Source organism: Streptomyces sp. NRRL F-5727, from assembly GCF_000719555.1.
In the GTDB taxonomy this organism is placed as follows: Bacteria; Actinomycetota; Actinomycetes; order Streptomycetales; family Streptomycetaceae; genus Streptomyces.
Genome location: NZ_JOGX01000020.1, coordinates 1 through 57,671 on the forward strand (window position 1 = coordinate 1; position 57,671 = coordinate 57,671).

Consider the following 57,671-nt stretch of genomic DNA (forward strand, 5'->3'; position numbering starts at 1 on the left):
GTACTGCAGGGGGGACCCTGTGGGAGAGTAGGACGCCGCCGAACAATCATTGTGGGAAAGCCCCGCACCTTCTGGTGCGGGGCTTTTCTGCGTTCCGGGGCGGGTTGGCGGGCGGGTGCTGGCGCAGGCGGTTGCGGGGTGTGGGTGTGGCTGCGCGGGTCCTGGGGGACTCTCAGTGGCCCATGGGGCCTGGGATGTGGGTCCGCATCAGAGGCGTACTCCGAAGGGCTTACGGCGGCGGCTACGGGCGTTCTCGCCAGCCTTCATCCCGGGGCGGAGGGGAAAGAGGAACGGCTCCCGTCCTCCAGGAGGAGGGCGGGAGCCGTTGACGAAAGGGAAAGGGGGCTGTCAGTCGGTCTGGGCGGCCTTGGTGAGTTCCAGGTCCAGGGCCTCGCGGCGGATGCGCTGGTCCACGTAGAGGAGGACCGTGACGGCCGCCGCGATGGGGTACGTCAGGGCGCTGCTGGCGATGCCGCCGACGGCCATGACGACGAGGTACGTCCAGCTGAGGTCGGAGCCCGAGGGGGCGGCGTCGAGGGCGAAGGCGATCGCGGTGAACGGGATCGTCAGGACCATCGTGAAGATCATGATGAGGAGCTGGGTCAGCAGCGTGATGCCGAAGACCCGCCACCAGACGCCGTTGACCAGCTTGGCGGAACGCTTCAGCGCCGGGACGATCCCCTGGCGCTCCAGCATCAGGGCCGGAGAGGCCAGGCTGAAGCGGATCAGCAGCCAGATGACCGCGAGGAAGGCGGCCGTGCCGCCGAGGAAGGCGAGCGTCGCGCCGCCGGCGCCGCCGAGCAGCAGGCCGGGGAGCATCGCCACGAAGGCGAGGGCGCCCGCGCCCAGCGGCAGGGCCAGGGAGAGGAGCAGGAGCTGGGGGAGGCGGGGGCTCGCCTCGCGCCACGCCTCGGAGAGCGTCACCGGTCGGCCCAGGATGGCGCGGCTGACGACGATCGTGAGCAGCGCGCTGACGAAGACCGAGGCGCCCACGGAGAGCAGCATCGTCGGGGCCAGCTCGGTGAGGGAGGCCCGGAGGTACGCGGAGAGGGCCTCCAGCTGCTCGGCCGGCGTCGCGTCCGTGTGCAGGGTGGGCGGCTTCGTCGCGAGGTAGCGCTGGACGAAGACGAGCGCGGTCTGGGTGACCACGGCCACGGGGACCGTGACGGCCAGCACCGTCCGCCAGTAGCGGCGGAGGATCGCCACCGACGCGTCGAGGATCTCGCCGACGCCCAGCGGACGGAGCGGGATGACGCCCGGCTTGGGGGCCGGCGGGGCGCCGCGGCCGGGCTGCGGCGGCGTACCCCAGGCGCGGCCTGGTGCCGGCGGGCGGGGGCGGCCCGGGGTCGGGGTGGTCCACTGGCCGGCGGGCGGCTGCTCCTTCGACCACTGGGGTGCGGATCCGGTCTGCTCCGGCGGGGCGGGCTGGCCGGGGATCGCGGGGCCGTCCTGGCCGTCGGAAGGGGCGGATCCGGGCGGGTTCCAGCCCGGAGAGTCGTTCACGGTCGTCCACCTCGGCGGATTGGGTCGCGGTGCCGGTCGGCGAACCGGCTCGGTCACGGCGGCCGTCCACGGGAGGGCGGCGGGCCGGCTGCCATCGTGTCATGAGGGGCCCCGCCGTGGACCGGGCCGGAACTCCTTCTCGTACTGGAGGACGAAGCTTGTTCCGGAACGTGGGCGTTCGGCCCCGCGCGGGGTACGGTTCTCGGCGACCGCGGGGGCACGGGGGTGACAGTCGTTACTGGCGGCGGGGCGCGCGGACACACGGAGTCAGGGGGCTCCTCCGAGGCGTCGTCGCAGGTCAGTGAGGTATCTCACCAGCCGCCTTGAGACTGATACGGAAATGGGATGATGTCGATATGAAGGGACGCGTTCTCGTCGTCGACGACGACACCGCACTGGCCGAGATGCTCGGGATCGTGCTCAAGGGTGAAGGGTTCGAGCCGTCGTTCGTCGCGGACGGCGACAAGGCTCTCGCCGCATTCCGGGAGGCCAAGCCGGACCTGGTGCTGCTGGACCTCATGCTGCCCGGACGGGACGGCATCGAGGTGTGCCGGCTCATCAGGGCCGAGTCAGGCGTGCCCATCGTGATGCTGACGGCCAAGAGCGACACCGTCGACGTCGTCGTGGGCCTGGAGTCCGGCGCCGACGACTACATCGTCAAGCCGTTCAAGCCGAAGGAGCTCGTCGCCCGCATCCGGGCGCGGCTGCGGCGCTCCGAGGAGCCCGCGCCGGAGCAGCTCACCATCGGTGACCTCGTCATCGACGTGGCCGGGCACTCCGTGAAGCGGGACGGGCAGTCGATCGCTCTGACGCCGCTGGAGTTCGACCTCCTCGTGGCGCTGGCCCGCAAGCCGTGGCAGGTGTTCACCCGCGAGGTGCTCCTGGAGCAGGTCTGGGGCTACCGGCACGCGGCCGACACCCGGCTGGTGAACGTGCACGTCCAGCGACTGCGCTCGAAGGTCGAGAAGGACCCGGAGCGTCCCGAGATCGTGGTGACCGTCCGCGGTGTGGGCTACAAGGCGGGACCGAGCTGATATGAGCATGGGCAGTGCTGCCCCGGAGTCCCCGGACCCCGGGGGCCGTACGGGGCGGGCTGCCGGACCGGGGCGGGGGGGCTCGCGTTCCGGCCGCCTGATACGCGGTGGACGGCTCCTGCAGGACGGGACGCCGGGCGGACGGGTCTTCCGGATCGTCGCCCGGCTGGTGCGCCGGCCGCTGCTTCCGGCCGTACGGCTGTGGCGGCGGAACATCCAGCTGCGGGTCGTCGCGGGCACCCTCCTGATGTCCCTGGGCGTGGTGCTGCTGCTGGGCCTGGTCGTCATCGGGCAGGTGCGCAACGGTCTGCTCGACACCAAGGAGAAGGCCGCCCAGATCCAGGCCGCGGGCGGTTTCTCCGCCGCGCAGGACCGGGCGGCGACCACGCCGTCCGTGCCCGGGCAGGACGGCGTACGGGCCGGATCCTCGGTGAACTGGCGCTCCACGCTCGTGGAGCAGCTCGCCAGCGGTGGCCAGAACGCGTTCAACGTGGTGGCGCTGTCGCTGGACTCCAGCGACACCGCGAGCCGCGGCGCCCGCGCCTCCGGTGAGGTCGACCCGGCGCGGTCCGTCCCCGCCGACCTGCGGCACTCGGTGGCGCAGGGCAACACCCCGTTCCAGAAGTTCGGGCGGATCCACTACACCAGCGACAAGCCGTCCGAGCCGGGGCTCGTGATCGGCAAGCGGCTCAACGACGCCGAGGGCAAGCAGTACGAGCTGTACTACCTCTTCCCGCTCACCCAGGAGGAGGACTCCCTCGACCTGGTGAAGACCACCCTGGCGACCGCCGGACTCTTCGTGGTGGTGCTGCTCGGGGCGATCGCCTGGTTCGTGGTGCGGCAGGTCGTCACCCCCGTGCGGATGGCGGCGGGGATCGCCGAGCGGCTTTCCGCGGGCCGCCTCCAGGAGCGGATGAAGGTCACCGGCGAGGACGACATCGCGCGTCTCGGCGAGGCGTTCAACAAGATGGCGTCCAACCTGCAGCTCAAGATCCAGCAGCTGGAGGAGCTGTCGCGGATGCAGCGGCGGTTCGTCTCCGACGTCTCGCACGAGCTGCGGACGCCGCTGACGACCGTCCGGATGGCGGCCGACGTCATCCACGAGGCCCGGGTCGACTTCGACCCCGTCACCGCGCGCTCCGCGGAACTCCTCGGCGACCAGCTCGACCGTTTCGAGTCGCTCCTCTCCGACCTGCTGGAGATCAGCCGCTTCGACGCCGGGGCCGCCGCCCTGGAAGCCGAGCCGATCGACCTGCGGCAGGTGGTGCGCCGGGTCATCGGCGGCGCCGAGCCGCTGGCCGAGCGGAAGGGCACCCGGATCGTCGTCGTCGGCGACGAGCAGCCCGTCGTGGCCGAGGCGGACGCCCGCCGGGTCGAGCGGGTGCTGCGGAACCTGGTCGTCAACGCCGTGGAGCACGGCGAGGGCCGGGACGTCGTGGTGAAGCTGGCCGCGGCCGGCGGGGCCGTCGCCGTCGCCGTACGCGACTACGGCGTCGGTCTGAAGCCGGGCGAGGCCACCCGGGTCTTCAACCGCTTCTGGCGGGCCGACCCGGCACGCGCGCGTACCACCGGCGGTACGGGTCTCGGACTGTCGATCGCCGTCGAGGACGCGCGGCTGCACGGCGGCTGGCTCCAGGCGTGGGGCGAGCCGGGCGGCGGCTCGCAGTTCCGGCTGACGCTGCCGCGCACCGCGGACGAGCCGCTGCGGGGTTCGCCGATCCCGCTGGAGCCCGAGGACTCGCGGCGCAACCGGGAGCAGGCCGCCGCGGGGCGGGCGCAGGAGAACGGCCGGACCGCGTCGGTGCCGGCCCAGCCGGGCGGGGAGCGGCCTCCGCTGCCGGTGCCGCCGCGGATCCCGGCGCCGCCGGCCGCCGTCGACCCGGCGGCGCTGCCCGGCAACGGTTCCCGGGTGGTCGCCCGGACGGCGGCGGACACGGAGCACGCGCACGGCACGGGCACGGGCACGGCGGGGAACGCGGAGCGGGAGGACGGCACACGTGGGCGCTGACGCGCGACGGCGGGCGGGGCGGGGACGGAGCGGACGGACGCTGGTGCTCGCCGCCTGCGGCGGGCTCCTGGCGACGGGCTGCGCCACCATGCCCGACAGCGGTGACGTACAGGCCGTACGGGGCGCCAACCCGGGGGACTCGCAGGTGCGGGTCTACGCGGTGGCCCCCCGGGAGAACGCGAACCCGGACGACATCGTCGACGGCTTCCTGGAGGCCATGACCAGTGACGACCCCGGCTTCTCGACCGCCCGCAAGTACCTGACCCGGCAGGCCGCCAAGAGCTGGAAGCCGGAGCAGAGCATCACGGTGCTCTCCACCGCCCCCGACCGGAAGCCCGCCGACCGCAACGCGGACCCCGAGATCGAGGGCCGCGCCTATCCGATCTCCGGCCGGATGATCGCGACCGTGGACGCCCGGCACTCGTACAGGGCGAACAGCCCGGTGGAGTACGCGCAGGCCATCCACGTGGTGGAAGAGACCGCCGCCAACGGGAAGGACAAGGAGTGGCGGATCGACAGCCTGCCGCCCGGTCTGGTCCTCGGCGAGGCCGACTTCCTGCGGAACTACCGGTCGGTGAACAAGTACTACTTCGCGTCCGGTGAGGACTGGCTGGTCGCCGACCCCGTCTACATCCGGCAGCGGCAGGACCCGGTCACCCGGATGGACCCGGTGACGCAGACCGTGAAGGCCCTTCTGGAGGGGCCGACGCACTGGCTGCGGCCGGCCGTCGACTCGCCCTTCCCGTCCGGTACCGAGCTGCGGAAGGGCGTCACCACGCTGACGACGGACGACCAGTCCATCCTCAGGGTGCCGCTCAACGTGAAGGCCGACCGGTTCGGCGGCGAGGTGTGCAGCCGGCTGGCGGCGCAGTTGCTCGTCACGCTCGGCGACCTGCCCTCCCTACGGGTCGACCAGGTGGAGCTCCAGGACGTCACCGGTGCCGGCGTGTGCCGGCTCGGGAAGGGCCAGGCGGCCGACTTCGAGGTGGTCCGGGACACCGGGCAGGACGAGACGCCGTACTTCGTCGACGACGACGGCCGGATGCTGGCCCTCGACCCCGGCGGCAAGGACGTGGTGCCGCCGGAGGCGGTGCCGGGGCCGCTGGGCAAGGGCGCGGTGCCGCTGGGCTCCGTCGCCGTGGCCCGGGACGGGACCCGGGCGGCCGGGGTGTCCGAGGACGGCGCCTCGCTGTACGTGTCGTCGATCACCGCCGATCAGGAACAGCTTCCGGCGGTGTTCAGGAGCTCGGCCGCGGCGGGCGCGGCGCACGAGGACCGGCTGTCGCAGCCCAGCTGGGACGGGCGGGGCGACCTGTGGGTCGCCGACCGGGCCAAGGGCCACCAGCGGCTGGTGGTCGTGCCCGACGGCACCGGCAAGTGGATCGAGGTCCGCACGCCGTGGCTGACGGAGGACACCCGGGTCGAGTCGCTGCGGGTCTCGGCGGACGGGGTGCGGATCGCGCTCCTCATCACCCGGGAGGGGCGCACCACCCTGCAGATCGGCCGGATCGAGCGGGAGAACGGCGCGGACGAGCAGGTCGTGTCCGTGGAGGACCTCCAGGCGGCCGCGCCGCGCATGGAGTCGGTCTCGTCCGTCTCCTGGGCCGGGCCGAGCCGGCTCGTCGTGGTCGGCCGGGAGGCCGGCGGGGTGCAGCAGATCCGCTACCTCCAGACCGACGGCTCCACCTCCGCGAGCTCGGTGCTGCCGGGCCTCAACGGGGTGCTGGCGGTGGCGGCGCCGTACAAGGAGACGGAGCCGCTGATCGCCGCCTCCGGCAACGACGGCATCGTGCGGCTGATGCCGGGGGCCAACTGGCAGCCGGTGGTGAAGTCGGGGACGGGGCCGGTCTATCCCGGATAGGTGTGCCGGCTCTTCCCGGGTGGGTGCGCCGGCTCTTCCCGGGTAGGTCTGCCGGATCTTCCCCGGTAGGTGTGCTGCTTCCCCGGTAGGTGTGCCGGCTGTTCCCGGGGGTCGGCGGGTCCTCCCGGTTGTCCACAGGGTGTTGTCCACAGGGGTGGCGGGCGGCGCCGGGGGTGGTCAGAGTGGAGTCATGCGGGGCTGGTGGCGCGAGATCTCCGGGCTGGTGCTGCCCGGTGCCTGCGAGGGCTGCGGGGTGCCTCGTACCGGGCTGTGCGCGGGGTGCGCGGGCGCGCTGGGCGGGGGAGGCGCCCGGGCGCGCCGGGTGCGGCCCGCGCCGGAGCCGGCGGGGCTGCCGGTGGTGCACGCCGCCGTGCCGTACGAGGGGGCGGTACGGGAGCTGCTGATCGCGCACAAGGAGCGCGGGGCGCTGGGGCTCGGCGGGGCGCTGGGCGGGGCCCTCGCGCGGGCCGTGGAGGCCACCGTGGGCGGCTCGCGGGACGGGCCGCTGCTGCTGGTGCCGGTGCCGTCCTCGCGGCGCTCGGTGCGGGCGCGGGGGCACGATCCGACGCGGCGGGTGGCGCTGGCCGCGGCGGCGCGGCTGCGGCGGGCGGGGTGGTCCGCGCGGGTGCTGCCGGTGCTGCGGCAGCGGCGGGCGGTGGCGGACCAGGCGGGCCTCGGGGCGCGCGGGCGGTGGGCGAACGTGGCCGGGGCGCTGGAGGTCGTGCCGGGCGGCGCGAGGCTCCTGGTGGCCGGTCGGGTGGTCCTCGTGGACGACCTGATGACGACCGGCGCGACGCTCGCGGAGGCGGCGCGGGCCCTCGGGGCCGTATACCCGCCGTTCACTCCGGGAACCGCGGCGAGATGCCGAAGCGATTCCGCGCAGCACGAATTCGAACAGCGGGTGGCGGCTGTGATCGCATCATCTCCCGCTTCGTTCGAAATAAACCGGAACTCGTCGGAAACTTGGATCGTTGCAGGTGGTGAGAGGTGAAAGCCTCCGAATGGAGGTAAGTCGCGGTAGCGGGTGCCGACACCCGTCCGAAGGGGCTATGTTCGGTTGTGAGGACGGGTGAATGCCCGGACTCATCGCATACATGGTTGCGCCTACAGGACAGGAGTTCAGGGCGAATTAACCTCTCGTCGATGGGGTGGCGATCTTGTCGACTGGGGAGGAGGAGGTCGAAGTCGCCAAGTCCGAGCTCCGGTGAAACCGCCGGGGCTGGTGCAAAGGGAGATGCCCGTCGGCCTAGGAGCCGGGCGGGCGATCCGGGAACGGAGTTCTGCGTGGACATCGTCGTCAAGGGCCGCAAGACAGAGGTGCCCGAGCGGTTCCGCAAGCACGTGGCCGAGAAGCTGAAGCTGGAGAAGATCCAGAAGCTCGACGGCAAGGTGATCAGCCTCGACGTCGAGGTGTCCAAGGAGCCCAACCCGCGGCAGGCCGACCGGTCGGACCGCGTGGAGATCACCCTCCACTCCCGAGGCCCGGTCATCCGGGCGGAAGCGTCGGCCGGCGACCCGTACGCGGCCCTCGACCTGGCCAGCGACAAGCTGGAGGCCAGGCTTCGCAAGCAGCACGACAAGCGTTACACCCGCCGGGGCAGCGGGCGGCTCTCCGCGGCGGAGGTCGCCGACGTCGTCCCCGGTGTCGCCCAGCTGAACGGGCAGGGCGAGCTCGTCGCCGACGAGACCGGCGGCGAGGTTCCCACCACGATGATGGGTTCGATCGAGGTCCGGGGCGAGGGCCCGCTGGTGGTCCGCGAGAAGACCCACAAGGCCGCCGCGATGGGGCTCGACCAGGCCCTCTACGAGATGGAGCTGGTCGGGCACGACTTCTATCTCTTCGTCGACGCCGAGACCAAGCAGCCGAGCGTCGTCTACCGGCGCCACGCCTACGACTACGGCGTCATCCATCTGGAGAACGACCCGCTCGCCGAGAACAGCGGTGGAGCGGGCGGCGCGCTCGGCGGCTGACCCGTCGAACGGTCGACCGGCCGGCCCTTCCGGTGCCCCTGGAGCGCTTCCCGCGACCCCCAGGGGCACCCCTGTGCGCCCGGGGGGACACCCCGGGAGGGCCGGGGCATGAAATCATGGCGTGCACGCCAACCGGTGCTTCCCGGGCAGTGGTTGGAGGACCGGAAACGAATTCAGGCCACGGCCTTCAGGGGGAGGAACGATGGCAGACAGCTTCGGCCCGGTGCTGAGCGGGCACGAGCGCGGTGCGCTCGCCCATGAGGGTGCTCAGGAAGGATCGGAATCGGCCAACGAGGTCTATCGCAAGGAGCCGATCCGGGTCCTGGTCGTGGACGACCACGCGCTTTTCCGGCGTGGCCTGGAGATCGTCCTCGCACAGGAGGAGGACATCCAGGTCGTCGGTGAGGCGGGCGACGGCGCCGAGGCGGTCGACAAGGCGGCGGACCTGCTGCCCGACATCGTCCTGATGGACGTGCGGATGCCGCGGCGCGGTGGCATCGAGGCGTGTACCTCGATCAAGGAGGTCGCCCCCAGCGCGAAGATCATCATGCTGACGATCAGCGACGAGGAGGCCGACCTCTACGACGCGATCAAGGCGGGGGCGACCGGCTACCTGCTCAAGGAGATCTCCACCGACGAGGTCGCGACCGCGATCCGCGCCGTCGCGGACGGGCAGTCGCAGATCAGCCCGTCGATGGCGTCGAAGCTCCTCACCGAGTTCAAGTCGATGATCCAGCGCACCGACGAGCGCCGCCTGGTCCCGGCCCCCCGGCTCACCGACCGCGAGCTGGAGGTCCTCAAGCTCGTCGCGACCGGCATGAACAACCGGGACATCGCGAAGGAGCTCTTCATCTCGGAGAACACGGTGAAGAACCACGTGCGGAACATCCTGGAGAAGCTCCAGCTGCACTCCCGCATGGAGGCCGTGGTGTACGCCATGCGGGAGAAGATCCTCGAGATCCGGTGAGCCTCTGCCTCGGGACGCCCCCTGCTGGGGGAGAAGATCCGCGAGATCCGGTGACGCTCTAGGCGTCCAGGGCCTTCGTCAGGAGGGGAGCCAGCTCCGGGGGGTTCACGCGGTCGACGCGGACCGTGTCGCAGCCGACCCAGGTGGCGGCCTCGCGGAGGGCCTGGGCGACCGGCGGGACCGCCTTCGGGCCGTCCAGGGAGACCTGCTTGGCGACCAGCGTGCGGCCCTCGCGGGCCGGGTCCACGCGGCCGACCAGCCGGCCGCCGGCGAGGACCGGCATCGCGAAGTAGCCGTGCACCCGCTTGGGCTTCGGGACGTACGCCTCCAGCCGGTGCGTGAAGCCGAAGATCCGCTCGGTGCGCGCCCGCTCCCAGATCAGCGAGTCGAACGGGGAGAGCAGCGTCGTGCGGTGCCGGCCGCGCGGCTCCGTGGCCAGCGCCGCCGGGTCCGCCCAGGCCGGCTTCCCCCAGCCCTCCACCGTCACCGGCACCAGGCCCGACTCCGCCACCACCGCGTCGAACTGCTCCGCCCTCAGCCGGTGGTAGTCGGCGATGTCCGCGCGCGTGCCGACGCCCAGCGCCTCGCCCGCCTGCCGGACCAGGCGCCGCACGCACTCGGTGTCGTCCAGGTCGTCGTGGCGCAGCGGCTCCGGGATGGCGCGCTCCGCCAGGTCGTACACCCGCTTCCAGCCGCGCCGCTCGGTGACGACGACCTCGCCGTACATCAGCGCCCGCTCGACCGCGATCTTGGTGTCGGACCAGTCCCACCACTCGCCCTTGTTCTTGGCGCCGCCGAGCTCCGTCGCCGTCCGCGGGCCCTCCGCCCGCAGCTGGTCGATGACCTTGGCGTAGGAGCCGTCGGACAGCTCGTGGTGCCACTGCGGGCGGTCGCGGTACGCGCGGCGGCGGAAGGCGAAGAGCGGCCACTCCTCGACCGGCAGGATGCAGGCGGCGTGCGACCAGTACTCGAAGGCGTGCCCCTCCGACCAGTACGCCTCCTCCACCGCGGTGCGGCCGACGGCGCCGAGCCGGGCGTACGGGATCAGCTCGTGCGAGCGGGCCAGGACCGAGATGGTGTCCAGCTGGACCTGCCCGAGATGACGGAGTACGCCCCGGACCCCGGCCCGGCGGTCGGGGGCGCCGAGGAAGCCCTGGGCGCGCAGGGCGATCCGGCGGGCCTCGGTGGCGGAGAGCGCGGCGACGGGCTGGGGAGCGGGCTGCGGGGCGGTCTTCGGCACGGTCGTCATGCGGAAACCCTAGGCCCCCGGACCGACAGTGCCGGAGTCCCCGGGAAGGGCCGCCGCGCGGGGGTCCACGACCGGCGGGGCCTCGCGCGGCGGCAGGTACGGGACGGGGCTGGGCAGGCCGAAGTCGGAGGGCAGCAGCGAGCCGGCCCAGGCGTCCCGGAGGGTGCCGTTGTGCAGCAGGCCGGCCCGCTGGACGCCCTCCATGGTGAAGCCGACCCGCTCGGCCACCGCGCGCGAGCCGGTGTTGCCGATCTCGGCGCGCCAGATCAGCCGCACGCAGCCGAGCCCGGTGAAGGCCCAGTGGGCGACGGTCCGCACCGCCTCCGCCATGTAGCCCTTGCCGCGCTGCTCGGGGGCCAGCCAGAAGCCGACCTCCCAGACGCCGCCGCCCCGGGCGTGCAGGCCGATGGCGGCGATCAGGGGGCCGCCGTCCAGCGGCTCGACGGCGAAGCTGTAGTCGGAGTCGTCGCGCCAGCCGTCCGGGACCAGCCGGTTCAGGAAGAAGACGGCGTCCTCCCGCTTGTAAGGGTCCGGGACGGTCGTCCAGCGGCGGATGGCCGGGTCCTGGCAGTGGGTGTACACGACGTCCTCGTCCTCGGGGACGAAGGCGCGCAGCCGGAGGCGGTCGCTGGTGAGCGTGATGGGATCCATGCCCGGATTGTGGGGACCGGGCCGGACGGAAGCGAACACTTTTCGGATGGGGCGGCACCTTCCGACCACCTCGGGCGTTCTCTTTGCGGGCGGACGTGCGGCGGCGGCCCTGCGGGCCTCCCTCCGTGAGGGTGGTCTCGCTTACGATGGCCGTTGCGGTGGGGACCACCTGCCGTGCCCGCGCTCGTGTCCGTGACAAGACCCAGTGCCAGGCCCGACCGGCAAGGAGACCAGCCTCAGTGTCCGTCTTCAACAAGCTCATGCGTGCAGGCGAAGGCAAGATCCTGCGCAAACTGCACCGCATCGCGGACCAGGTCAACTCCATCGAAGAGGACTTCGTCAACCTCTCCGACGCCGACCTGCGGGCCCTCACGGAGGAGTACAAGCAGCGGTACGCCGACGGCGAGAGCCTCGACGACCTGCTGCCCGAGGCGTTCGCCACCGTCCGCGAGGCGGCCAAGCGCGTCCTCGGTCAGCGCCACTACGACGTCCAGCTCATGGGCGGCGCCGCGCTGCACCTCGGCTACGTCGCCGAGATGAAGACCGGTGAGGGCAAGACCCTCGTCGGCACGCTCCCGGCGTACCTGAACGCGCTGTCCGGCAAGGGCGTGCACCTGATCACGGTCAACGACTACCTGGCCGAGCGCGACTCCGAGCTGATGGGCCGGGTCCACAAGTTCCTGGGCCTGTCGGTCGGCTGCATCCTCGCCAACATGACGCCGGCGCAGCGCCGTGAGCAGTACGCCTGCGACATCACGTACGGCACGAACAACGAGTTCGGCTTCGACTACCTGCGCGACAACATGGCGTGGTCGAAGGACGAGCTGGTCCAGCGCGGCCACAACTTCGCGTGCGTGGACGAGGTCGACTCGATCCTCGTCGACGAGGCCCGTACGCCGCTGATCATCTCCGGCCCGGCCGACCAGGCCACCAAGTGGTACGGCGACTTCGCGAAGCTGGTCACCCGCCTCACCAAGGGCGAGCCCGGCAACCCGCTGAAGGGCATCGAGGAGACCGGCGACTACGAGGTCGACGAGAAGAAGCGCACGGTCGGCATCCACGAGGCCGGTGTCGCCAAGGTCGAGGACTGGCTCGGCATCGACAACCTCTACGAGTCGGTCAACACGCCGCTCGTCGGCTACCTGAACAACGCCATCAAGGCGAAGGAACTGTTCAAGAAGGACAAGGACTACGTCGTCATCGACGGCGAGGTCATGATCGTCGACGAGCACACCGGCCGTATCCTCGCCGGCCGCCGCTACAACGAGGGCATGCACCAGGCCATCGAGGCCAAGGAGGGCGTGCAGATCAAGGACGAGAACCAGACGCTCGCCACGATCACCCTCCAGAACTTCTTCCGCCTCTACGACAAGCTGTCCGGCATGACCGGTACGGCGATGACCGAGGCGGCCGAGTTCCACCAGATCTACAAGCTCGGCGTCGTCCCGATCCCGACGAACAAGCCGATGCAGCGCAAGGACCAGTCCGACCTGATCTACCGGACCGAGGTCGCCAAGTTCGCCGCCGTCGTCGACGACATCGTCGAGAAGCACGAGAAGGGCCAGCCGGTCCTCGTCGGCACCACCTCCGTCGAGAAGTCCGAGTACCTCTCGCAGCAGCTCTCCAAGCGCGGTGTGCCGCACGAGGTGCTGAACGCCAAGCACCACGAGCGCGAGGCGAGCATCGTCGCCCAGGCCGGCCGCCGCGGCGCCGTCACCGTCGCCACCAACATGGCCGGCCGCGGTACCGACATCAAGCTCGGCGGCAACCCGGACGACCTCGCCGAGGCGGAGCTGCGGCAGGCGGGCCTGGACCCGGTCGAGCACGTCGAGGAGTGGGCCGCGGCCCTGCCGGGCGCGCTGGAGCGGGCCGAGAAGGCCGTGAAGGCGGAGTTCGAGGAGGTCAAGGAGCTCGGCGGGCTGTACGTGCTCGGCACCGAGCGCCACGAGTCGCGCCGCATCGACAACCAGCTGCGCGGTCGTTCCGGCCGTCAGGGCGACCCGGGCGAGTCCCGCTTCTACCTGTCGCTCGGCGACGACCTGATGCGGCTGTTCAAGGCGCAGATGGTCGAGCGCGTGATGGCCATGGCCAACGTGCCGGACGACGTGCCGATCGAGAACAAGATGGTCACCCGGGCCATCGCCTCCGCCCAGTCGCAGGTCGAGACGCAGAACTTCGAGACGCGCAAGAACGTCCTGAAGTACGACGAGGTCCTCAACCGGCAGCGCGAGGTCATCTACGGCGAGCGCCGCCGCGTCCTGGAGGGCGAGGACCTGCACGAGCAGATCCGCCACTTCATGGACGACACCATCGACGACTACATCCGCCAGGAGACCGCCGAGGGCTTCGCGGAGGAGTGGGACCTCGACCGGCTGTGGGGCGCCTTCAAGCAGCTCTACCCGGTGAAGGTCACCGTCGAGGAGCTGGAGGACGCGGCGGGCGACCGCGCGGGCATCACCGCGGAGTTCATCGCCGAGTCCATCAAGGACGACATCCACGCCCAGTACGAGGCGCGCGAGGCGCAGCTCGGCTCGGAGATCATGCGCGAGCTGGAGCGCCGGGTCGTGCTGTCGGTCCTCGACCGCAAGTGGCGCGAGCACCTCTACGAGATGGACTACCTCCAGGAGGGCATCGGCCTGCGGGCGATGGCGCAGAAGGACCCGCTGGTCGAGTACCAGCGCGAGGGCTTCGACATGTTCACCGCCATGATGGAGGGCATCAAGGAGGAGTCCGTCGGCTACCTGTTCAACCTGGAGGTCCAGGTCGAGCAGCAGGTCGAGGAGGTCCCGGTGCAGGCCGGCGCGCCGTCCCTGGACAAGGGCGAGGCCGTCCCGGCGGGCGGGCGCCCGGAGATCCGCGCGAAGGGGCTCGACGCCCCGCAGCGGCCGGACCGGCTGCACTTCTCCGCGCCGACGGTGGACGGCGACGGCGGTGTCGTCGAGGGCGACTTCGCCTCGGACGACATGGACTCCGGCGACGGGATGACGCGGGCGGAGCGCCGCAAGGCGCAGAAGAACGCGGGCGGGCGTCGCCGCAAGAAGTGACGGTCTGACCTGGTGAAGGGCCCTGCCGGAATGTCCGGCGGGGCCCTTCGTCATGGCTGGGGGCCGCCTCCGCCGACCAGCCGGCCGAGGCCGTCCAGCTCGACGGCGGCGCACCGCCAGCGGTGGTCCGGGCCGCGCTCCAGGCGGAAGGCGAGGGCGCGGACGCGGTGGCCGGCGGCGAGCGAGGCGAAGACCTCCAGGACGGCGTCCCCGGAGTGCGGCTGCGCGGCGCACCGGCGCAGGACGGGCCGGGCGCCGAGCCCGCGCGGCACGGTCCGCGGCGCGAGCCGCACCAGCTGCTCGTACGCCTCCCCGACGGTCAGCCCCAGCATCGAGTGCACGGGCCGCTCTCCGCTGAGCACGGCGACGAGCCGTTCGGCGAAGGCGGTGTGCACGGGCAGCTCCCGCCGGGTGGCGGTGCCCGGGCGGCCCGGGCGCCGAGCCGGTCCGCCCTGTCCGGGCACGCTCGGGTGCGGGGCGTTCGCGGTGGTGCCGTGGTGGCGGGTTCCGGGGCTGGTGGTGGTCTGCCGGCGCATGGCGGTCCCTTCGGAGCGTGACCGGTGGTACCGGTCGGTAACTTTCCGTGGGGATCTTGTACGGGGTGCGCGCCGGGGGCCGCAAGGGGGTCGCGGCCGGGGCGGACACGCAGGGTGATTCGCCTATCAGGGTGACGAGGGTCCACGGGTGGACATCCCGGCGTGGTGGGGCCGGACGTATCCTGAGGGCGTTTCCGACTACGAAAGCGGCCAGCCATGCGCGTGTACGTCCCTCTGACCCTTCCCGGTCTCGCACAGGCGCACAAGGCGGGCGAGCTCGGGCCCGGCCCGCTGACCGCCTACGCCGTCACGCCCGCGCTGCGCGAGTGGTACGTCTCCGACGACATCGAGGAGCTGGAGTACGCGGCGCTCAACCGCGCCGCCGCCGCCTCGCTGCGGCTCGTCGCGGGCGACCCGGAGGCGCCGCGGCGCCGGGTGGTCGTCGCCGTCGACATCGCCGACAAGGACGCCACCGTCGACCCCGACCGCGGGCTCGACGCCGGCGCGATCGGCGAGGTGCGGATCGCCGCCGCCGTGCCCCTCGCCAAGGCCGCCGCCGTGCACGCCGACGCGGACGACGCGGAGGCGGACGTCACCGCCGCGGCCGCCGCGCTCGGCGCCGCCGACCAGGGCGACGACGACGCGCAGTTCGTCGTGGACGGGGCCGAGGACCACGAGCTGCTCTGGTTCGGGGTGCAGGAGATCCCCTCCCTGCTCGGCTGAGGCCGCGGCCTGTACCGTCGCTCCATGGGGAAGCACTCGGGGAAGCATCTGGTCTGGGACTGGAACGGCACCCTGCTCGACGACATCGGCGCCGTCATCGGCGCCACCAACGCGGCCTTCGCGGAGCTGGGCCTCGAACCGATCACGCTGGAGCGGTACCGCGAGCTGTACACCGTCCCGGTGCCGAAGTTCTACGAGCGGCTGATGGGCCGGCTGCCCACCGACGCCGAGTGGCTGCTGATGGACGGGACCTTCCACCGCCACTACTGGGAGCGGGCGGAGGGCTGCGGGCTGACCGCGGGCGCCGCCGAACTGCTCGCCGCCCGGCAGGCCGCCGGCAGCACCCAGTCGCTGCTCTCGCTCGCGCCGCACGCCGAGCTGCTGCCGCTGGTGCGGCGGCACGGCATCGCGGAGCGGTTCGTCCGCGTCGACGGGCGCACCGACCGGTCCACCGACGGCAAGTCCGCGAACATGGTCCGGCACCTGGAGGCGCTGGCCGTCCCCGCCGAGCGGATCGTCGTCATCGGCGACGCGGCGGACGACGCACGGGCGGCGGCGCACGTCGGCGCGCGGGCCGTGCTCTTCACCGGCGGCTCGCACAGCCGGGCCTCGCTGGAGCGGGTCGGCGTGCCGGTCGTGGACTCCCTGGAGGAGGCCGTCGCGGTCGCGGAGGAGCTGGCCTAGCCGGAGGCGCAGGGAGACGTAGGGAGGCGTACGGGGGCGTACGAAGACGTACGGAGGCGTACGAAGACGTACGGAGGCGTACGAAGACGTACGGGGGCGGCCTCCGGGGCCGCCCCCGTACGGTTCAGCCCTTCGCGCGCAGCACCTTCAGGAACTCGCGCATCCACGTCGGGTGGTCCGGCCAGGCGCGCGAGGAGACGAGCAGCCCGTCGACGACGGCCGCCGAGTCCTGGAAGTCGGCGCCCGCCGCCTGCATGTCCAGCTCCAGGGCCGGGTACGCGGTGACCCGGCGGCCCTCCAGGCCGCCGACCGCGGCCGTCAGCAGCGGACCGTGGCAGATCTGGGCCACCGGCTTGTCCGCGTCGAAGAAGGACTTCAGGATCTTGCGGAGCTCCGGGTCGTTCCGCAGGTACTCCGGGGCGCGCCCGCCCGGGATCACCACGGCCACGTAGTCGCCGGGGTCGACCTCGGAGAAGGCGAGGTCGGCGGGCCAGGTGTAGCCGGGCTTCTCCGTGTACGTGTCGTAGCCGGGCTCGAAGTCGTGGACCACGAACCGCAGCTGTTTGCGCGCCGGGGCGGCGATGTCGACCTCGTACCCTTCTTCGAGCAGACGCTGGTACGGGTACAACACCTCCAGGGACTCGGCCGCGTCCCCTGTCACGATCAAGATCTTCGCCATGGCTCTCCCGGTCTGGGCGATGGGCATCCGTCGTCGTGCTCGCGTCCACGCTGCACCGTTCCGCGCGATCCGCCAAGAGTGCATGTGTCGCTGTCCAGAACGTCAAACTTCCACCCCCGCTTTTGTACACATACGGCTCATGACGGGGCAGGGGGCTTGAGCGATAGGCTTTTCCCGTGATCAGCGCGATACGCCGCGGGGGCAGTGCGGCCCCCGGCTGCCGCCCGGTCCGCTCACGCGGCCGGGCCGCCCGTGCGTTCGCCGATCCCCTCCGTCCGGAATCGCCGCTCACCGTGGCCGGTTTCCATCCGGATATCTCCCACCCGGGCATAACGTCTCCTTCGACCGGAATCACCGCGTCGTGGCGTTCTGCCCTACCCACCGACGTCACGCAACGGCGCGCGACAGGAGTCAGAGGACATGCAGACCAAGCTGGACGAAGCAAAGGCCGAGCTGCTCGAGAGGGCCGCCCGCGTAGCTGAGCACAGCCCGGTCGGGGGGCGACTTCCGACGGGCCCGGAGGGCGAGCGCCCGGACCGGGACAGCGTGCTCGACTACCTCCAGCGCTACTACCTGCACACCGCCCCCGAGGACCTGACGGACCGCGACCCGGACGACGTCTTCGGCGCCGCGCTGTCCCACTACCGGCTCGCGGAGAACCGCCCCCAGGGCACCGCGAACGTCCGCGTGCACACCCCGACGGTCGAGGAGAACGGCTGGACCAGCAGCCACTCCGTCGTCGAGGTCGTCACCGACGACATGCCGTTCCTCGTCGACTCCGTCACCAACGAGCTCTCCCGCCAGGGCCGCGGCATCCACGTCGTGATCCACCCGCAGGTCCTCGTCCGCCGTGACATCACCGGCAAGCTCATCGAGGTCCTCTCCACCCAGATCCACGGCGAGCTGCCGCACGACGCGCTCCCCGAGTCCTGGATCCACGTCGAGATCGACCGCGAGACCGACCGCGCCGACCTCAAGCAGATCACCGCGGACCTCCTCCGCGTCCTCTCCGACGTCCGCGAGACCGTCGAGGACTGGGAGAAGATGCGCGACGCCGCGCTGCGCATCGCCGACGGCCTGCCCGCCGAGCCCACCGCCTCCGACCTGCGGCCCACCGAGGTCGAGGAGGCCCAGGAGCTGCTGCGCTGGCTCGCCGACGACCACTTCACCTTCCTCGGCTACCGCGAGTACGAGCTCGTCGACGGCGACGCGCTCGCCGCCGTGCCCGGCACCGGCCTCGGCATCCTGCGCTCCGACCCGCACCACACCGACGGCGAGTCCGGCCACCACGCCCACCCCGTCTCCCCGTCCTTCAGCCGGCTGCCCGCCGACGCCCGCGCCAAGGCCCGCGAGCACAAGCTGCTCATCCTGACCAAGGCCAACAGCCGCGCGACCGTCCACCGCCCCTCGTACCTCGACTACGTCGGCGTGAAGAAGTTCGACGCCGACGGCAACGTGGTCGGCGAGCGCCGCTTCCTCGGCCTCTTCTCCTCGGCCGCGTACACCGAGTCGGTGCGCCGCGTCCCCGTCGTCAAGCGCAAGGTCCAGGAGGTGCTGGCCGGCGCCGGCTTCTCCCCGAACAGCCACGACGGCCGCGACCTGCTCCAGATCCTGGAGACCTACCCGCGCGACGAGCTGTTCCAGACCCCGGTCGACCAGCTCCAGTCCGTCGTCACCAGCGTCCTGTACCTCCAGGAGCGGCGCCGGCTGCGGCTCTACCTGCGCCAGGACGAGTACGGCCGCTACTACTCGGCCCTCGTCTACCTGCCGCGCGACCGCTACACCACCCGCGTCCGGCTGCGGATCATCGACATCCTCAAGGAGGAGCTGAACGGCACCTCCGTCGACTTCACCGCCTGGAACACCGAGTCGATCCTCTCCCGCCTCCACTTCGTCATCCGCGTCGAGCCCGGCACCGTCCTCGCCGCCCTCACCGACGCCGACGTGGACCGCATCGAGGCCCGGCTCGTCGAGGCCGCCCGCTCCTGGGCCGACGGCTTCGGCGAGGCCCTCAACGCCGAGTTCGGCGAGGAGCGCGCCGCCGAGCTGCTGCGCCGCTACGGCAACGCCTTCTCCGAGGGCTACAAGGCCGACCACTCGCCGCGCGCCGCCGTCGCCGACCTGGTCCGCCTGGAGGCCCTCGCCGCCAGCGGCAAGGACTTCGCGCTCTCCCTCTACGAGCCCGTCGCCGCCGGCCCCGGCGAGCGCCGCTTCAAGATCTACAAGACCGGCGACCAGATCTCCCTCTCCGCCGTGCTCCCGGTCCTCAACCGCCTCGGCGTCGAGGTCACCGACGAGCGTCCGTACGAGCTCCGCTGCGCCGACCGTACCCACGCCTGGATCTACGACTTCGGCCTGCGGATGCCCGCGCCCACCGGCAACGGCGGCGACTACGTCGGCGACGACGCCCGCGAGCGCTTCCAGGACGCCTTCGCCGCCACCTGGACCGGCGAGGCCGAGAACGACAACTTCAACTCCCTCGTCCTCTCCGCCGGGCTCACCTGGCGCGAGGCGATGGTGCTGCGCGCCTACGCCAAGTACCTGCGCCAGGCGAGCTCGCCGTTCAGCCAGGACTACATGGAGGACACCCTCCGCAACAACGTCCACACCACCCGGCTCCTCGTCTCCCTCTTCGAGGCCCGGATGGCCCCGGGCCGGCAGCGCGCCGGCACCGAGCTCATCGACGGCATCCTGGAGGAGCTGGACGGCGCCCTCGACCAGGTCGCGAGCCTGGACGAGGACCGGATCCTGCGGTCCTTCCTCACCGTCATCAAGGCGACCCTGCGGACCAACTTCTTCCAGAAGTCGGCCGACGGCCGGCAGCACTCGTACGTGTCGATGAAGTTCGACCCGCAGGCCATCCCCGACCTGCCGGCCCCGCGCCCCGCCTTCGAGATCTGGGTGTACTCGCCCCGCGTCGAGGGCGTCCACCTGCGCTTCGGCAAGGTCGCCCGAGGCGGTCTGCGCTGGTCCGACCGGCGCGAGGACTTCCGTACCGAGATCCTCGGCCTGGTCAAGGCGCAGATGGTGAAGAACACCGTCATCGTGCCCGTCGGCGCCAAGGGCGGCTTCGTCGCCAAGCAGCTTCCGGACCCCGCCGTGGACCGCGACGCCTGGCTGGCCGAGGGCATCGCCTCGTACAAGACCTTCATCTCGGCCCTGCTCGACATCACCGACAACATGGTCGCCGGCGAGGTCGTGCCCCCGGTCGACGTGGTCCGCCACGACGAGGACGACACCTACCTCGTCGTCGCCGCCGACAAGGGCACCGCCACCTTCTCCGACATCGCCAACGGCGTCGCGGAGGACTACGGCTTCTGGCTCGGCGACGCCTTCGCCTCCGGCGGCTCGGCCGGCTACGACCACAAGGGCATGGGCATCACGGCCCGCGGCGCCTGGGAGTCCGTCAAGCGGCACTTCCGCGAGCTCGGCCACGACACCCAGACCGAGGACTTCACCGTCGTCGGCGTCGGCGACATGTCCGGCGACGTCTTCGGCAACGGCATGCTGCTCTCCGAGCACATCCGCCTCGTGGCCGCCTTCGACCACCGCCACATCTTCATCGACCCGAACCCGGACGCGGCCACCTCGTACGCCGAGCGCCGCCGCCTCTTCGACCTGCCCCGGTCGTCCTGGGCCGACTACAAGCCGGAGCTGCTGTCCGCGGGCGGCGGCATCCACCCCCGTACCGCCAAGTCGATCCCGGTCAACGCCCACATGCGGGCCGCGCTCGGCATCGACGAGGGCATCACCAAGATGACCCCGGCCGAGCTGATGAAGGCCGTCCTCCAGGCCCCCGTGGACCTGCTGTGGAACGGCGGCATCGGCACCTACGTGAAGTCCTCGGTCGAGTCCAACGCCGAGGTCGGCGACAAGGCCAACGACGCCATCCGCGTCGACGGCCAGGACGTCCGCGCCAAGGTCGTCGGCGAGGGCGGCAACCTCGGCGCCACCCAGCTCGGCCGCATCGAGTTCGCCCGCGCCGGCGGCCCCGAGCGCACCGGCGGCAAGATCAACACCGACGCCATCGACAACAGCGCCGGCGTCGACACCTCCGACCACGAGGTCAACATCAAGATCCTGCTCAACGGGCTCGTCGCCGAGGGCGACATGACCGTCAAGCAGCGCAACAAGATCCTCGCCGAGATGACCGACGAGGTCGGCCGGCTCGTCCTGCGCAACAACTACGCGCAGAACACCGCCCTCGCCAACGCCGTCGCCCAGTCGCCGTCCCTGCTCCACGCCCACCAGCGCTTCATGCGCCGCCTGGGCCGCGACGGCGCGCTCGACCGCTCGCTGGAGTTCCTGCCCAACGACCGGCAGATCCGCGAGCTGCTCAACAACGAGAAGGGCCTCAGCCAGCCCGAGCTCGCCGTCCTCCTCGCGTACACCAAGATCACGGTGGCCGACGAGCTGATCGGCACCGAGCTGCCCGACGACCCGTACCTGGCGGGCCTGCTCCACGCCTACTTCCCGACGCTGCTGCGCGAGAAGTTCGGCGAGGCCGTCGACGGGCACGCGCTGCGCCGCGAGATCATCACCACCGTCCTGGTCAACGACACCGTCAACACCGGCGGCTCGACCTTCCTGCACCGCCTCCGCGAGGAGACCGGCGCGTCCCTGGAGGAGATCGTCCGCGCCCAGACCGCGGCCCGGACCATCTTCCGGCTCGGCGAGGTCTGGGACGCCGTCGAGGCCCTGGACAACCAGGTCCCGGCCGAGGTCCAGACCCGGATGCGGCTGCACTCCCGCCGGCTCGTCGAGCGCGGCACCCGCTGGCTGCTCAACAACCGGCCGCAGCCGCTCGCGATCGGCGAGACCATCGCCTTCTTCGCGGAGCGGGTCGAGCAGGTCTGGGAGCGGCTGCCGGAGCTGCTGCGCGGCGCGGACCAGGAGTGGTACCGCTCGATCCTCGACGAGCTGACCGGCTTCGGCGTGCCGGAGGAGCTGGCCGTGCGCGTCGCGGGCTTCTCGTCCGCCTTCCCGACGCTCGACATCGTCGCGATCGCCGACCGCATCGAGAAGGACCCGCTGGCCGTCGCCGAGGTCTACTACGACCTCGCCGACCGGCTGAAGATCACCAGCCTGATGGACCGGATCATCGAGCTGCCGCGGGCCGACCGCTGGCAGTCCATGGCCCGCGCCTCCATCCGCGAGGACCTCTTCGCCGCCCACGCGGCGCTCACCGCGGACGTCCTGGTCGCCGGCGACGGCACCTCGACGCCGGAGGAGCGCTTCAAGGCGTGGGAGGAGAAGAACGCCGCGATCCTGGGCCGCGCGCGGACGACGCTGGACGAGATCCAGGGCTCGGACACCTTCGACCTGGCGAACCTGTCGGTCGCCATGCGGACGATGCGGACGCTGCTGCGCACGCACAGCTGACGGCTGATCGCCGCTCGCTGAAGGGCCCCGCCGGACGTACGCGTCCGGCGGGGCCCTTCCGTCATTCCCGTACGGGGGTGACCGTGGCGCGCCACAGACGGTGGGCGGCGACGGCGGCCGCGGCGAGGAGCAGGCCGTTGCGCGCCACCATGACCGTCACGCCGAGGGGGGTGCCGGTGACGACGTCGGCGTAGAGGACCGGGTACGCGAGGGAGCTGAACGCCGCCGCGGGGAGCAGGAGCAGGGCCACCGGGCGCATCACCGTACGGCGGGAGGTCAGGCAGACGGCGGCGAGGCCGAGCAGCCAGACCAGGTACTGGGGGCTGATCACCCGGCTCGTCACCGTGAGGAGCAGCACCGCGGCGAGGGCCGCGTCGAGCGGGGTGGACTCGGTCCAGCGGGTGGCGCGGAGCCGCCAGAACACCAGCCAGAGGACGGCGGCGACGGTCAGCAGCAGGAAGAGGTGGCCGAGGGTGGAGACGTACGGGCCCACGTACTCGTAGGCCCCGTAGCGGCTCTCCACCGTGCCCGGCCACAGCCCGGCCGCACGGGCGGCGGCCAGCGCGGTGCCGCCCAGGGACTCCACCTGGATGCCCCGGGCGCCCTGCCCGCGCAGGAAGCCGAGCGGGCCGGAGAATCCGAGCGCGAGCACGGCGAACAGGGCGCCGGCGGTGACGGCGGCGGCCGTCCACGCCTCGCGGGTGGTACGGCCCCGGGGCGTGCCGATGAGCGCGAGCGCCGGCCACAGCTTCACCAGCGCGCCGAGCCCGGCGAGCGCCCCGCCGAGCCGGTGGCCGACCGGGGAGCGGCCCTTGAGGAACAGCAGCGCGAGGACGGCGAGGGCGGTGACCTGCACGTCGTACCGGGCGAGCGGCAGATGGAGGAGGAGCGGCAGGGCGCAGACCCAGTACCAGGCGCCGTGGGTGAGCCGGGAGCGGTCGGCGACGGCGAGCCCGAGGGTGACGGCGGCGTCGGCGATCAGGGTCAGGACGACGAACGCCTGGGTGTAGCCGAGCCAGGGCGTCAGCAGCCCTGGCGCCGTGATCGCGAGGGCGGCACCCGGCGGGTACTGCCAGGCGGGGTCGGCGGGCGGGAAGGTGCCGTCGGCGAAGAGGCCGTACCAGTGGCGGTAGAGGAGCTGGACCTCGTGGCCGACCCCGCCGACGCCGAGGCTGTCGCTCGCGAGCAGCGCCAGCATGCCCAGGCGCGTGACCAGCCAGACGGCCGCGAGCGCGAGGAGGGGGCCGGTCCCGACGGTGACGAAGGTGGCGGACGTGAAGGTGTCCGACTCGAAGGGCGAGCGGGTGAGGGAGGGGGGTGCGGGGGCGGTCGGGCCGGAGGCGCGCGAGCGGCCGGAGGGGCGCGAGCGGCCGGACGGGCGGGAGCGGTCGGAGGCGCGGGAGTCGGGGTGATCGGGCGTCGTCACGCTCCGACCGTAGGTGGGTTGGTGGGTGTTTGCCCTGTTTTTTCGGCTGGATGGAGCGGGTCAGGCGGGTGGGCGGGTGAGGGCTCCCGTCCGGGTGAACTCCTCGTACGCCGCCACCACCTCGTCCGCCGGGCCGTCCCTCCGCAGCGTCCCCGCCTCCAGCCAGAGCGCGCGGTCGCAGGTCTGCCGGATGGTCGTGTGCGCGTGGGCGACGAGGAAGACCGTGCCGGCCGCGGCCCGCAGTTCGTCGATCCGGCGGCGGCTGCGGCGCTGGAAGGCGGCGTCGCCGGTGGCCAGGGCCTCGTCGATGAGGAGCACGTCGTGGCCGCGGGCGGTCGCGGAGATGGCGAAGCGGAGGCGGGCGCCCATGCCGGAGGAGTAGGTGCGCAGGGGGCGGGAGAGCGGGTCGTCGTCCTCGCGGCCGGGGCTTCTGAGTCCCGAGAAGTCGACGATCTCGTCGTACCGGGACGCGACCTCCTTGCGGCTCATGCCCAGGGCGAGGCCGCCCAGGACCACGTTCCGCTCGCCGGAGAGGTCGTTCATGAGGGCCGCGTCGACGCCGAGGAGGGCGGGGCGGCCACGGGTGTAGAGAGCGCCGCTCTCCACCGGCTGGAGGCCCGCGATGGCCTTCAGGAGGGTGGATTTCCCCGATCCGTTCGAACCGATCAGGCCGATCGCCTCGCCACGACGGGCGACGAAGGAGACGCCCTTGACGGCGTGCACCCGGCGGCTGCCGCCGGGTCCGGTCGGCACGGTGTACGCGAGGTGGACGCGGTCGGCGATGACGGTGGGGTCGCCCGGTCCCGCCGCCGTGCCCTCGGTGTTCCTGTCAGCCACGGCCGTACGTCTCCTCCGCCTGCCAGAACCAGACGAAGCCGCCGGCGAAGGCGAGCGCCGCCCAGCCGGCGGCCAGCGCCCACACGTGGGGCGGCAGGTTGTCCGCGGTGAAGCTGCCGACGAGGGCGAAGCGGACGAGGTCGATGTAGACCGCCGCCGGATTGCACTGGAGGGCGAGAACCAGCCAGGCCGGGAAGCGGCCGCTCGACGCCATGGAGCCGATCGACCACATCACGCCCGAGACGTACATCCAGGTGCGGAGCACGAACGGCATCAGCTGGCTGATGTCCGGGGTGCGGGCGGCGACCCGGGCGAGCGCGAGCGAGACACCGGCGCTGAAGAGGGCCTGGAGCGCGATCGCCGGCACCGCGAGCAGCCAGCTCCAGGTGGGGAACTCGCCGAAGCAGAGCAGGATCACGACCAGCGCGGCGAGCGACAGCAGCAGCTGCTGGAGCTGGAGCAGCGCGAGCGAGAGCGGGAGGCTCGCGCGGGGGAAGTGCAGGGCGCGGACCAGGCCGAGGTTGCCGCTGACGGCCCGGGTGCCGGCGGTCAGCGTGTTGGCGGTGAAGGTCCACACGAACACGCCGGTCAGGAGGAACGGGAGGTAGTCCGGGACGCCGTGCTGGACGTTCATCAGGACGCCGAACATCAGGTAGTAGACGGCCGCGTTGAGCAGTGGGGTCATCAGCTGCCACAGCTGGCCGAGCCGGGCCTGGCTGTACTGAGCGGTCAGCCGGGCCGTCGCGAAGGCGGCGATGAAGTCGCGGCGGGCCCAGAGCTGCCGGACGTAGGAGGGGAGGGACGGCCGGGCGCCGCTGACGGAGAGGCCGTGGCGGCGGGCGAGGGCCCGGAGGTCCTCGGCGGGTGCCGGCGGGGTGGGGGTGGGTGCCGCGGTGGCGGTCGGCGGCGGGGGCAGTGTCAGGGTCACGTGCGGGGCGCTTTCGACGGAGGGCGGGGCGCGGGGTGCTCGCATGCGTCAGGACGTGTACGTAGCGTCGGGACGGATCCGTATCGTCGTGAGAACGAGACTAGGTCGGGCTCACGTCGGAACGCAACCGTATCGTCGTGACGTCACCGTTGGTTAGGATGCGGTACATGAGCACCCCCACGCCCCGCCGCGCTCCCGCCGGAGCCGCCGTGCTCCGCGAGGACGTCACCGAGGCCATCCGCGCCGCCGTCTTCGAGGAACTCGCCGCCGTCGGCTTCGCCCGGATGTCCATCGAGGGCATCGCGCGCCGCGCCGGGGTCGGGAAGACCGCCGTCTACCGGCGGTGGAAGTCCAAGCTCGCGCTCGTCCTGGACCTGGTCGGGGCCGTCGCCGCGCAGGGCCTGCCGGCGCCCGCCACCGGCTCGCTGGAGGAGGACGTACGGGCGCTGCTCACCGTCGCCTCGCACGCCCTGCGCCACCCGATCGCCTCGCAGGTCATCCCGGAGCTCCTCGTCGAGGCCGCGCGGCAGCCCGAGATCGCCGAACCCGTCCGCACGGCGCTCCTGGACGGTCAGGAGGGCGTCGTCGCCCAGATCGTCCGCGAGGCGGTGGCCCGCGGCGAACTCCCCGAGGGCACCGACCCCGCCCGCGCCCTGGACCTCGTCGTGGGCCCGCTCTACTGGCGCCTCGTCGTCGCCCGCACGGACCTGCCGAAGGGGTACGTGGACGAGCTCACCCGCGCGGCCGTGGCCGGGCTGCGGACGCTGTCGCCGGGGGCGTGAGCCGGGCCTGACGCCCGGCCTCGGTCAGGCGTGGGTGAGCGGGGGGACCGGGGCGGCCTCGACCGAGCGGGCCGCGCGGTCGAGCGCGCTCGCGAGCAGCGCCAGGTCCGTCGGGCCGTTGCCCAGCTCGCGGACCGGCCGGCGGGCGGGCGGGTCGCCCATCCGCTCCCACTCCAGCGGGACGACGGTCGGCCGCAGCGTCGCCGTGCGGGGGATCCGGCCGGTGATGCGGCCCGCCTGGAAGGGCGTCACCCGCCCGTCGGGGTGTCCCAGCCGGCCCCGGCCGGGCGCCGGTACGTCCGGGCCCGGCGCGCTCGCCGGCGCGTCCAGGACCACGCGGAGCCGGGCGCCGTGCGCCAGGTCGGTGTCGACGGTCCGGTCCGGCCGGGCCGAGGTCGCGATCAGATGCACCCCGAGCCGCTCGCCGTGCCGCGCGACCGCCTCCAGGGCCCGCACGACGGACCCCGCGGCGGGCCGCCCCGGCGCGCCGAGGGCGGGGGCGACGAGGGCGTCGAAGTCGTCCACCAGCACGACGAGCCGCGGGAGCGGCACCCGGCCGGCGGCGGGTCGCGGAAGGTGGTCCTCCTCGCTCCCCGGCCGCGGCACGCGCGCGCCGCCACCCCGCTCGACGTCCCCGGAGCCCGGGTACGCGGTGCGCCCGCTGCCTGCACCCACGACGTCTCCCGCGCCCGGGTACGGGGTCCTGGCGCTCGGCGTCCGCGAGAGGTCCCCGCCGCCGGGGTGCGCGGTCCGGCCGCTCGCCACGCCCTGCACGTCGCCGGCCCCCGCGGCGGCGCCCGCGCGCGGGTACGCCGTACGGGCGCTCGTGGCGCCCTGGACGTCCCCGGAGCCGGGGTACGCCGTGCGGGCGCTCGGGCTCCTGGAGAGGTCGGAGGCGCCCGGGTACGGGATGCGGCCGCTCGACGTGCCGGTGACGTCCGCGGTGCCGGGGTGGGCCGTACGACCGCTCGCCGCGCCCTGGAGGTCCCCCGCGCCCGGGTGGGCCGTGCGGTGGCTCGTGGGGCCCTGGACGTCGCCCGCGCCCGGGTACGCCGTCCGGCCGCTCGCCGCGTCCTGGACGTCGCCCGTGCCCGGGAGGGGGTCGTCGGTGCGGAGGGTGCGTCCGCTGGGGCGGGTGGGGAGGTCCGCGGCGCGGCCGCTCGGGCGACCGTTGAAGGCGGCGGGGAGGTCGCCGACGTACGCGCGGCCGCCCAGGCGGTCGCTGGGGGTCGACGGCAGCTCGTCGGAGGCGTCGGCGGGGCGCGGGACACGCGCCGACGGGCGGCCGGCGAGGTCGTCCGCGCCCTGGTACGGCGTGCAGGCCCCCGACGGGCTGTCGCCCACCGGGCCGGCGCCCGTGCGCAGGGTGCGGCCGCTCGCGCGGTCGCCCAGGTCCGACGCGTCGGGGAGTCGGAGGCCCGCCCGGACGCCCTGCGGGACCGCCTCCGCGGGGCTCGCGCCGCGCTGGCCGATCACCGCGCGCGTGCTCCGGCGGTCGGCGAAGTCCGCGTCCCCCAGCAGCTCCGCCCGGCGCTTCAGCTCCGCGCCCAGCGCCTGGGCGAACTCCCGCATCCGGACCGGGTCCGACGCCACCAGGTGCTCCGTGACGTGCGGGAGCTCCGTACACGCCGCGAGGCCCTCGCCGCGCTCACCGCCCGCGCCGTCCACCAGGAGCAGCCCGAGCCGGTCCGGGCGGCCGCCGGCCGCGAGGGAGGCGGCGACGGCGCGCAGCAGCTCCGTACGGCCGCTGCCCGCCGGGCCCTCGATCAGCAGGTGCGGGCCCTCCGCCGTGAGGTCCACGGAGAGCGGGCCGCGCGGGCCCGCGCCGAGGACGGCCGTGCCCTCCCCGGCGGATGCCCAGCGGGCCATCAGGGACGCGGGCGTGGCCCGCGCCAGGCCCAGCTCGTCCAGGAGCCGGGCCGACGGCGGCAGTGCGGCGGCCCGCCCGGGGGCGGCCGCCGCCGAGTCCGTGCGCAGCGGGGCCAGCGCCCGCCCGAAGCGCTCCGCCCAGGCGACCGAGACGGCGTCCACGACCCCGACCGTGCCGTGGCCCGCGACCCGCCCGCCGGACGTCCGCAGCAGCCGCAGCGCGGTGGCCACGTCCCCGCTGAGCAGGGCCGCCGCCCCGCACTCGCGGAAGGCGAGGGCGGCCGCGCAGGCCGCCTCGTAGGTGGCGGCGACCGGCGAGGCGGGGGAGGCGGAGGGCGCCTCGGCGAGGCAGATCAGATGGATGCCGGCCGCCGCGCCGGCTCCGGCGAGCCGGGCGACCGTCTCGCGCAGCGCCGCCGTGCCCGGGTCGCCGTCCACGACGACGACCGTCGCCGGGCCCGCGTACCGCGCGGCGGCCTCCGCGACCGCGGCCCGGTCCGCGCTGGCCCAGCCGGGCCCGAGCGGCCCGTCGTCGAGGCGCCGGGTCAGCTCGGCCGTACGGGCCTGGGCCTGCTCGCGGTCGTACGCGAGGAGCAGCCGGCAGTCCTGGCCGTGCGCGGGCCGCACGTGCGGGAGCCAGCCGAGCCAGCCCCAGGCCCGCCGCCGCTCCTCCAGGGGGCGGTTCCGGTCGGCGCTGACGAGGACGATCTCCAGGTCGGCCGGGGAGTGCAGGGCGGCCAGCTGGGCCACCACGGCCCGGGCCAGCCCGGTCAGCCGGTCCGCGGGACCGGCCAGGCCGAGCGACCCGGCCTCGCGCAGCCCGACGGTGACCGGCACCCCGGACAGCTCCGCGCGGTCGGCGGTGCCCAGCCGGACCACCAGGGCCTCGGGATGGTCCGCGGCCCGCTCCCACAGACGGGGGCCGGGGCCGAGCGCGGTCAGCAGGACGGCCGCGGGATCGGGCCACGTGTCGGGCGCGGCGGTCGCGCCGGGCGCCTCGGACCGGGCCGCGTCGGGGGCGCCCGGGTCGGCCGGGGCGCCGGGCGCGGCCTCCGCCTCGCGGCCGCCCGCGAGCCGCCGCGCCCAGGCGCCGAGCCCGCGTCGGCCGGTCCTGCGGGTCGCCGGGTCGGCGCTCTCGGAGCTCGTACGGACGCGGCTGTGCGGCGCGCCGCCGTCACCGCCCTCGGGCTCGCGCGCCCGCGCGTGCCCGGCGTCCGGCCACGCCTCGGCCAGCGGCACGCCCTGAGCCGAGCCGTGCGTCTCGGGTCCCTGCCCGGTCCAGGAGGAGGGCGACGGGGCGGGGGTGCGGGCGGGAGGAGCGCCGTCCGCGGCCGGCCCGGGGGAGTGGACCGGCCACGCGCCGCCGTCCGCGTCCGCGGCCGGGGCCGCCTCCGGCAGGGGCACGCGCAGGTGGCCCTCGCCGTCGGGGGCCGTGGGCAGCGTCCCGGTGTCCGCCGCGGCGGCGTCGGGGACGGTGAGCCGCAGGGTGGACTCGCCGAGCCGGAGCAGGGCCCCGGGGCGCAGCCGGACCGGGCGCTCGCCGACGGGCGCGCCGTCGAGGGTGGTGCCGTTGGTGGAGCCGAGGTCGGCCACGGTGACCCGGCCGTCCCCGGCGACGGTCACCGTGCAGTGGGAGCGGGAGACGTCCGGGTCGTCCAGCGGCACGTCCGCCTCCACGGACCGGCCGACGCGGATCGCCCCGCCGTGCAGCAGGTGCACCCCGCCCGCGTCCGGGCCCGCGACCACGTGCAGCCGGGCGGCGGAGGAGGCGGTGGCGGCGAGATCGGCCCGGTCGTCCGGGTCGGGGGCGTGCAGCGCCAGGACCGCGCCGTCGACCAGCGGCGGCTCCCCGAGCACGCAGCGGCGGGCGTCCAGCCGCTCGGCGCCCGCGTACAGCACGGGCGTGCCGGTGCCGGCCGCATCGGGGCCGGTGACGGCGGTGGCGAGATTCGAGGCCACGGCGGACAGCGAGGTGCCCGTGGGGGCCGTGACGAGCACGTCGCAGGCGCGCCCGGCGCCGTGGCCGGCGTGCGGCGCGAGGACGGTCAGCCGGATCTGCATCGCCGTCAGCGGTCCCTTCTGCGCGACATGCCCGGCAGGGGACCGCCCCGTGTCTCCCCCCACCCGGCACGGACGCGTCGCCCGGTACAGGTCGGCACGGCGCTGGGGCTCCCGACCCCACCGATGCGACGTGCTGGAGGCATCCTCGCACCTGCCGCCGACAGCCCGCCCCCGGGTCACCCCGAAGTGATCTTGAACGGTCGTCCGGAGCCTGCGGGTGTGACGCGAAAACGCCAGGTCGTTCCGGACCGCGGGGCCGGTGCGGCAACCATCCCGGCCGGAGGAGCGTCTTCTTCCGGACAAGTTGGGACGGAATCCGGGTGGGGTTCCGGACGTGATCACGGACCGGGCGAACGGTCGCCCCGCGCCCCGGCGGCTTCGAACGCGCCAGCGGAGATCCGCCTGTGGACGACCGGGCTGCGACCCGTTCGGCGGCACTAGAGTGGGTCGGACACCCGGACGGGTCACAACAGAGAACAAGAGGACCTCCGGGGCCCCGGCTCGGCTCGCACCGGGCGAGGACCGGCCACCCAGGACCACGATCAGCAGGGAGCGCGTGACGTGCGGCCAATCGGCAGCAAGTACCTGCTCGAGGAGCCGCTCGGCCGCGGCGCCACGGGCACCGTCTGGCGAGCCCGCCAGCGGGAGACGGCGGGCGCCGAGGCGGCCGTGCCCGGCCAGCCCGGCGAGACCGTGGCGATCAAGGTCCTCAAGGAGGAGCTGGCCAACGACGCGGACATCGTGATGCGCTTCCTGCGCGAGCGGTCCGTCCTCCTCCGGCTCACCCACCCGAACATCGTCCGCACCCGCGACCTGGTCGTCGAGGGCGACGTCCTGGCCCTGGTCATGGACCTCGTCGAGGGCCCCGACCTGCACCGCTACCTCCGGGAGAACGGCCCGCTCACCCCGGTCGCCGCCGCCCTGCTCACCGCGCAGATCGCCGACGCGCTCGCCGCCAGCCACGCCGACGGGGTCGTCCACCGCGACCTCAAGCCGGCCAACGTGCTGGTGGCCGAGCGGGACGGCGCCATGCACCCGATGCTGACCGACTTCGGCATCGCGCGCCTCGCCGACTCCCCGGGCCTCACCCGCACCCACGAGTTCGTCGGCACGCCCGCGTATGTGGCGCCGGAGTCCGCCGAGGGCCGTCCGCAGACCTCCGCCGTCGACATCTACGGCGCCGGCATCCTCCTCTACGAGCTGGTCACCGGCCGCCCGCCGTTCGCCGGCGGCACCGCCCTCGAAGTCCTCCACATGCACCTCAGCGAGGAGCCCCGGCGCCCCTCCACCGTGCCCGCGCCCCTGTGGACGGTCATCGAGCGCTGCCTCAGCAAGGACCCGGGCCGCCGGCCCAGCGCCGTCAACCTGGCGCGCGGCCTGCGCACGGTCGCCGCCGGCATCGGCGTCCACTCCTCGCCCGCCCAGATCGAGGCCGCCGAGGGCGTCGGCGCGCTGCTCGCCCCGGACCCGGACCCGGCGCAGGTCCCCGGCACGCCCGGCGCCGCCGACCCCACCCAGGTGCTGCCCGCCGGCTCCGGCGGACAGTTCGACCCGGCCGCCGCCACCAGCGTCCTGCCCACCGGCGGCCCGGCCGGCTCCGCCGACCCCACCACGGTGCTCCCGGCCGGCGGCCCCGCCGGCGCGGCGGACCCGACGGCCGTCATGCCCGCCATGCCGGCGAACCCGCCGGCCGAGGACCCCCACCCCTGGCAGAGCCAGCTCGCCGCCGCCCGGGACCGCAACGAGCAGACCCAGGTGCAGTACCTGGACCCCAGCGAGGACCCGCTGCGCCGCCGCCCCGCGCGCCGCCCGCAGCAGCCGCCGCAGGCCCCGCCGTACCAGCAGGGACCGCCGCCGCAGCAGTACGGGCAGCAGCCCCCGCCCTACCGGCAGCCGCAGCAGCCGCCGTACCAGCAGCAGCGCCCCGCGCCGCAGCAGCAGTACCGGCAGCCGCAGCCGCAGCAGCCCGCCCCGCAGCAGTACGCGCCCCCGCAGCCGCCTCAGCAGCAGTACGCGCCGCCGCAGCAGCCCCAGCAGCCGCAGCCCCAGCCGCCCGCCCCGCGCGAGCCGCGTCAGCCGCGCCAGCGGAGCGCCAACCCGGTGCGGATCCCCGGCCTCGGCTGCCTCAAGGGCTGCCTGGTCATGATCGTCCTCTTCGTGGTGGCCGGCTGGCTGGTCTGGGAGCTCACCCCGCTCCAGGACTGGATCGCCCAGGGCAAGGGCTACTGGGAGGCCATCGGCGACGGCATCGCCACCGTCAGCGACTGGATCTCCACCATCGGGGAGGCCACCGGCTCCTCCGGCGGATCGGGCGGCACCGGCCAGTAAGGCCGTGAAGTGTGGGCAGTGCGACCGCCGGAACGCGGTCGTACTGCCGATTTATCGACTTCCGAGGGGTGATTTCGCTCCGGAAGTGACGTCCGGCGGCCCGGGACGCGTAACTTTGACGCGAACCGCAGCCGCTGAGGGAGCAGTCTTGGCACGGAACATCGGCAGCCGCTACACCGCCCACCAGATCCTCGGGCGGGGCAGCGCCGGAACGGTGTGGCTCGGCGAGGGGCCCGAAGGCCCCGTCGCCGTCAAACTGCTGCGCGAGGACCTGGCCTCCGACCAGGAGCTTGTCGGCCGCTTCGTGCAGGAGCGGACCGCCCTGCTCGGACTCGACCACCCGCGCGTGGTCAAGGTCCGCGACCTCGTCGTCGACGGCAACGACCTCGCCCTCGTCATGGACCTGGTCCGCGGCACCGACCTGCGCACCCGCCTCGACCGCGAGCGCCGGCTCGCCCCCGAGGCCGCCGTCGCGATCATCCGCGACGTCGCCGAGGCCCTCGCCGCAGCCCACGCGGCCGGCGTCGTCCACCGGGACGTCAAGCCGGAGAACATCCTCCTCGACATGGAGGGCCCGCTCGGCCCCGGCGGCGCCCACCCCGCCCTCCTGACCGACTTCGGCGTCGCCAAGCTCATCGACACCCCCGGCCGCACCAAGGCCACCCGGATCATCGGCACCCCCGACTACCTCGCCCCCGAGATCGTCGAGGGCCTGCCGCCGCGCGCCGCCGTCGACATCTACGCCCTCGCCACCGTCCTGTACGAGCTGCTGGCCGGTTTCACCCCGTTCGGCGGCGGCCACCCCGGCGCGGTCCTGCGCCGGCACGTCACCGAGACCGTCGTCCCGCTCCCCGGCATCCCCGAGGAGCTGTGGCAGCTGCTCGTCCAGTGCCTGGCGAAGGCCCCCGCCTCCCGGCTGCGCGCCTCCGAGCTGGCCGCCCGCCTCGCCGACGTCCTGCCGCTGCTCAAGGGCATCCCGCCGCTGGACGTGGACGAGCCCGACGCCGAACCGGCGGCCCCGGAGCCGTACGAGGACCCGGCCCACGCCACCTCCGCCGGCACCGACACGGGCCGCCGCCGCGCCGCCGTCCCGCTGGTGCCCGGCGCCTCCGCCGACTCCCACCGCGACACCCACACCTCCATGCGCGTGCCCGGCCCCGAGGAGCTGTCCGGCGGCCCGCACGGCACCGCCCGCGCCCCGCGCCCGGCCGGCGCCCGCCGGCCCGGCTCGGCCCGCAACCGGTCGGGGGCCGTCCGCAAGCGCCGGATCGTCCTCGGCATCGCAGCCGCCGTGGCCGCGGGCGCGCTCGGCGTCGGCGGTTATCTGGCGGTCGCCGGGGACGGCGGGACGGCGCCCGAGGACTCCCGGCCGTCCTCGCAGCCGGCGCAGCCGTAGCCCCGGTCGTCCACAGGCCGGACGGCCGTAGGTTCGGCTCCCGGCCCGGAGCCGTTACGCTGGACGCGTGGCAGTCGTCGATGTATCCGAAGAGCTGAAGTCCCTCTCCTCGACCATGGGGTCGATCGAGGCCGTCCTGGACCTCGACAAGCTGAGGGCAGACATCGCCGTGCTCGAAGAGCAGGCCGCGGCCCCGTCCCTGTGGGACGACCCGGAGGCGGCGCAGAAGATCACGAGCAAGCTTTCCCACCTCCAGGCCGAGGTCCGCAAGGCCGAGGCGCTGCGCGGCCGCATCGACGACCTCGGTGTCCTCTTCGACCTCGCCGAGGAGATGGACGACGCGGACACCCGCGCCGAGGCCGAGGCCGAGCTCACCGCGGTGCGCAAGGCGCTGGACGAGATGGAGGTCCGTACCCTCCTCTCCGGCGAGTACGACGAGCGCGAGGCGCTGGTCAACATCCGCGCCGAGGCCGGCGGCGTCGACGCCTCCGACTTCGCCGAGCGCCTCCAGCGCATGTACCTGCGCTGGGCCGAGCGCCACGGCTACTCGACCGAGATCTACGAGACCTCGTACGCGGAAGAGGCCGGCATCAAGTCGACGACCTTCGTCGTCAAGGCCCCGTACGCCTACGGCACCCTCTCCGTCGAGCAGGGCACCCACCGCCTGGTGCGCATCTCGCCCTTCGACAACCAGGGCCGCCGCCAGACCTCCTTCGCGGGCGTCGAGATCCTGCCCGTCGTCGAGCAGTCCGACCACGTCGAGATCGACGAGTCCGACCTGCGCGTCGACGTCTACCGCGCCTCCGGTCCCGGCGGCCAGGGCGTCAACACCACCGACTCGGCCGTGCGCATCACGCACATCCCGACCGGCATCGTGGTCTCCTGCCAGAACGAGCGCTCGCAGATCCAGAACAAGGCGAGCGCCATGAACGTCCTCCAGGCCAAGCTCCTGGAGCGCCAGCGTCAGGAGGAGCGGGCCAAGATGGACGCCCTCAAGGACAGCGGCAGCTCCTGGGGCAACCAGATGCGCTCCTACGTCCTCCACCCGTACCAGATGGTCAAGGACCTGCGGACGGAGTTCGAGGTCGGCAACCCGCAGTCCGTCCTGGACGGCGAGATCGACGGCTTCCTGGAGGCCGGCATCCGCTGGCGCAAGCAGCAGGAGCAGACGAAGTAACCCCCGCAGCCTCGCCGTCCGGGCCCCGCACCTCTCGGTGCGGGGCCCGGCGCGTTCACCAGACGTTCGCCGCTGCAAGCGGTTCACGGGCGAGCGGGGAGCTTTGTCGACAAGGGAACTGCCGCCGCGAACCCCGTAGTTCCGGGTTTACGTCACAGTTGCATCGTCACATGCCGTCCAACTGGTGATCTTTCGGGCATCGCACGCGCAACGGCCTTGACGCTGCATCGGAAACTCGGAAGGGTGGCTGGATGGCATGCGCATATCTGGGGCGCGTGTGAACGGGGGCAGGTCCAGTAACCACTGACGCTTCCCGTGCCCGGGGCCCCTGGCGCTGCCCCATGACGAGATGAAGCTACTGGGGGTAGCAACCAGATGACCAACAAGACGCGAGTCCGCCTGGCGCGAGTCGCGGCCGGTGCCGTGATCATCGCCGGTGCGTCCCTGACCGCGGCGGGTGCCGCGCAGGCTGTCGGCGGCGACGACTCCGCCACCCTGGAAGTGACCGTCGGCGCGCTCAACGGCGACGACTCGGGCAACACCAGCATCGGCAACATCGAGGGCGGTGACAACGGCGGCGCCGACGGTGGTGCGGCCGATGGTGGCGCTGCCGATGGTGGCGCTGCCGATGGTGGTGCGGCTGACGGTGGCGCCGCTGATGGCGGTGCCGCTGACGGTGGCGCTGCCGATGGTGGTGCGGCTGACGGTGGTGCGGCTGACGGTGGCGCTGCCGATGGTGGTGCGGCTGACGGTGGTGCCGCTGACGGTGGCGCGGCCGACGGCGGCGCTGCCGATGGTGGTGCGGCTGACGGCGGTGCGGCTGACGGTGGCGCTGCCGATGGTGGCGCTGCCGATGGTGGTGCGGCTGACGGTGGCGCTGCCGATGGTGGTGCGGCTGACGGTGGTGCGGCCGATGGTGGCGCTGCCGACGGTGGTGCGGCTGACGGTGGTGCCGCTGACGGTGGTGCGGCCGATGGTGGCGCTGCCGATGGTGGTGCGGCTGACGGTGGTGCCGCTGACGGCGGCGCTGCCGACGGTGGTGCGGCCGACGGTGGTGCCGACGCCGGCAACGGTGGCAACGGCAATGGCAACGGCGGCAACGGCGGCAACGGCAACGGTGGCTCCGGCAACGGTGGTTCCTCCACCACCGGTGGCTCCTCCACCGACGGTGGCGCCTCCACCGACGGTGGCGCCTCCACCACCGGTGGTTCGTCGACCGACGGCGGCTCCTCCGCCGACGGTGGCGCCGGCACCTGCACCGTCGAGCTCGACGGCGTCGAGTGCGTCGCGGACGGCTCGACCGGCTCCACCGGTTCGACCGGCACCAACAACAACACCGACACCCAGCAGGCCGGCTCCCAGCCGGTGCAGCAGGGTGAGGCCAAGGAGGAGCTCGCCGAGACCGGTGCGGCCGAGACCTCGTTCCTCATCATCGGCGCCGCCACCATGATCGCCGGTGGCATCGGCTTCCGCTTCCTGCCGCGCCTGGTCGCGGGCGGGCGCGGCGCCGCCGCCTGAGTGACGCCGTAGCGGTACACGAAAGGGCCGGGGAGGCTGTCCTCCCCGGCCCTTTCGCCGTTCCGGCTCGTGTACGGGTCGCAGGCCCCGGGGGCCTACACCGTGCGGACGGCCGCCAGCAGGGCCAGCGTCGCCAGCAGGGCGATCACCAGTGTCAGGACCATCGCGGGGGACAGTCCCTGCGGTGTCAGGCGCTCGCGGTTGGCCCGGCAGACGGGGCAGCGACCCTCGGCGACCGGAGCCGCGCAGCTGGCGCACACCAGTCGGTCGTAGGTCATACGCTCTCCTCCTCCCGCACGGGGCTCACACCAGGACAACGCCCGGCACGATCCGGACGTTCCCCCTACCACTGTGCCAGCTCCGCGAGGTTCCGGCGCGCCCCGCCCGTAAACGCCCCCGCACCGGCCCGGACGGCCAAAAAGGATAAAGCGCGCAAGCCAGGAGCGCGACTGCGCGGGGCTTCCGGGTTCGCGTAAGGTCACGCACACCTACTCCCGGCCGACCGTGGTGCATCCGTGATCCGATTCGACAACGTCTCCAAGTCCTATCCGAAGCAGAACCGCCCCGCGCTCCGGGAAGTCTCCCTGGAGATCGAGAAGGGGGAGTTCGTCTTCCTCGTCGGTTCGTCCGGCTCCGGAAAGTCGACCTTCCTCCGGCTGATCCTGCGGGAGGAGCGCGCCAGCACCGGCCAGGTGCACGTGCTCGGCAAGGACCTCGCCCGCCTGTCCAACTGGAAGGTGCCGCACATGCGGCGCCAGCTCGGCACCGTCTTCCAGGACTTCCGCCTGCTGCCGAACAAGACCGTCGCGCAGAACGTGGCCTTCGCGCAGGAGGTCATCGGCAAGCCGCGCGGCGAGATCCGCAAGGCCGTACCCCAGGTGCTCGACCTGGTCGGCCTGGGCGGCAAGGAGGACCGCATGCCGGGCGAGCTGTCCGGTGGTGAGCAGCAGCGCGTCGCCATCGCCCGCGCGTTCGTCAACCGTCCGATGCTGCTGATCGCCGACGAGCCGACCGGCAACCTCGACCCGCAGACCTCCGTCGGCATCATGAAGCTGCTCGACCGCATCAACAGGACAGGGACCACCGTCGTCATGGCGACCCACGACCAGAACATCGTCGACCAGATGCGCAAGCGCGTCATCGAGCTGGAGAAGGGCCGTCTCGTCCGCGACCAGGCGCGCGGCGTCTACGGCTACCAGCACTGACGGCGGGGGAACCAGAACACCATGCGCGCTCAGTTCGTGCTCTCCGAGATCGGCGTCGGTCTCCGGCGCAACCTGACGATGACCTTCGCGGTGATCGTCTCCGTGGCCCTGTCGCTGGCCCTGTTCGGCGGTGCCCTGCTCATGCGCGAGCAGGTCTCCACGATGAAGGACTACTGGTACGACAAGGTCAACGTCTCCATCTTCCTCTGCAACAAGACGGACGCGGCCTCCTCGCCCAAGTGCGCCAAGGGCGCCGTCACCAAGCAGCAGCGCGAGCAGATCACGGCCGACCTCAGGAAGATGGACATCGTGGAGAACGTCATCCACGAGACGGCCGAGGAAGCCTTCAAGCACTACAAGGAGCAGTACGGCGACACCGCCATCGCCTCCGTCATCACCCCGGACCAGATGCAGGAGTCGATCCGGGTGAAGCTGAAGGACCCGGAGAAGTACAAGGTGGTCGCCACCGCCTTCGCCGGCCGGGACGGCATCGAGTCCGTCCAGGACCAGCGCTCCATCCTGGAGACGCTGTTCAACATGATGCGGAGCGTCAACTACGCGGCCGTCGCGCTGATGCTGCTGATGCTGGTGATCGCCCTGATGCTGATCATCAACACGGTCCGCGTGTCGGCCTTCAGCCGCCGCCGCGAGACCGGCATCATGCGGCTGGTGGGCGCCTCCAGCTTCTACATCCAGATGCCGTTCATCATGGAGGCCGCGTTCTCCGGCCTGATCGGCGGCGCCTTCGCCTGCGTGCTGCTGGTCGCCGGCCGGTACTTCCTCGTCGACCACGGCCTCAACCTGGCCGAGCAGATGCCGCTGGTGAACTTCATCGGCTGGGACGTGGTCCTCGCCCAGCTGCCGCTGGTGATCGTCATCGGTCTGCTGATGCCGTCCGTGGCGGCCTTCATCGCGCTGCGCAAGTACCTGAAGGTGTGAGAAGAGACCACTGACGGCGGATGGCGTCTCGGGGCCAAACCCCCTGGGGCGCCATCGCCTTGTCCTAGAGTGGGCGCCATGCCGGACGGTCCCGCGCCCCTCTGTCTCCGGCCCCGCGGTGTCGTCCGCGGGGCCGTTCTCACGCTCGTCTTCGCCGGAGTCCTCGCCACCGCCGCCGCGACCGGCGCGCTGCCCCGGGAGGACGAGGCCGGGCGGGAGCCCCGTACCGGCGCCGGGGACCGGGCCGTCTTCGACCGGGCGGCCCTCCACCGCGCCGCCGCCGAGGCCGCCGCCGACGGCAAGTCCGGCAAGCAGGCCGCCGAGGAGTTCGTCAGCCGCAGCGGCGACCGCTGGGGCGCCGTCTACGACCGGCGGGAGTACGCCGAGTTCGAGCGGTCCCTCGACGGCGCCTACACCGGCGTCGGCCTCTCCGCGACCCGTACCTCCGCGGAGGGCGGCGTCGAGGTCACCCGGGTGCGCGAGGGCGGGCCCGCCCAGCGGGCCGGGGTGCGGCCCGGCGATCTGCTGCTCGCGGTCGGCGGGCGCGACACCACCGGCCTCTCCGTCTCCGAGGTCGTCTCCCTGCTGCGCGGCGACGGCGTGCCCGGCTCCACCGTGGCCCTGCGGATCCGGCGGGCCGGGATGACCTGGACCCAGACCCTGCGCCGGGAGCGGCTCGCGACCGACCCCGTCACCGTCAGCCGCCCCGACCCGCGGACCGTCGTCATCCGGGTCGCCGCCTTCAGCAAGGGCGCCGGCGACCGGGTGCGGGAGGCGGTCCGCACCGCCCCGCCCGGCGCGGGCGTCCTGCTCGACCTGCGCGGGAACGCCGGCGGCCTGGTCGACGAGGCCGCCTCCGCCGCCTCCGCCTTCCTCGACGGCGGCCTGGTCGCCACGTACGACGTCGAGGGCGAGCAGCGGTCCGTGTACGCGGAGCGGGGCGGCGACACCGGCCGGCCGCTGGTCGCCCTGGTCGACGGCGGCACCATGAGCGCGGCCGAGCTGCTCACCGGCGCGCTCCGGGACCGGGGCCGGGCGGTCACCGTCGGCTCCCCCACCTTCGGCAAGGGGTCCGTGCAGATGCCGAGCACCCTGCCCGACGGCTCGGTCGCCGAGCTCACCGTGGGCCACTACCGCACGCCCGCCGGGCACGACCTGGACGGGCGGGGCATCGCCCCCGACGTGCCGGCCAAGGACGGGGCGGAGGAGCGGGCCCGCAGGGTATTGAGTGGCCTCGGAGGGGGCTCGTAGTGCGAAAATGACCGCACTATGGCTAAGGGACTCGTCAACGTGCAGGGCAAGCCTGCCAAGAAGGCCCAGGACAAGGGGCCGGAGCGCAAGCTCATCGCGCAGAACAAGAAGGCGCGCCACGACTACCTCATCCTCGACACGTACGAGGCGGGCGTGGCGCTCATGGGCACGGAGGTGAAGTCGCTCCGGATGGGGCGGGCCTCGCTGGTGGACGGCTTCGTCCAGATCGAGGGCCACGAGGCGTGGCTGTACAACATCCACGTGCCCGAGTACATGCAGGGCAGCTGGACCAACCACTCGGCGAAGCGGAAGCGGAAGCTGCTGCTGCACCGGGCGGAGATCGACAAGCTGGAGCAGAAGGCGTCGGAGACCGGTCACACGATCGTGCCCCTCGCGCTGTACTTCCTGGGCGGCCGGGTGAAGTGCGAGATCGCGCTCGCCAAGGGCAAGAAGGAGTACGACAAGCGGCAGACGCTCCGGGAGAAGCAGGACACCCGCGAGACCGCCCGCGCCATCGCGGCGGCGAAGCGGCGCCAGCGCGCCCAGGAGCGTTAATACGCTGGCAACCGGGCCCGCCGGTCACGTACCATGGGCCACGCACCCCACCGAGGGCGCACGGATTGAAAACACAACATGGGGATGATCGGTTTCGACAGCGGATGTCGAAGCAGGGGAAGCGTGTCGAGGAAGCGGCAATGATCTCGTAAACCACGCGCCGAAACCAATAATCGCCAACACCAAGCGCGATTCCTTCGCCCTCGCTGCCTAAGTAGCGACTTGCGAAGTGTCAGCCCGGGGCTGTTCCCGACCCGGATCCTGGCATCATGAAGGGGACTAAACCTTGATCCCGGTCACGGGGTGAAGAGGGAAATCAAACAGTGACTGAGCCCGTTCCGGACTTGTCTGGGTGATCCGGAGGGCTGAGAAACTCGTACCAGACTGCACACGGAGAAGCCCTGGTTCCGCACCGTTGGACGCGGGTTCGATTCCCGCCATCTCCACTCATCCCATGTGGGCAGAGGCCCGGTGGTCGCGCGAGCGACCGCCGGGCCTCTGTCATTCCCGCGCTCCCGAGGGCCTGCGGTCCCGAGGGCCTGCGGTCCCGAGCGTCCGCGGTCCCGGGGCCGTGCCCGTCGGCGGGCGTGACCGCCCTCTTGCCGACTTGGTCTGTACCTGCCACTCTGCCGGAGCCGCCCCCCAGGCCACGGCACTCCCGGAGGTACGTATGCGTCACAGACCGCTCGCGGTCCTGCTCATGCTCCTCGCCCTCCTCGTCCCCACCACCCCGGCCCACGCGGCCGCCCCCGTCCAGGTCTACGGCGCCTGGCACTGCGGGGACGACTACTGCACCTGGTCCACCGAGCGCGACCTCGCCGAGTTCGACGCCAAGAACCACTGGCTGATCGACCGGGGTGACGGACGGCCCTCCGTCAACCTCGTCGTGCTCAGCTTCGTCGAGCCGCTGAAACTGCTCCGCCGCACCACCGACGCCGGCACCGTGAACGGCGTCCCCGCAGGCATGACCAGGGAGATCGTCGAGTACTTCACCTCCCGGGGCATCCGCGTCATGCTCTCCATCGGTGGCATCACCTACACCGACGAGTGGGACGCGGCCCTCGCCGAGAACCCCACGCAGCTGGGGCTCAACGCGGCCGCCGTCGCCGCCGACCTCGGCGTCGGCATCGAGATCGACTACGAGCAGAACACCGACCCGGACCTGGCCGGGCTCCAGTCCTTCATCGACGCCTACCGGTCCGTCCACCCCTACGACGCCACCGGCACCCGGCCCGCCGCCCGCCTCACGATCGACACCGCCGCCGGCGACCGCTGGCTGATCGACATCAACCGCAAGGCGACCGCCGACTGGCTCCGCACCGACGCCCCCGTCCTCGACTACGCCAACGCCATGGTGACCGCCCGCCCCTCCTCGGCGAGCACCCACATCGCCAACTGGCAGGAGCACATCGACGGCAAGTCCCAGTTCGCGCCGCCGGTCCCGCCGCTCGCCCCCGCCAAGTTCACCGCCGGGCTGTACGTCGCCTACGGGCGCAGCCCGCTGCCCGAGTGCACCGACTTCGCGAACTCGCTGCAGAAGGCCACCGGCGACTGGGTGCGCAACGCGGCACCCAACGGGGCCGGCACCACCGCCGGGCTGCTCGGCTACATGTTCTGGGCCGCCGAGAAGCCGTCCACCCGGGGCCTCGGCACCCAGGAACCCGACGGCTGCGAGGGCGGGATCGGCGCCGGGGCCACCGCCTACGGCGTCCAGGTGCCCATGCCGCCGCTCCGGCAGAGCTGAGGACGCCCCCCTCAGACCCGTGCGCGGCGGCCGACCCCGGTCGCCGCGCACAGGGCCAGCGCCAGGGCCGCCGCGGCCACCGGCAGGACGAAGCCGACGACGGGGTCCGGGGCGTGGTCGGCGGTCCAGCCCGCCGTGGCCGAGCCGGCCGCGATGCCCGCCAGGAGCGCGGTCACGGCCAGCGTCATGCCCTCGTTCAGCTGGGAGGGCGGGACGAGCCGCTGGACCAGCCCCATGCCCGTCACCATCGTCGGGGCCGTCGCCATGCCCGCCACCAGCAGACCGGCGGCCAGCGCGAGCAGGGAACCCGTCTGCGCCGTCAGCAGCGGCGCCGCCATCAGGACCGTCATCGCCGCCAGGCAGCCGCGCAGGCCCGCGCCGCGCCGGACCCGGCCGTAGAGCAGGCCCGCCGCGCAGGAGCCCGCCGCCTGGAACGCCAGGACCGGGCCGGCGACCGGACCGTCCACGTACGCCAGGGCGGTCACCTCCATCGAACCGAAGATCGCCCCCGTGGCGACGAAGACCGCCAGCAGCGGAGGCATCCCCGCCGCCCGCAGCGGCGAGCCCGCCGAGGTGCGCGGGGCGACCGGCGGCTCCGTCGAGCGCTGGGCCGTGAAGAGGAGCACGCCGGTCAGCAGCAGGACGGCCGCCACCAGCGTGCCCGCCTCCGGGAAGAGCGCCGAGCAGGCCACCGCCGCCAGCAGCGGACCCACCATGAAACACAGCTCGTCGGCGGCCTGCTCGAAGGAGTTCGCGGTGTGCAGCGCGGCCGCGTCACCGCGCAGCAGATGCGCCCAGCGGGCCCGGGACATGCCGCCCGTGTTCGGGGCGGTCGCGGTCAGGACGACCGCGCAGAACAGCGTCCACGCGGGCGCGTGCCCCCGGACGCACAGCAGCAGCGCCAGCTGCCCCAGGACGGCCAGCAGCGCGGCCGGAAGAGCGACCCGGGCCTGCCCGTGCCGGTCGACCAGCCGGGCCACCCAGGGCGCCGTCAGCGCCCCCGCCACCAGGCCGGTCGCGCTGACCGCGCCGGCCAGCGCGTAGGAGTCGTACGCCGCCGAGATCATCAGGACCGCGCTGATGCCGAACATCCCCGACGGCAGCCGGGCGATCAGGTTCCCGGCGGTGAACGCGCGCGTGCCCGGGAGGGCGAAGAGCCGGAGGTAGGGGTTGCGGGGGAGCGCGGCGGGGCGCTCGCGGTAGCGGGGGGCCAGGCCCGGGCCGGCGGGGGTGGGGACGAGGAGCTGCTGGGGCATGGCACCAGGCTCCGGCCGGGGCGCCCGGACCGTCCAACACCTGTACGGTCGCCATTCACGCACCTGTGTTGTTGAATGCGGCGGGTGGCCACTCCGTACGACATCGAACCCCGGCTGCTCCGCGCCTTCACCGCCGTCGCCGAGGAGCTGCACTTCACCCGCGCCGCCGGCCGGCTCTTCGTCGCCCAGCAGGCGCTGAGCCGGGACATCCGGCGCCTGGAGCGCGAGGTGGGCGCCCCGCTCTTCGTACGGACCACCCGGCAGGTCGCCCTCACCCCGGACGGCGAACGGCTCCTCCCGTACGCCCGCCGGGTCCTCGACGCCCACGACGCGCTCCGCGACGCCTTCCGGGCCGAGACCCGCCCCCTCCTCGTCGACCTCAACACGCCCGGCCTCGTCCAGGACCGGATCCTGCGCCGCGCCCGCGAACTCGCCCCCGAGCACGAGCTGATGGCCCGCTTCGAGTCCGGGCTCACCGGCGCCGCGCGGGAGATCCTGGCCGGCCGGCTCGACGCCTCCTTCGGACGGTACGGCGGCCTCGCGCCCGCCCTGCGGGCCCGGCTCGACGCGTCCTTCGTCCGGTACGAGCCGATGGCGGTGCTGCTGCCCGAGGACCACGAGCTCGCCGCCCTGCCCGAGGTGCCGCTCGCCCGGCTCGCCGGCGAACACCTCTACGCCGGTGCCGGGAACGACCGCACCACCGAGTGGACCGACCTCGCCGCCACGCTCTTCGCCGGCCGCGGCATCCACCTGGCGCCGCCCGCGCCGCTCGCCGTCGGCAAGGAGGAGTTCCAGCGGATCATGGCCAAGCACCGGCGCCCGGTCCTCGCCGGCACCGGCTTCCCGCCCATGCCCGGCTGCGTCCTGCGGCCCCTCGTCGACCCCGTCCCCCTCTCGCCCGTCAGCCTGGTCTGGCGCAAGGGCCTGCGCCACCCCGCCCTCGACGCCCTCCGCACCGCCGCCGCCGAACTGGGCGCCCGGGAGGGCTGGCTGGAACGCCCGCCCGGCTCCTGGCTCCCGGACGGCGAACCGGGCCTGCCGGACGCACTCACAGGAGCCGCCGGACCCGGGTGAGAGCAAGGTTCCGCCGACGTCATCTCGCGGTACCGCTCTGAAACGCCGAACCCCTAGCGTCGGGGGCACCAGGATCCGGGACCGGATCCGACACCGTGGAGGTGCGAGATGGGCGGGCGCTGGATCGACGTGTGGGAGCCGGAGGACGAGACCTTCTGGCAGGAGAAGGGCGAGCGGATCGCCAAACGGAACCTCGCCTTCTCGGTCTTCTCCGAGCACATCGGCTTCTCCATCTGGAGCCTCTGGTCCGTGATGGTCCTCTTCATGGGACCCCAGTACGGCATCGACGCCGCCGGGAAGTTCTTCCTCATCGCCACCGCGACCTTCGTCGGCGCGCTGATCCGCATCCCGTACACCTTCGCCGTCGCCCGCTTCGGCGGCCGCAACTGGACCGTCTTCAGCGCCCTGCTGCTCCTGCTGCCGACCGGCTTCGCCTTCGCCGTGATGGAACCCGGCACTTCCTATTCCACCTTCGTCCTGGTGGCGGCCCTCACCGGCGTCGGCGGCGGCAACTTCGCCTCCTCCATGACCAACATCAACGCCTTCTTCCCGCTCCGGAAGAAGGGCTGGGCGCTCGGCCTCAACGCCGGCGGCGGCAACATCGGCGTCCCCGTCGTCCAGCTCGTCGGGCTCCTCGTCATCGGCACCGCCGGCGCCCTGCACCCCAGGATCGTCCTCGGCGTCTACCTGCCGCTGATCGTCGTCGCCGCCGTCTGCTCCGCGCTCTTCATGGACAACCTCACGCCCGTGAAGAACGACACCGGTGCCTTCCGCGAGGCCGTGCGGGCCCGCCACACCTGGATCATGGCCTTCCTGTACATCGGGACCTTCGGCTCCTTCATCGGCTACAGCTTCGCCTTCGGCCTCGTCCTCCAGACCCAGTTCGGCCGCACCCCGCTGCAGGCCGCCTCGCTCACCTTCATCGGCCCCCTGCTCGGCTCCCTCATCCGCCCCCTCGGCGGCTCCCTCGCCGACAAGCACGGCGGCGCCCGCATCACCCTCGGCACCTTCGCCGCCATGTCCGCCGCCACCGGGGTGGTCGTCTACGCCTCGCTGGCCGAGTCGCTCGCCGTCTTCCTCGTCGGCTTCATCGCCCTCTTCGTCCTCAGCGGCCTCGGCAACGGCTCCACCTTCAAGATGATCCCGGCGATCTTCCTCGCCCAGGGGCACCGCAAGGGCCTGAGCGGCGAGACCGCGGAGGCGTACGGGCGGCGGCTCTCCGGCGCCTCCATGGGCCTCATCGGCGCCGTCGGCGGCCTCGGCGGCCTCGGCATCAACCTCGCCTTCCGGCAGTCCTTCCAGACCGTCGGCACCGGCACCGGGGCCTTCGTCGCCTTCCTCGCCTTCTACGCCGCCTGCATGGCCGTCACCTGGGCGGTATACCTTCGCCGCCCGCCCGTCGTCCCCGACACCGCCGAGTCCGCCGAGGAGCCGGAGAACCGGCCCGGATACGCGAAGGTGTGAGCCGGGGTGACGGGCGCGTACCGTAACGGGCAGGAAATACGCGTGAACCCCGACTGTCACGCGTCCGCGCCACTCTCGACGACCATGGACCAGCACGAACACGGACCCCTGGCCGGCTTCACCGTCGGCGTCACCGCGGCTCGGCGCGCGGACGAACTCATCGCCCTGCTGCGCCGGCGCGGAGCGGCCGTCGTGCACGGCCCCGCGCTGCGGATCGTGCCCCTCGCCGACGACGCCGAACTCCTCGCCGCCACCAAGGAGATCATCGGCGACACCCCGGACGTCGTCGTCGCCACCACGGCGATCGGCTTCCGCGGGTGGGTCGAGGCGGCGGAGGGGTGGGGGTACGGCAGCGAGCTCCTCGACGCGCTCCGCGGGGTCGAACTGCTCGCCCGCGGGCCCAAGGTCAAGGGGGCGGTGCGGGCCGCCGGGCTGACCGAGTCCTGGTCGCCCTCGTCCGAGTCGATGGCCGAGGTCCTCGACCGGCTCCTCGCCGAAGGCGTCGCCGGGCGGCGGATCGCCCTCCAGCTCCACGGCGAGCCCCTCCCCGGCTTCGTCGAGGCGCTCACCGCCGCCGGGGCGACCGTCCTCGGCGTCCCCGTCTACCGGTGGATGCCGCCCGAGGACCTCGTACCGCTCGACCGCCTGATCGACGTGGTGCTCGCCGGCTCCCTCGACGCGGTCGCCTTCACCAGCGCGCCCGCCGCGGCGTCGCTCTTCGCCCGGGCCGCCGAGCGGGGGGTACGGGACCGGGTCGTCGAGGCGCTGCGGCACGAGGTGCTCGCGGTGTGCGTGGGGCCGGTGACGGCGCTTCCGCTGCAGGCCGAGGGCATCCCCACGCACCAGCCCGAACGGTTCCGGCTCGGGCCGCTCGTGCAGCTCCTCTGTACCGAGCTGCCCGCGCGGGCGCGGGTGCTGCCCGTCGCCGGGCACCGCGTCGAGATCCGCGGGCACGCGGTCCTCGTCGACGGGGCGCTGCGGCCCGTACCGCCGGCCGGCATGGCGCTCCTGGGCTTGCTGGCCCGCCGGCCGGGCTGGGTCGTCTCCCGGGCGGACCTGCTGCGGGCGCTGCCGGGGGCGGGGCGGGACGAGCACGCGGTCGAGACGGCGATGGCCCGCCTCCGGGCGTCCCTCGGCACCCCCAAGCTCATCCAGACGGTCGTCAAACGCGGCTACCGCCTCTCGGTCGACCCGACGCCTTAGCTCCCCGACGGAGCGCGGGGTAGGTTGCCCGGATGGACGTCGTGGTGGGGGTTCGGGAGGCGCGGGCGGCGGACGCCGGCGCGTTGGCGGAGGCGCTGGGGCGGAACCGGGGGCACATGCGGGCCACCGAGCCGGATCGGGACGAGCGGTACTACACCGCCGAGCGGCAGGCCGAGCGGCTGGCCGACGGCGGGCGGAGGTGGTTCGCCGTCGAGGGGGACGGGGGGGACGACGAGCGGATCGTCGGGGCCGCGATCCTGTCCGGGATCGTGCTGGGGCCGTTCCGCAGCGCCTCGCTCGGGTACTGGGTGGACGGGGAGCGAACGGGGCGCGGCATCGCCTCCCTGCTCGTCGCCGAGGTGCTGCGCGCCGCGCGGGACGAGCTCGGGCTGCACCGGATCGAGGCGTCGACCCTGCTCGACAACCACGCCTCGCAGCGCGTCCTCGCCAAGGCCGGGTTCGAGCGGATCGGGACCGCGCCCCGGTACCTGCACATCGCCGGCGCGTGGCGCGATCACCACCTCTTCCAGCGGATTCTGCACGATCAGCCGCCGCCCCTCGCCTGACACGGCGGCCACCGGTGGCGTACCTTTGACGGCTGCCCAGTGCACGTCAGAAGGGGGCCTTAGTGGCCGCGCAGGAAGCCGTCGACACGGTCAGAGACCGTGAGATCGGCGTCGAGCAGGAACATCTGGACCAGGTCTACCGCCGCCTGGAGGAGAAGATCCACGAGGCGGAGTTCCTGATGAACGACGCCGCGCAGAAGGGGCACGTCGGCACGCCCGGCGCCCTCGCCGAGCGCGACGCCCAGGTCTTCCGCGCCGGGATCCACCTGAACCGGCTCAACAACGAGTTCGAGGACTTCCTGTTCGGCCGGATCGACCTGCTGGAGGGCAAGGACGGGGTCAAGGGACCCGACGGCGCCTACACCTCCGTCGAGCCCGCCGACGACGCCATCCGGCCCGACAACACCGCCGACATCGGCGAGACCCTGCACATCGGCCGCATCGGCGTCCTCGACGCCGACTACTCCCCGCTCGTCATCGACTGGCGCGCCCCCGCCGCCGCGCCCTTCTACCGGTCCACGCCGGTGGAGCCGGGCCGGGTGGTCCGGCGCCGGGTCATCCGGTCGAAGGGCCGGAAGGTCCTCGGCGTCGAGGACGACCTGATGCGCCCCGAGCTGAAGGCCAGCCTCGGCGGCGCCGAGCTGCCCGTCATCGGCGACGGCGCCCTGATGGCCGCCCTCGGGCAGGCCCGCAGCCACACCATGCGGGACATCGTCTCGTCCATCCAGGCCGAGCAGGACCTCGTCATCCGCGCCCCCGCCGCCTCCGTCACCTACGTCGAGGGCGGGCCGGGCACCGGGAAGACCGCGGTGGCGCTGCACCGGGCCGCGTACCTGCTCTACCAGGACCGCAGGCGGTACGCCGGCGGCATCCTCATCGTCTCGCCGACCCCGCTGCTCGTCTCGTACACCGAGGGCGTGCTGCCCTCCCTCGGCGAGGAGGGACAGGTCGCCATCCGGGCGCTCGGCAACCTCGTCGACGGGGCCGAGGCCGACGCGTACGACGAGCCCGCCGTCTCCCGGATCAAGGGGTCGTCGCGGATGCTCGCGGTGCTCCGCAAGGCCGCCCGCGGCGCCCTGGAGGGCCCCGACACACCGAAGCTGCTCCGGGTCGTCGCCTTCGGGCGCCGCCTCGAACTGGAGGAGGGCGAGCTGCGGCGGATCCGGCAGAACGTGCTCTCCGGGACCGCGCCCGTCAACCTCCTGCGCCCGCGCGCCCGCCGCCTCCTCCTCGACGCCCTCTACGCCAGGTCGGGCGCCGCGGGCCGGCACAGCGACCCCGAGCTCGCCGCCGAGCTGCGCTCCTCCTTCGACGAGGACGTCTCCACCGAGGACTCCTTCACCGGCTTCCTCGACGCCTGGTGGCCGGAGCTCGTCCCGCGCCGGGTCCTGGACGCCATGGCCGACGAGAAGCGGCTCGGCCGCTGGGCCCGCCGGGTCCTCAACCCCGGCGAGGTCCGCCGGATCGCCCGCTCGCTGCGCCGCCCGGGCCTCTCGGTCCACGACGTCGCCCTCCTGGACGAGCTGCACACCCTGCTCGGCGCCCCCGCCCGGCCGAAGCGGAAGCGGGAGTACGACCCGCTGGACCAGCTCACCGGTCTGGAGGAGCTGATGCCGGTACGGGAGGAGACCCAGCGCGAGCGGGCCGAGCGGCTCGCCGCCGAGCGCACCGAGTACGCCCACGTCATCGTCGACGAGGCGCAGGACCTCACGCCCATGCAGTGGCGGATGGTCGGCCGCCGCGGCCGGCACGCCACCTGGACGATCGTCGGGGACCCGGCGCAGTCCTCCTGGTCCGACCCGGACGAGGCGGCCGCCGCCCGCGACGAGGCGCTGGGCTCCCGGCCGCGCCGCCGCTTCGAGCTGACCGTGAACTACCGCAACCCGGCGGAGATCGCCGAGCTGGCCGCCAAGGTCCTCGCCCTCGCGATGCCGGGCAAGGAGTCCCCGCGGGCGGTCCGCTCGACCGGCGTCGAGCCCCGGTTCGTCGCCGTCGCCAAGGGCGGCGATCTGGCCGGAACCGTGCGGTCCGAGGCGGAGCGGCTGCTCGCCGAGGTCGAGGGCACGGTCGGCGTGGTCGTCGCCATGGACCGGCGCGCGGAGGCCGCCCGCTGGCTGGACGGGCTGGGGGACCGGGTGGTCGCGCTCGGCTCGCTGGAGGCGAAGGGCCTGGAGTACGACGCCACCCTCGTCGTCGCCCCGGCCGAGATCGCCGACGAGTCCCCGGCCGGCCTGCGGGTGCTGTACGTGGCCCTGACCCGTTCGACGCAGGCGCTGACCGTGCTCGCGGGCGAGCGGGACCTGCCGGACGCGGCCGGGGTGCCGGACCTCCTGCGGGACTGAGGGCCGGGACCCGGACGGGGCTCTCCGGGGGTGATTTCCGGTCAACACGCGCGGGGGGAATCACCTTCGCGGAGCCTTTGTTAGCCTTGTCGTGACACCGGCTCGATCCAAGCCCCCGGGCCCAACCTTCGTCCCTCAGAGGGACCACTTGCCGCGAGGCGAGCATGGCGGGTCGGTGTCACTTAGACATACATACGAAGTTGGGGCCCCGGTCGTCTTCCGATGACCGGGGCCTCTTCTGTTGCCTCAGCATCTCTCGTATGGTGGAAACTACTTTCCGAAAACAAAATGACCGCATTACCTGCTACCGGCGGGTAGGTGCGACCATCGGAGGGCGCCGCCAGGGCAACCAGCCGGGGCGGCGTAGCAACGAAGCTAGGGAAAGCAGAGGAACCCGGCCATGGCAACGGCGCCCAGCGTCTCGTACTCGATGACGGTCCGGCTGGAGGTGCCCGCGAGCGGCACCGCGGTCTCGCAGCTCACCGCTGCGGTCGAGTCCCACGGAGGCTCCGTCACCGGCCTCGACGTCACCGCCTCGGGCCACGAGAAGCTCCGGATCGACGTCACCATCGCCGCGACCTCCACCGCGCACGCCGACGAGATCGTCGAGCGGCTGCGGGACATCGAGGGCGTCGTCCTCGGCAAGGTCTCGGACCGTACGTTCCTGATGCACCTCGGCGGCAAGATCGAGATGGCGTCCAAGCACCCCATCCGGAACCGCGACGACCTCTCGATGATCTACACCCCGGGCGTCGCCCGCGTGTGCATGGCGATCGCCGAGAACCCCGAGGACGCCCGCCGCCTCACCATCAAGCGCAACACCGTCGCGGTCGTCACCGACGGCTCCGCCGTCCTCGGCCTCGGCAACATCGGCCCGATGGCCGCCATGCCGGTCATGGAGGGCAAGGCCGCCCTCTTCAAGCGCTTCGCCGACATCGACGCCTGGCCGATCTGCCTGGACACCCAGGACACCGACGAGATCGTGGCGATCGTCAAGGCCATCGCCCCCGGCTTCGCGGGCATCAACCTGGAGGACATCTCGGCGCCCCGCTGCTTCGAGATCGAGGCCCGGCTCCGCGAGGCCCTGGACATCCCGGTCTTCCACGACGACCAGCACGGCACCGCCATCGTCGTCCTCGCGGCCCTCACCAACGCGCTCCGCGTGGTCGGCAAGGGCATCGGGGACGTCCGGGTCGTCATGTCCGGCGCCGGCGCGGCCGGCACGGCCATCCTGAAGCTGCTGATCGCCGCGGGCGTGAAGCACGCGGTCGTCGCCGACATCCACGGCGTCGTGCACGCCGGCCGCGAGGACCTGGTGGCCGCCCCGGCCGACTCCCCGCTGCGCTGGATCGCCGACAACACCAACCCGGAGGGCGTCACCGGCACCCTCAAGGAGGCCGTCGTCGGCGCGGACGTCTTCATCGGCGTGTCGGCCCCGAACCTGCTGGGCGCGGAGGACGTGGCCGCGATGGCCGAGGACTCCATCGTGTTCGCGCTCGCGAACCCCGACCCGGAGGTCGACCCGGCCGCCGCGCGGCAGACCGCCGCCGTGGTCGCCACCGGCCGCTCGGACTTCCCGAACCAGATCAACAACGTCCTGGTCTTCCCCGGCGTCTTCCGCGGTCTGCTCGACGCGCAGTCCCGCACGGTGAACACCGAGATGATGCTGGCGGCCGCCGCGGCCCTCGCGGACGTCGTCACCGAGGACGAGCTGAACCCGAACTACATCATCCCGTCGGTCTTCAACGACAAGGTCGCCGGCGCCGTCGCCGGGGCCGTGCGGACCGCCGCGAAGGCGGCGGGCGCGGGCGCCTGACGTCACCGGGGAGCGGTACCCCGAGCGTGTCGCGATTCGCGGAGTCGTAAACCCGCCTTTAGGGTGGCTTTTCGGCTCCGCACCGTTTGCGGGGAGTCGACGCTACGTCACCACCAGGGGCCTCCGGCGCTTTCCGTGTGACCCCAGGGGGTGCCGGATTGGCGTTCCCGCCGCTGGTGGGGGCAGGATGCTCCCCCGAGGACTTCGTCCAGGGGGGAACCCCCAGGGCGCGAGGGATCCACGAGAGGCAGACCCGGTTCCGGGGACTGTCCGAGGCCCCTGGCAGCATCGGCTTCGATCTCACGCCTCACAGGCAAGAAGAACACGGGAGTAACAACATGAACCGCAGTGAGCTGGTGGCCGCGCTGGCCGACCGCGCCGAGGTGACCCGCAAGGACGCCGACGCCGTGCTGGCCGCCCTCGCCGAGACCGTCGGCGAGGTCGTCGCCAAGGGCGACGAGAAGGTCACCATCCCCGGCTTCCTGACCTTCGAGCGCACCCACCGTGCCGCTCGCACCGCTCGTAACCCGCAGACCGGCGACCCGATCAACATCCCGGCCGGTTACAGCGTGAAGGTCTCCGCGGGCTCGAAGCTCAAGGAAGCCGCCAAGGGCAAGTAAGCAGCCTGTAGGCGCACGTAAAGGGCGGCCACCCCTTCCGGGGTGGCCGCCCTTCCGTACGTCCGGGAGAAGGCCCCGCAGGGCCTTCCGGCGGGTCCTAGACGAGCGCGCTGCCCGGCAGCTCGACCTTGGCGCCCAGCTCCACGAGCTTCTCCATGAAGTTCTCGTAGCCGCGGTTGATCAGGTCGATGCCGTGCACCCGGCTGGTGCCCTGGGCGGCGAGGGCCGCGATCAGGTACGAGAAGCCGCCGCGCAGGTCCGGGATGACCAGGTCGGCGCCCTGGAGGCGGGTGGGGCCGCTGACGACCGCGGAGTGGAGGAAGTTCCGCTGGCCGAAGCGGCAGTCGGAGCCGCCCAGGCACTCGCGGTACAGCTGGATGTGGGCGCCCATCTGGTTCAGCGCCGAGGTGAAGCCGAGCCGGGACTCGTACACCGTCTCGTGGACGATGGAGAGGCCGGACGCCTGCGTCAGGGCGACGACCAGCGGCTGCTGCCAGTCGGTCTGGAAGCCGGGGTGGACGTCGGTCTCCAGGTGGATCGCGTTGAGCGAGCCGCCCGGGTGCCAGAAGCGGATGCCCTCGTCGTCGATCTCGAAGGCGCCGCCGACCTTCCGGTAGGTGTTCAGGAAGGTCATCATCGAGCGCTGCTGGGCGCCGCGCACGTAGATGTTGCCCTCGGTGGCGAGCGCCGCGGACGCCCAGGAGGCCGCCTCCAGGCGGTCCGGGAGGGCCCGGTGGGTGTAGCCGTCGAGCTTGTCGACACCGGTGATCCGGATGGTCCGGTCGGTGTCCATGGAGATGATCGCGCCCATCTTCTGCAGGACGCAGATCAGGTCCTCGATCTCGGGCTCCACGGCCGCGTTCGACAGCTCGGTGACGCCGTCGGCGAGGACCGCCGTGAGCAGCACCTGCTCGGTCGAGCCGACCGAGGGGTACGGGAGGCGGATCTTGCAGCCGCGAAGGCGCTGCGGGGCCTCCAGGTACTGGCCGTCGGCCCGCTTCTCGATGGTCGCGCCGAACTGGCGGAGCACGTCGAAATGGAAGTCGATCGGCCGGCCGCCGATGTCGCAGCCGCCGAGGCCGGGGATGAAGGCGTGGCCGAGGCGGTGCAGCAGCGGGCCGCAGAAGAGGATCGGGATGCGCGACGAGCCGGCGTGGGCGTCGATGTCGGCGACGTTGGCGGACTCGACGTGCGTCGGGTCGAGCACCAGCTCGCCGGGCTCCTCGCCGGGGCGGACCGTCACGCCGTGCAGCTGGAGCAGGCCGCGGACGACGCGCACGTCGCGGATGTCCGGCACGTTGCGCAGTCTGCTGGGGCCGCTGCCGAGCAGGGCGGCGACCATCGCCTTGGGCACGAGGTTCTTCGCGCCGCGAACGCGGATCTCGCCCTCGAGCGGGGTTCCGCCGTGGACAAGCAGGACATCGTCTGTGCCGGTCATGAATCTCGCGTTCCGGAGTCGTCGGTCGGGTGGCCAGAGAAAAGGGTAAGGGGCCATTGGACCCTGATCGGGCCGCTCGGGGTGCCTGTCAGATGTAATGAATTCGGCACAACACCCTCCGTTCCCGCGATCTTGCGGACTGTCACCGTCCGGTTGTCCGGGGCGGGCGGTCCGGACGGTCCTGTCCCGCCCCTCCCGACCTGCGAGGCTCGCCTCGGCTTCCACGGGTTTCCCGGCATTGCGCCCGAGAACCCCCGCACGCGCCGAAGATGCGGGATCATGTGTCGCATGACCGAGGTGTCCTCGCTCACAGGACGGCTGCTCGTGGCCACCCCCGCCCTCGCGGACCCGAACTTCGACCGCGCGGTGGTGCTGCTGCTCGACCACGACGACGAGGGCTCGCTCGGCGTCGTCCTCAACCGGCCCACCCCCGTCACCGTCGGCGACGTGCTCGCCCCCTGGGCGGGGCTGGCCGGCGAGCCGGGCGTGGTCTTCCAGGGCGGCCCGGTCTCCCTCGACGCGGCCCTCGGCCTCGCCGTCATCCCCGGCGACGAGGGCCCGATCGGCTGGCGCCGGGTCTTCGGCGCGATCGGCCTGGTCGACCTGGAGACCCCGCCGGAGCTCCTCGGCCCCGCCCTCGGCGCGCTCCGCATCTTCGCCGGCTACGCGGGCTGGGGCCCCGGCCAGCTGGAGACCGAACTGACCGAGGGTGCCTGGTACGTCGTCGAGTCCGAGCCCGGCGACGTCTCCTCGCCGACCCCGGAGACCCTCTGGCGGCAGGTCCTCCGCCGGCAGCGCGGCGACCTCGCGATGGTCGCGACCTACCCGGACGACCCTTCGCTCAACTGAGTCCCGCGGCTCCCAGTACCCTTGGGTGCCATGAGCACTCTCGAGCCCGAGCGCGGGGCAGGTACGGGAACCCTCGTCGAGCCGACGCCGCAGGTGTCCCACGGTGACGGCGACCACGAGCGCTACGCCCATTACGTCCAGAAGGACAAGATCATGGCGAGTGCCCTCGACGGCACTCCCGTCGTCGCACTGTGCGGAAAGGTCTGGGTGCCGGGGCGTGACCCCAAGAAGTACCCGGTCTGTCCCATGTGCAAGGAGATCTACGAGTCCATGGGCTCGGGTGGCGACAAGGACAAGGACAAGGGCGGCAAGGGGAAGTAACCCCGGCCCGGCTCTCGACGGGGGCCGTTTCGTTTGCCCTGCCGCCCCGCGGCGGGCGGGAAGTGGTCGAGACCTCTTGTCGTGATCGGCGGGCGCGCCTAACCTCACCGCTGTTGTTGTGCAGCACGAAACGCCCGTTGCGTATGTTGCAACGCACGCTCGGAGGGGAACCGCCATGAAGCTTCCTGCCCGGATCACCGCCCCCGTCGCCCTGCCGCTCGCCGCCCTCGTCCTCGCCGCCTGCGCGCCCCAGACCTCCGCACCCGCCGCCGGCGGCGACGAGAAGACCGGCACCCTGCGCGTCTGGCTCTTCCAGGAGGTCGCCAACCAGCCCAAGGAGAAGGTCGTCGACGAGGCCGTCGCCGCCTTCGAGGAGAAACACCCCGGCGCCCGGGTCGAGGTCGAGTACATCCCCGTCGAGACCCGCGCCCAGCGCGTCAAGGCGGCCTTCAACGACCCGAAGTCCGCCCCCGACGTCATCGAGTACGGCAACACCGACACCGCCGGCTACGTGAAGGACGGCGGACTCGCCGACATCACTGCCGAGTTCACCGCCTGGGACCAGGCCGGCTCCACCGACCCCACCGCCAGGGAGTCCGTCACCGTCGGCGGAAAGGTCTACGGCGCCCCGCTCTTCGTCGGCGTACGGGCCCTCTACTACCGCACCGACGTCTTCCGCGAGCTCGGCCTCACCGCCCCCAGGAGCCAGGACGAACTCGTCGCGACCGCGAAGAAGATCCGCAAGGCCAGGCCGGAGCTGTACGGCATCGCCGTCGGCGGCGCCTACACCTACGGCGCCCTCCCCTTCGTCTGGGCCGCCGGCGGCGACCTCGCCGTCAAGGACGCCTCCGGCACCTACAAGGCCGCCCTGAACAGCGACGCCGCCGTCCGGGGCCTCACCGCCTACACCTCGCTCCTCCGTGACGACAACTGCCCCCCGGCCACCTGCGCCCAGATGGGCGGCAACGCCACCGTCACCGCCTTCGCCGCCGGCAAGGCCGGCATGGCCATCGGCGGCGACTTCAGCCACGCCGCCGTCGAGGCCGGCCGGGTCAAGGGCAACTACGCCGTCGTCCCGCTCCCCGGCACCACGCCCGGCTCCGTCGCCCCCGCCTTCGCCGGCGGCAACAACATCGGCGTCCTCAGGTCCAGCGCCCACCGCACCCTCGCCGTCGAGCTGACCAAGAGCCTCGCCGGCAAGGAGACCCAGGCCGAGCTGTTCGACGCGATGGGCTTCCTGCCCACCTTCACCGACGTCCGCACCGCCGCCGCCGCGCGCAAGCCCTTCGTGAAGCCCTTCATCGACACCCTCGCCGCCGGCACGAGGTTCGTGCCCGCCACCGCCGCCTGGGGACGCATCGACTCCTCGCTCGTCGTCCCCACGATGCTCCAGGAGATCGCCAGCGGCCGGAAGGACGTGAAGAACGCCGCCGACGACGCGGCGAAGAAGATGGACGCGGCCTTCGCCGAGGCGGGCTGAACCGGATGACCGTCGCCCTTGCCGCCCGCCGGCCCCGGAGCCGTACCGCGAAGTCCCGCACCGGGACCTCCGCCTGGACCCCCTGGCTCTACCTGCTGCCCGCCCTCGCCGTCCTCGGCGCCCTCCTCGTCTACCCCGTCTACCAACTCGGCCTCATCTCCTTCCTGGAGTACACCCAGGCCCAGGTCAGCGGCGGCGAACCCACCTCCTTCCAGGGCCTCGCCAACTACACGGCCCTCTTCACCGACCCGCGGTTCCGTCAGGTCCTGCTCGCCACCGCCGTCTTCGCCGCCGCCTGCGTCGCCGGCACCCTCGCCGTCGGCTGCGCCCTCGCCGTCCTCCTGACCCGGGTACGGGCGCTGCCCCGCCTCGCCCTGATGCTGGCCGCGCTCGGCGCCTGGGCCACCCCCGCCGTCACCGGCTCCACCGTCTGGGTCTTCCTCTTCGACGCCGACTTCGGCCCCGTCAACCGACTCCTCGGCCTCGGCGACTTCTCCTGGACCTACGGGCGGTACAGCGCCTTCGCGCTCGTCCTCCTCGAAGTCGTCTGGTGCTCGTTCCCCTTCGTGATGGTCACCGTCTACGCCGGGATCCGGGCCGTCCCCACCGAGGTCCTGGAGGCCGCCGCCCTCGACGGCGCCTCCCCGTGGCGGATCTGGCGCACCGTGACCGCGCCACTGCTCCGCCCGATCCTCGCCGTCGTCACCATCCAGTCCGTCATCTGGGACTTCAAGGTCTTCACCCAGATCTACGTCATGACCAACGGAGGCGGCATCGCCGGGCAGAACCTCGTCCTCAACGTCTACGCCTACCAACAGGCGTTCGCGTCCTCCCAGTACAGCCTGGGCGCCGCCATCGGCGTCGTCATGCTGCTGCTCCTGCTGGCCGTGACCCTCGTGTACCTGCGGATCCTGCGCCGCCAGGGGGAGGACCT

43 protein-coding genes and 1 other RNA gene (1 of these 44 running past the window's edge) are annotated in these 57,671 nt (G+C 73.0%); 32 read left to right on the forward strand and 12 right to left on the reverse strand.

Annotated features, from left to right (window positions below; genetic code table 11):
- Positions 1 to 348: 348 nt before the first annotated feature.
- Complete coding sequence (locus tag IF73_RS0116325; protein WP_031008337.1) at positions 349 to 1,503, reverse strand: glycerophosphoryl diester phosphodiesterase membrane domain-containing protein; 1,155 nt, start codon at positions 1,501 to 1,503, stop codon at positions 349 to 351.
- Between the two features lie 356 nt (positions 1,504 to 1,859).
- Here IF73_RS0116325 and mtrA point away from each other — a divergent pair, with 356 nt between their 5' ends.
- From mtrA to IF73_RS0116355, 6 genes are all read left to right on the forward strand, one after another.
- Positions 1,860 to 2,537: a two-component system response regulator MtrA gene (mtrA, locus tag IF73_RS0116330; RefSeq protein WP_030498730.1), complete on the forward strand. Its 678-nt coding sequence runs from the start codon at positions 1,860 to 1,862 to the stop codon at positions 2,535 to 2,537.
- Position 2,538: 1 nt separating this feature from the next.
- Positions 2,539 to 4,545: an MtrAB system histidine kinase MtrB gene (gene mtrB, locus IF73_RS0116335; RefSeq protein ID WP_078868090.1), complete on the forward strand. Its 2,007-nt coding sequence runs from the start codon at positions 2,539 to 2,541 to the stop codon at positions 4,543 to 4,545.
- On the forward strand, positions 4,535 to 6,406 hold the full coding sequence (locus IF73_RS0116340; RefSeq protein ID WP_031008342.1) for an LpqB family beta-propeller domain-containing protein: 1,872 nt from the start codon (positions 4,535 to 4,537) through the stop codon (positions 6,404 to 6,406). Before mtrB ends, IF73_RS0116340 begins: the two co-directional genes overlap by 11 nt.
- 190 nt (positions 6,407 to 6,596) lie before the next feature.
- Entirely contained in the window at positions 6,597 to 7,397 is an 801-nt protein-coding gene (locus tag IF73_RS0116345) for a ComF family protein (RefSeq protein WP_031008343.1), read from the forward strand.
- Between the two features lie 293 nt (positions 7,398 to 7,690).
- Complete coding sequence (gene hpf / locus IF73_RS0116350; protein ID WP_031008345.1) at positions 7,691 to 8,377, forward strand: ribosome hibernation-promoting factor, HPF/YfiA family; 687 nt, start codon at positions 7,691 to 7,693, stop codon at positions 8,375 to 8,377.
- Between the two features lie 202 nt (positions 8,378 to 8,579).
- Positions 8,580 to 9,344, forward strand: a complete 765-nt coding sequence (locus tag IF73_RS0116355; protein WP_031008347.1) for a response regulator — start codon at positions 8,580 to 8,582, stop codon at positions 9,342 to 9,344.
- A gap of 58 nt (positions 9,345 to 9,402) precedes the next feature.
- Here IF73_RS0116355 and IF73_RS0116360 read toward each other — a convergent pair whose 3' ends face one another.
- A complete protein-coding gene (locus IF73_RS0116360; RefSeq protein WP_031008349.1) occupies positions 9,403 to 10,593 on the reverse strand; it encodes a winged helix-turn-helix domain-containing protein in 1,191 nt (396 codons plus the stop codon).
- 9 nt (positions 10,594 to 10,602) lie between these two features.
- Positions 10,603 to 11,244, reverse strand: a complete 642-nt coding sequence (locus tag IF73_RS0116365) for a GNAT family N-acetyltransferase (protein ID WP_078868093.1) — start codon at positions 11,242 to 11,244, stop codon at positions 10,603 to 10,605.
- A gap of 239 nt (positions 11,245 to 11,483) precedes the next feature.
- Here IF73_RS0116365 and secA point away from each other — a divergent pair, with 239 nt between their 5' ends.
- Positions 11,484 to 14,288: a preprotein translocase subunit SecA gene (secA, locus tag IF73_RS0116370; RefSeq protein WP_031008353.1), complete on the forward strand. Its 2,805-nt coding sequence runs from the start codon at positions 11,484 to 11,486 to the stop codon at positions 14,286 to 14,288.
- A gap of 50 nt (positions 14,289 to 14,338) precedes the next feature.
- On the opposite strand, the gene IF73_RS37670 is transcribed toward secA, so the two are convergent.
- On the reverse strand, positions 14,339 to 14,824 hold the full coding sequence (locus tag IF73_RS37670; RefSeq protein ID WP_234338250.1) for an Rv3235 family protein: 486 nt from the start codon (positions 14,822 to 14,824) through the stop codon (positions 14,339 to 14,341).
- 216 nt (positions 14,825 to 15,040) lie between these two features.
- Between IF73_RS37670 and IF73_RS0116380 the strand changes: the two genes are divergently transcribed.
- Together IF73_RS0116380 and IF73_RS0116385 are read left to right on the forward strand one after the other, a co-directional pair.
- The gene (locus IF73_RS0116380) at positions 15,041 to 15,547 is read left to right on the forward strand and encodes a DUF6912 family protein (RefSeq protein ID WP_031008356.1); all 507 of its coding nucleotides are present in this window, start codon (positions 15,041 to 15,043) and stop codon (positions 15,545 to 15,547) included.
- Positions 15,548 to 15,571: 24 nt separating this feature from the next.
- Positions 15,572 to 16,231, forward strand: coding sequence for an HAD family hydrolase (locus IF73_RS0116385; protein WP_031008358.1), 660 nt, complete (start codon positions 15,572 to 15,574; stop codon positions 16,229 to 16,231).
- A gap of 124 nt (positions 16,232 to 16,355) precedes the next feature.
- Here IF73_RS0116385 and IF73_RS0116390 read toward each other — a convergent pair whose 3' ends face one another.
- Complete coding sequence (locus tag IF73_RS0116390) at positions 16,356 to 16,910, reverse strand: DJ-1/PfpI family protein (RefSeq protein ID WP_031008360.1); 555 nt, start codon at positions 16,908 to 16,910, stop codon at positions 16,356 to 16,358.
- Positions 16,911 to 17,330: 420 nt separating this feature from the next.
- Here IF73_RS0116390 and IF73_RS0116395 point away from each other — a divergent pair, with 420 nt between their 5' ends.
- Positions 17,331 to 22,292 carry an NAD-glutamate dehydrogenase gene (locus IF73_RS0116395; protein ID WP_031008363.1) on the forward strand — a complete coding sequence of 1,654 codons (4,962 nt, stop codon included), beginning with the start codon at positions 17,331 to 17,333 and terminating at the stop codon, positions 22,290 to 22,292.
- A gap of 61 nt (positions 22,293 to 22,353) precedes the next feature.
- Here the strand turns inward: IF73_RS0116395 and IF73_RS0116400 are convergent, their stop codons facing one another.
- The 3 genes from IF73_RS0116400 to IF73_RS41990 form a co-directional block, all read right to left on the reverse strand.
- Complete coding sequence (locus IF73_RS0116400) at positions 22,354 to 23,508, reverse strand: glycosyltransferase 87 family protein (protein ID WP_234338252.1); 1,155 nt, start codon at positions 23,506 to 23,508, stop codon at positions 22,354 to 22,356.
- Positions 23,509 to 23,778: 270 nt separating this feature from the next.
- Positions 23,779 to 24,555 (reverse strand): ABC transporter ATP-binding protein, encoded by a 777-nt coding sequence (locus tag IF73_RS0116405; RefSeq protein ID WP_031008367.1) that lies wholly within the window; start codon positions 24,553 to 24,555, stop codon positions 23,779 to 23,781.
- Complete coding sequence (locus IF73_RS41990) at positions 24,548 to 25,528, reverse strand: ABC transporter permease (RefSeq protein WP_051716856.1); 981 nt, start codon at positions 25,526 to 25,528, stop codon at positions 24,548 to 24,550. The genes IF73_RS0116405 and IF73_RS41990 overlap by 8 nt, the downstream gene beginning before the upstream one ends.
- A 113-nt stretch (positions 25,529 to 25,641) precedes the next feature.
- Here IF73_RS41990 and IF73_RS0116415 point away from each other — a divergent pair, with 113 nt between their 5' ends.
- Positions 25,642 to 26,265: a TetR/AcrR family transcriptional regulator gene (locus tag IF73_RS0116415; RefSeq protein ID WP_420706560.1), complete on the forward strand. Its 624-nt coding sequence runs from the start codon at positions 25,642 to 25,644 to the stop codon at positions 26,263 to 26,265.
- 24 nt (positions 26,266 to 26,289) lie between these two features.
- Here IF73_RS0116415 and IF73_RS0116420 read toward each other — a convergent pair whose 3' ends face one another.
- Complete coding sequence (locus IF73_RS0116420; RefSeq protein WP_031008373.1) at positions 26,290 to 30,195, reverse strand: FHA domain-containing protein; 3,906 nt, start codon at positions 30,193 to 30,195, stop codon at positions 26,290 to 26,292.
- 561 nt (positions 30,196 to 30,756) lie between these two features.
- On the opposite strand from IF73_RS0116420, the gene IF73_RS0116425 reads away from it, so the two are divergent.
- From IF73_RS0116425 to IF73_RS39085, 4 genes are all read left to right on the forward strand, one after another.
- Positions 30,757 to 32,523 (forward strand): serine/threonine-protein kinase, encoded by a 1,767-nt coding sequence (locus tag IF73_RS0116425; protein ID WP_031008376.1) that lies wholly within the window; start codon positions 30,757 to 30,759, stop codon positions 32,521 to 32,523.
- 148 nt (positions 32,524 to 32,671) lie between these two features.
- Positions 32,672 to 33,919: a serine/threonine-protein kinase gene (locus IF73_RS0116430; protein ID WP_031008379.1), complete on the forward strand. Its 1,248-nt coding sequence runs from the start codon at positions 32,672 to 32,674 to the stop codon at positions 33,917 to 33,919.
- A gap of 67 nt (positions 33,920 to 33,986) precedes the next feature.
- Positions 33,987 to 35,096, forward strand: coding sequence for a peptide chain release factor 2 (prfB, locus tag IF73_RS0116435; RefSeq protein WP_031008382.1), 1,110 nt, complete (start codon positions 33,987 to 33,989; stop codon positions 35,094 to 35,096).
- Positions 35,097 to 35,471: 375 nt separating this feature from the next.
- A complete protein-coding gene (locus tag IF73_RS39085) occupies positions 35,472 to 36,614 on the forward strand; it encodes a hypothetical protein (RefSeq protein WP_063833431.1) in 1,143 nt (380 codons plus the stop codon).
- Positions 36,615 to 36,709: 95 nt separating this feature from the next.
- Here IF73_RS39085 and IF73_RS0116445 read toward each other — a convergent pair whose 3' ends face one another.
- The gene (locus tag IF73_RS0116445; RefSeq protein WP_031008387.1) at positions 36,710 to 36,892 is read right to left on the reverse strand and encodes a hypothetical protein; all 183 of its coding nucleotides are present in this window, start codon (positions 36,890 to 36,892) and stop codon (positions 36,710 to 36,712) included.
- 237 nt (positions 36,893 to 37,129) lie between these two features.
- Between IF73_RS0116445 and ftsE the strand changes: the two genes are divergently transcribed.
- From ftsE to IF73_RS0116470, 6 genes are all read left to right on the forward strand, one after another.
- Positions 37,130 to 37,819, forward strand: coding sequence for a cell division ATP-binding protein FtsE (ftsE, locus tag IF73_RS0116450; protein ID WP_031008389.1), 690 nt, complete (start codon positions 37,130 to 37,132; stop codon positions 37,817 to 37,819).
- A gap of 21 nt (positions 37,820 to 37,840) precedes the next feature.
- Positions 37,841 to 38,758, forward strand: coding sequence for a permease-like cell division protein FtsX (ftsX, locus tag IF73_RS0116455; RefSeq protein ID WP_031008391.1), 918 nt, complete (start codon positions 37,841 to 37,843; stop codon positions 38,756 to 38,758).
- 78 nt (positions 38,759 to 38,836) lie between these two features.
- Entirely contained in the window at positions 38,837 to 40,009 is a 1,173-nt protein-coding gene (locus IF73_RS0116460) for a S41 family peptidase (RefSeq protein WP_031008393.1), read from the forward strand.
- Between the two features lie 18 nt (positions 40,010 to 40,027).
- Positions 40,028 to 40,564: an SsrA-binding protein SmpB gene (gene smpB / locus IF73_RS0116465; RefSeq protein ID WP_051716858.1), complete on the forward strand. Its 537-nt coding sequence runs from the start codon at positions 40,028 to 40,030 to the stop codon at positions 40,562 to 40,564.
- An 80-nt stretch (positions 40,565 to 40,644) separates the two neighbouring features.
- Positions 40,645 to 41,013: a transfer-messenger RNA gene (ssrA, locus tag IF73_RS39090) on the forward strand.
- A 221-nt stretch (positions 41,014 to 41,234) separates the two neighbouring features.
- A complete protein-coding gene (locus IF73_RS0116470) occupies positions 41,235 to 42,308 on the forward strand; it encodes a hypothetical protein (RefSeq protein WP_031008395.1) in 1,074 nt (357 codons plus the stop codon).
- An 11-nt stretch (positions 42,309 to 42,319) separates the two neighbouring features.
- Here the strand turns inward: IF73_RS0116470 and IF73_RS0116475 are convergent, their stop codons facing one another.
- Positions 42,320 to 43,564 carry an MFS transporter gene (locus tag IF73_RS0116475; protein ID WP_234338251.1) on the reverse strand — a complete coding sequence of 415 codons (1,245 nt, stop codon included), beginning with the start codon at positions 43,562 to 43,564 and terminating at the stop codon, positions 42,320 to 42,322.
- Between the two features lie 84 nt (positions 43,565 to 43,648).
- Between IF73_RS0116475 and IF73_RS0116480 the strand changes: the two genes are divergently transcribed.
- From IF73_RS0116480 to IF73_RS0116510, 7 genes are all read left to right on the forward strand, one after another.
- Positions 43,649 to 44,638, forward strand: a complete 990-nt coding sequence (locus IF73_RS0116480) for a LysR family transcriptional regulator (protein ID WP_051716859.1) — start codon at positions 43,649 to 43,651, stop codon at positions 44,636 to 44,638.
- A gap of 108 nt (positions 44,639 to 44,746) precedes the next feature.
- A complete protein-coding gene (locus IF73_RS0116485) occupies positions 44,747 to 46,102 on the forward strand; it encodes a nitrate/nitrite transporter (RefSeq protein WP_031008403.1) in 1,356 nt (451 codons plus the stop codon).
- Positions 46,103 to 46,186: 84 nt separating this feature from the next.
- The gene (locus IF73_RS0116490) at positions 46,187 to 47,305 is read left to right on the forward strand and encodes a uroporphyrinogen-III synthase (protein ID WP_031008405.1); all 1,119 of its coding nucleotides are present in this window, start codon (positions 46,187 to 46,189) and stop codon (positions 47,303 to 47,305) included.
- Positions 47,306 to 47,337: 32 nt separating this feature from the next.
- On the forward strand, positions 47,338 to 47,871 hold the full coding sequence (locus IF73_RS0116495; RefSeq protein WP_031008407.1) for a GNAT family N-acetyltransferase: 534 nt from the start codon (positions 47,338 to 47,340) through the stop codon (positions 47,869 to 47,871).
- Positions 47,872 to 47,933: 62 nt separating this feature from the next.
- A complete protein-coding gene (locus tag IF73_RS0116500; protein WP_031008408.1) occupies positions 47,934 to 50,213 on the forward strand; it encodes a HelD family protein in 2,280 nt (759 codons plus the stop codon).
- 400 nt (positions 50,214 to 50,613) lie between these two features.
- Positions 50,614 to 52,029: an NAD-dependent malic enzyme gene (locus IF73_RS0116505; protein WP_031008409.1), complete on the forward strand. Its 1,416-nt coding sequence runs from the start codon at positions 50,614 to 50,616 to the stop codon at positions 52,027 to 52,029.
- A 338-nt stretch (positions 52,030 to 52,367) separates the two neighbouring features.
- A complete protein-coding gene (locus IF73_RS0116510; protein WP_017237029.1) occupies positions 52,368 to 52,649 on the forward strand; it encodes an HU family DNA-binding protein in 282 nt (93 codons plus the stop codon).
- Between the two features lie 97 nt (positions 52,650 to 52,746).
- On the opposite strand, the gene murA is transcribed toward IF73_RS0116510, so the two are convergent.
- Positions 52,747 to 54,087, reverse strand: coding sequence for a UDP-N-acetylglucosamine 1-carboxyvinyltransferase (murA, locus tag IF73_RS0116515; protein ID WP_031008410.1), 1,341 nt, complete (start codon positions 54,085 to 54,087; stop codon positions 52,747 to 52,749).
- 288 nt (positions 54,088 to 54,375) lie between these two features.
- Here murA and IF73_RS0116520 point away from each other — a divergent pair, with 288 nt between their 5' ends.
- The 4 genes from IF73_RS0116520 to IF73_RS0116535 form a co-directional block, all read left to right on the forward strand.
- A complete protein-coding gene (locus tag IF73_RS0116520; protein ID WP_031008411.1) occupies positions 54,376 to 54,936 on the forward strand; it encodes a YqgE/AlgH family protein in 561 nt (186 codons plus the stop codon).
- A gap of 30 nt (positions 54,937 to 54,966) precedes the next feature.
- Positions 54,967 to 55,257 (forward strand): DUF3039 domain-containing protein, encoded by a 291-nt coding sequence (locus tag IF73_RS37680; RefSeq protein WP_037879418.1) that lies wholly within the window; start codon positions 54,967 to 54,969, stop codon positions 55,255 to 55,257.
- 175 nt (positions 55,258 to 55,432) lie between these two features.
- Positions 55,433 to 56,737, forward strand: coding sequence for an extracellular solute-binding protein (locus IF73_RS0116530; RefSeq protein WP_031008413.1), 1,305 nt, complete (start codon positions 55,433 to 55,435; stop codon positions 56,735 to 56,737).
- 5 nt (positions 56,738 to 56,742) lie between these two features.
- Positions 56,743 to 57,671: the 5' portion of a carbohydrate ABC transporter permease gene (locus tag IF73_RS0116535; RefSeq protein ID WP_031008415.1), read on the forward strand. 4 nt of this gene lie beyond the right edge of the window; 929 of the gene's 933 nt are visible here — the first part of the coding sequence; the start codon lies at positions 56,743 to 56,745; its stop codon lies off the right edge, out of view.

Excerpts from the sequence above, each read along its gene's own strand:
- mtrA (WP_030498730.1), top strand. The coding sequence starts at position 1,860 with ATGAAGGGACGCGTTCTCGTCGTCGACGACGACACCGCACTGGCCGAG.
- mtrB (WP_078868090.1), top strand. The coding sequence starts at position 2,539 with ATGAGCATGGGCAGTGCTGCCCCGGAGTCCCCGGACCCCGGGGGCCGT.
- IF73_RS0116345 (WP_031008343.1), top strand. The coding sequence starts at position 6,597 with ATGCGGGGCTGGTGGCGCGAGATCTCCGGGCTGGTGCTGCCCGGTGCC.
- IF73_RS0116355 (WP_031008347.1), top strand. The coding sequence starts at position 8,580 with ATGGCAGACAGCTTCGGCCCGGTGCTGAGCGGGCACGAGCGCGGTGCG.
- IF73_RS0116360 (WP_031008349.1), bottom strand. The coding sequence starts at position 10,593 with ATGACGACCGTGCCGAAGACCGCCCCGCAGCCCGCTCCCCAGCCCGTC.
- IF73_RS0116365 (WP_078868093.1), bottom strand. The coding sequence starts at position 11,244 with ATGGATCCCATCACGCTCACCAGCGACCGCCTCCGGCTGCGCGCCTTC.
- IF73_RS37670 (WP_234338250.1), bottom strand. The coding sequence starts at position 14,824 with ATGCGCCGGCAGACCACCACCAGCCCCGGAACCCGCCACCACGGCACC.
- IF73_RS0116380 (WP_031008356.1), top strand. The coding sequence starts at position 15,041 with ATGCGCGTGTACGTCCCTCTGACCCTTCCCGGTCTCGCACAGGCGCAC.
- IF73_RS0116385 (WP_031008358.1), top strand. The coding sequence starts at position 15,572 with ATGGGGAAGCACTCGGGGAAGCATCTGGTCTGGGACTGGAACGGCACC.
- IF73_RS0116390 (WP_031008360.1), bottom strand. The coding sequence starts at position 16,910 with ATGGCGAAGATCTTGATCGTGACAGGGGACGCGGCCGAGTCCCTGGAG.
- IF73_RS0116395 (WP_031008363.1), top strand. The coding sequence starts at position 17,331 with ATGCAGACCAAGCTGGACGAAGCAAAGGCCGAGCTGCTCGAGAGGGCC.
- IF73_RS41990 (WP_051716856.1), bottom strand. The coding sequence starts at position 25,528 with ATGCGAGCACCCCGCGCCCCGCCCTCCGTCGAAAGCGCCCCGCACGTG.
- IF73_RS0116415 (WP_420706560.1), top strand. The coding sequence starts at position 25,642 with ATGCGGTACATGAGCACCCCCACGCCCCGCCGCGCTCCCGCCGGAGCC.
- IF73_RS0116420 (WP_031008373.1), bottom strand. The coding sequence starts at position 30,195 with ATGCAGATCCGGCTGACCGTCCTCGCGCCGCACGCCGGCCACGGCGCC.
- IF73_RS39085 (WP_063833431.1), top strand. The coding sequence starts at position 35,472 with ATGACCAACAAGACGCGAGTCCGCCTGGCGCGAGTCGCGGCCGGTGCC.
- IF73_RS0116445 (WP_031008387.1), bottom strand. The coding sequence starts at position 36,892 with ATGACCTACGACCGACTGGTGTGCGCCAGCTGCGCGGCTCCGGTCGCC.
- ftsX (WP_031008391.1), top strand. The coding sequence starts at position 37,841 with ATGCGCGCTCAGTTCGTGCTCTCCGAGATCGGCGTCGGTCTCCGGCGC.
- IF73_RS0116460 (WP_031008393.1), top strand. The coding sequence starts at position 38,837 with ATGCCGGACGGTCCCGCGCCCCTCTGTCTCCGGCCCCGCGGTGTCGTC.
- smpB (WP_051716858.1), top strand. The coding sequence starts at position 40,028 with ATGGCTAAGGGACTCGTCAACGTGCAGGGCAAGCCTGCCAAGAAGGCC.
- IF73_RS0116470 (WP_031008395.1), top strand. The coding sequence starts at position 41,235 with ATGCGTCACAGACCGCTCGCGGTCCTGCTCATGCTCCTCGCCCTCCTC.
- IF73_RS0116475 (WP_234338251.1), bottom strand. The coding sequence starts at position 43,564 with ATGCCCCAGCAGCTCCTCGTCCCCACCCCCGCCGGCCCGGGCCTGGCC.
- IF73_RS0116485 (WP_031008403.1), top strand. The coding sequence starts at position 44,747 with ATGGGCGGGCGCTGGATCGACGTGTGGGAGCCGGAGGACGAGACCTTC.
- IF73_RS0116490 (WP_031008405.1), top strand. The coding sequence starts at position 46,187 with ATGGACCAGCACGAACACGGACCCCTGGCCGGCTTCACCGTCGGCGTC.
- IF73_RS0116495 (WP_031008407.1), top strand. The coding sequence starts at position 47,338 with ATGGACGTCGTGGTGGGGGTTCGGGAGGCGCGGGCGGCGGACGCCGGC.
- IF73_RS0116505 (WP_031008409.1), top strand. The coding sequence starts at position 50,614 with ATGGCAACGGCGCCCAGCGTCTCGTACTCGATGACGGTCCGGCTGGAG.
- IF73_RS0116510 (WP_017237029.1), top strand. The coding sequence starts at position 52,368 with ATGAACCGCAGTGAGCTGGTGGCCGCGCTGGCCGACCGCGCCGAGGTG.
- murA (WP_031008410.1), bottom strand. The coding sequence starts at position 54,087 with ATGACCGGCACAGACGATGTCCTGCTTGTCCACGGCGGAACCCCGCTC.
- IF73_RS0116520 (WP_031008411.1), top strand. The coding sequence starts at position 54,376 with ATGACCGAGGTGTCCTCGCTCACAGGACGGCTGCTCGTGGCCACCCCC.
- IF73_RS37680 (WP_037879418.1), top strand. The coding sequence starts at position 54,967 with ATGAGCACTCTCGAGCCCGAGCGCGGGGCAGGTACGGGAACCCTCGTC.
- IF73_RS0116530 (WP_031008413.1), top strand. The coding sequence starts at position 55,433 with ATGAAGCTTCCTGCCCGGATCACCGCCCCCGTCGCCCTGCCGCTCGCC.